Genomic DNA, 57,671 nt, shown 5'->3' on the forward strand with positions numbered 1-57,671 from the left:
GCATGCTCCGAGGAATGCTGCCGGTCCACTCGTCCAAGGGCGTGCTGACGTCCATCACGCGAGCCGGCACGCCGGTCACCTTCACCAGGGAGACCATCAAGGGCGTCACCTACGCCCTGTTCCCCACCGCGGCAGGCGCCCACACCGCCACCTACACGCCGTACACGTACCCGGTGTCGTTCTTCACCGGCGCCACCCCGGCCAACATCACCACCACCGACACCAGCGCGGGCGAGCTGGGCTTCAAGTTCACCCCGGCCGTCAACGGCAGGATCACCGCCGTCAAGTTCTACAAGGGCCCCCAGAACCTGGGCACCCACACCGTCAGCGTCTGGTCCTCCACCGGCACCCGCCTGGCCACCGCCACAGCCACCAACGAGACGGCGAGCGGCTGGCAGACCGTGCAACTGACCACCCCGCTCAACGTCACCGCGGGCACCACCTACATCGCCTCGTACTTCTGCCCCGGCGGCCGCTACTCCTACGACTACGACTACTTCACGCAAGCGAGGACAGCGGGCCCGCTGACGGCGCCGTCGACGATCGGCAGCGGCGGCAACGGCGTCTACGCACTCGGCAGCAACTTCCCGAACCAGACCTACCGCTCCCTGAACTACTGGGTGGACGTGGTCTTCACGTCGCCGTAGCGCCCGCCCGCTTCTCGTCGACGGGGCCGCTGACCTCGTCGACGAGAACTCGCGGCACGAGCAGATTTCCGCCGGCCTCTCGTCCGAGGCGTCTGCGACTTGAAATTTCGTTATCGGCATGAATATTCCAGTGCGACAGTATTCTTTTCATTGTGTGCCGCCAGCGGCCGCCCGCTGCTAGCATCTGGCTCCCGGTGTCGGACCTCGTCGTCGAGCCGCACAGAAGTTGTCCACGCATTGGATGTCAGTTCCCTCATGGTCGGTCCAGCCCTTGAATTCGAGTACGACGTCGTTCTTTCTTTCGCGGGTGAACAGCGAGAGTTCGTGGAGTCGGTGGCAGGTGCCCTGCGTGACAGCAAGGTGCGTGTTTTCTACGATGCGTTCGAGGAGATCGAGCTCTGGGGCAAAGATCTCCACGAACACCTGGCCTGGGTCTACAGCAAGGCAGCCAGGCATTGTGTCCTGTTCTCGTCTTTCGAGTACCACGAGAAGTTGTGGACCAACCACGAACGCAAGAGTGCACAAGTGAGGGCGTTCCGAGAGCACGAGGCCGACTACGTGCTGCCTGTTCGCCTGGACGACGCGGAGATCACCGGGCACTTCGCCGCAGTCGGCCACATCGACGCGAGAGTCGGTGATGACGGTGTCCGCAGGCGGACGCCCCGGGAGATCGCCGATCTCATAGTCAAGAAGTTGCCGCCGAAAGTTCTTCCCGCGCGCAAGAGTTACATCCCCGCGGAACCGGACGAGCTGTACCGCGCACTCGATGCCACCAAGAAGGCGCACAAGGTGGCCGTCAAATCTGTGGCCGGAACCTTCCTGGGCACGCTGGAGCGCATGTCCGTCGAAGAGCGGAGGCTCGTCCTGCGCGTCTTCCGAGACGGCTGCCAATGCGAACTCCCGAGCAACGTGCACGTCTTCCTGGACATGATCCGGCGCGACTTCGGCTATCAGCCCGAGACGACCATGGACATGCTCTACGGACTGACTTCCCTGGGTTTCACCGTCCAGCTGAAGGAGCGCTCACGAGAACGCGGGGGCAACCTCGTGGCCCTCGGCTGGCGAGACCGGCACGCGTATCAGGATTCCACCGTCTACGACTACGTGATGAGGAATTCTCTTGCGATCGCGATGTCCATGCTCGAACTCTCGCAGAGCAAGTTCTGCGCGCACCACGGCGACAAGGTGATGGAGGACCTGGACTTCGTCGGTTTGGCGACCGACGTCCCCATGGCGGAGCTGGAGCGCATCGCGGGCGTCAGTTGACTCCGCCGGCGGGGCCTGGCGCGTGACGGTCTCTGCTTCCGGGCGAGCCGTGATCGAGAACGACGAAGGCCCCCGACCTGGTGCAGGTCGGGGGCCTTCGGTCCAGCGCCCCTGGCAGGATTCGAACCTGCGACCTCGGGATTAGAAGTCCCTCGCTCTCTCCACTGAGCTACAGAGGCTGGAGGGGTGCGAGAGCGGCCACGAAGTGTGGTCGCCCGGTGCCCCCACCGGACACATCGTCCGGAGTCGATCGACCGTTTCCGCCCTACGACCAAATGGGTGACGAAAACTGTCTAAACGTGACGCGGATCACTTCCGTGGGGCCGTTGAGGCTCTCTCCACGAGGGAAACGCCGAGTCTCGTCGGCCTCGGCGGTCTCGCGCCGGCCAGTAACTTCAGTGCCAGTTCGCCGGCTCTGCGGCCCTTGTCGGCCAGGGGTTGACGCACGGTAGTCAACGGCGGGTCGCTGTAGGCCGCTTCGGGGACGTCGTCGAAGCCGACGACCGAAAGGTCCCCCGGGACGGTCAACGTCAGGTCGCGTGCTGCTTGGAGGGCGCCGAAGGCCAGTTGGTCCGACGTGCACAGCAAAGCGCTCGGGCGCGGCGTGCGGGTGAGCAGCCACCGCGCGCCTAGTCGTCCGAGCTCGCGATCACTGCCGCGCGCCTCCCACACCGGAACATTGTCCGGTTTCACCCCTGCTTTTTCCAAAGTGTCGAGGTAGCCGCCCAGTCGGTCGCGGCTGACGCGGAACGGCACGTCCGAACGGCGCTCGTGCGAGACCGGTCCGGATACTCCGTCCGGGCGCAGTGCGAACGTCAGGATGCCGAACCGCCGGTGGCCCAGGTCGAGGAGGTGCGTGGCGGCCGCGGTGCAGCCGGCGTGGTCCTGCACCTCGACGCGGGCGGTGTCGGGGAGTTCGGGTTGGTCGATCACGACCAGGGGGAGGCCACGGGTCGCCACGGCGTCGAGGGCGGGGGCCGAGTCGGGCAGTGAGTAGGCGACCATCACGTCTGCCTGTGCGCGCGACACGATCGATGGGCGTGGACCGCCCGTGGCGTCTCCTGGCATCAGCACGAGGCTGTGGTCGTGGCCGTCGACGGTCTGGGCGAGGCCGTCGAGCACGATCGACAGCGCCGGATCCGAGAACGCGCCGGACAGGCCCTGCGGCAGCATGAAGCCCACGGCCGCGGACGAGCGGGTGGCCAGCGAGCGGGCCACCGGGTCCGGGCCCGCGTAGCCGAGCGTGCGGGCCGTTTCGAGGATGCGTTCGCGCAACGACGACGACAGCTGGTCGGGCCGGTTGTACGCGTTCGACACCGTTGCCCTGGAGACCCCGACGGCGGCGGCGACGGTGTCCAGCGTCGGCCTGCGTCGGCGGTCGGAGTCCACAGACGCATCGTAGGCGAGAGATAGGACCCAGATCCCTGGTGTTGCTGAAGCGCTTCAGTCATGCTGGGTCGCATGTCCCCACGGTTGGCTGCGTTCGTCGCGTTCCTGTTGAACGGCGCCGTCTTCGGCACCTGGGCCGCCCGCGTGCCCGCGCTCGCCGAGCAGATCGGCGCGGAGGTGGGCAGCCTCGGGCTCGCGTTGCTCGGGGCGAGCGCCGGGCTGGCGTTCACGGCACCGCTGGCGGCCCGGTACTGCGCGGTGCACGGCAGCCGTGGCGCGCTGATAGCGAGCAGTCTCCTCAGTCCGTTGCTTCTGCCCGTGCTCGCCTTGTCGCAGTCAACGGTCCAATTCGGACTCACGCTCGTGGCGCTGGGGGCGAGCATCGCCGTGATGGACGTGTCGATGAACATCGCCGCGGTCGTCGTCGTACGGGCGTTGCAGCGGCCGTTGATGCCGCAGTTCCACGCCGGGTTCAGCGTTGGCGGTCTCATCGGGTCGTTGGGCAGTGCCGCCGCCGCACAAGCCCACTGGACGCCGATGCGGCACTTCCTCGTGGCGGCGTTCGTGGGCGTCCTTGTGACCGCTCTCATCGCGAAGTACATCCCCGGAGGCGTGGGGGAGCGTCATCGGGAAGAAGTCACCGAACGAGCGAACGTGCTCAAGAGCCCGGTCCTCTGGCTGTTGGCGTGCGTCGCGCTGTGCAGCGCCATCGCGGAAGGGGCGGCGGCGGACTGGTCGGCGTTGTTCATGGTGCGTGAGCGGGGCATGGGTGACGCTGCGGGTGCCTACGCCTATGCGGTCTTCTCGGTCACGATGGCGCTCGCGCGGTGGTTCGGCGAACCGATCCAACGCCGACTGGGCCCACACCGTCTGCTCGCGGCGGGCGGTGCGCTCGCGGCAACGGGCCTGGCGCTCGCCGTCGCGGTTCCCTTCCCGGTCGCGGGCTACGCCGGGTTCGGACTGGCCGGACTGGGGCTCGCGTTCTCGTTCCCGGTGGTCATGGACCTCGCGAGCGAGACCGGGAAGCGCGCGGACGGCAGCGGCGGCGAACGCGAACTTGGCCTGGTTACGACGATCGCCTACACGGGGTTCCTCGCGGGTCCGCCGATCGTGGGCGGGCTCGCGCACGTCAGTTCGCTCGTGCTGTCGCTCGGGTTCGTGGCGCTCGTCACGGCGCTGATCATCCCGGCGACCTGGCTCGCCAGGAGGGCCGCTAGGCCGGCGGCATCCGTTTGAGGGCTTCCTGGCGGAGCGGCTCCAGCGCCTTGCTCGCCTTGCTCTCGGTCGCGTTGCCACTCATGCCGATGGCGACCATCAAGGACTCCTCACGCGTGACGGCGATGGTGGCCGTGCACACCATGTCCTTCGTCTTGTCGTCGTCCTGACGGCCGCAGCTCAGCCACGTGGCGTGCTTGGACGTGTCGACCTCAGTGCCCTCGGGCTGCGCCTTCTTCGACTGGTCGAACGACCGGTAAGGCACCGCCACCAGCACGTAAGGGCCTTCTTTGAGGGTGTAGAGGCACGAGTTCGCGAGCTCGGTGCGCGGCACGGGGTTGAACTTCAGCGTGCCGATCGGCTTGAGGTCCTTCTCCGTCACCAGGGCGCACGGGTCGACTCCCGCGGTCTTGCGCGGCGTCGCGATGGCGAGCGGCGGCAGCGGTGCCGCGACCGGTTCGCCCTGGATGGAGTACGCGCAGCCGGTCAGCGAGAGCAGCACGAGCAGGAGAGGGAGAGAACGTCTCACACGGCCCAACACTAGAGGGTCGTAGGCTCCGGGGCGTGCCAATCGAACGCTCCACCAGAACGGGTTTGGTGCCCCTCGTCGCAATCGGCTTCGCGGTGGCCGCGCTCGCGGCCGTCGCGCTGAGTTCGTTCGAGATCAACCCGCCGGTCGGTGTGCAGATCGTGCGAGTGCTGACCGAGACGGGTGCGGTGGTGACCATCGGCTCGTTGCTGCTGGCGGCTTTCCTCGTGCCACCGCAGAAGTCGGGCACTCTCGCAGCGGACGGCTACGCCGCGATGCGCACGGCCGGGTGGTTCGCGCTCGTGTGGCTCGTGGGCGCACTTCTGTCCGTGCCGTTCACCACAGCGGCCGCGATCGATCGTCCAGTGAGCTCGTTCACGTTCAGCCAGATGATGGCGACGGCGATGCTGCTGGAGCAGTCGAAGGCGTGGCTGCTGACGGCGATCATCGTGGCGTTGCTCGCGTTGGGCTGCCGTCTGGTGCTGTCGTGGGGATGGACGACCGTCCTGCTGTTCGGCGCCATCCTGGCGTTGATCCCGGTCGCCGTCACGGGACACTCGTCGTCGGGCGGCTCGCACGACATGGCGACGAACAGCCTGCTGTTCCACCTCGTCGCCGCGGTGCTGTGGGTGGGCGGCTTGATCGCGTTGCTCGCGCACGGCAGACGTGGCGGCGCGCACCTCCCGCTGGCCGCCACGAGGTTCTCGAAGATCGCGCTGGTGTGCTGGATCGTGATGGCCGTCTCCGGCGTCGTGAACGCGTTGGTGCGCATCACCCCCGCCGACCTCGTCACCTCGACCTACGGCTGGCTGACGCTCGGCAAGCTAGCGTGCCTGCTGCTGCTCGGCGTGTTCGGCTACTTCCAGCGCGAACGCGGCGTGAAGGGCGTCGTCGACGGCAAGCCGCGCGCGTTGCTCAGGCTCGCCGGCCTCGAAGTCCTGCTGATGATGTTCACCATCGGCCTGGCCGTGGCGCTGGCCCGCACGCCTCCGCCCGGCGGCAGCACGGACCTGCCCAGCCGCACCGAGATCGCCATCGGCTACGACCTCGACGGACCGCCCACGTTCGCGGCGATCCTCTTCGACTGGCGCTTCGACCTGGTCTTCGGCACCGCGGCGGTGGCACTCGCGGTCCTGTACGTCCTGGGTGTGCGCAGGCTCGTCCAGCGCGGCGACAAGTGGCCGGTCGGTCGCACGGCCGCGTGGCTGTGCGGCTGCTTCTCGCTGCTGTTCGCGACGTCGTCGGGCATGGGCAAGTACTCGCCGGCGATGTTCAGCGTCCACATGGAGGCGCACATGGTGCTCTCCATGCTGACGCCGATCCTGTTCGTCCTGGGCGGACCGGTCACGCTGGCGTTGCGCGCGCTGCCGGTGGGCAAGGAGGTGCCGGGCCCGCGCGAGTGGATCCTCGCGTTCGTGCACTCGCCGGTCGCGCGCCTGCTGACGAACCCGTTCGTGGCACTGGCGTTGTTCGTCGGCTCGTTCTACGCGCTGTACTTCTCGGGGCTCTTCGAGGCCGCGTTGCCGTTCCACTGGGCGCACCTCGCGATGAACGCCCACTTCATCCTCGCGGGCTACGTCTTCTACTGGCCCGTGATCGGCGTGGACCCGGCACCGAACAAGCTGCCGCCGCTGGGCCGGCTGGGCCTGCTGTTCGCGTCGATCCCGTTCCACGCGTTCTTCGGCGTGGTGCTGATGAGTTCCGCGAACGTCATCGGCGAGCAGTTCTACCGGGGTCTCGCGCTGCCGTGGGTGCAGAACCTGCTGGAGGACCAGCGGCTCGGCGGCGGCATCGCGTGGGCGGCGGGGGAGATCCCGTTGCTGGTGGTGATGGTCGCCCTGCTCACGCAGTGGGCGCGGCAGGACGGCCGGGACGCGAAGCGGCTGGACCGCAAGGCCGACGCCGATGGCGACGCCGACCTCGAGGCCTACAACGCGATGCTGCGCAAGATGGCCGGGAAGGACTAGACCGACAGCGGCCTGCGGAACCCTCGGACCGCGAAGAACGCGCCGATCGCCGCGATCACGCCGCTCGTGACCAGCGCGCCGGCCACTCCCGTGACGGGGTGGGCGAGCGCCAGGCTGCGGGCGGCGTCGACCGCGTAGGTCAGCGGGTTGACCTTGGCGATCGCCTGCAGCCAGCCCGGCAGGCCGTTGATCGGCACGAACGCGCTGGACGCGAACATCAGCGGGAACATCGCCAGGAAGCCCACGGTCTGCATGAGCTCCGCCTTGCGGACCCACGCGGCGATCGCGATGAACACCCAGCTCAGCGCCCAGCCGACGACCAGGGCGAGGCCGAGGGCGGCGAGGGTGCCGAGCACACCGCCGTCCGGCCGGAAGCCGAACACCAGCACGCCGAACGCGATCATCAGCACGAGCTGGAAGGCGGTGCGCACGGCGTCGGACAGGTTGCGCGCCAACAGGACCGTGCTCGGGCGGATGGGCAGCGAACGGAACCGTGCGAGCACACCGTTCGACATGTCCTGCACGAGCCCGATGCCGGACGCGAGAGAGGACTGCATCGCGGTGTTCACGAGGATCGCGGGCAGCAGGAAGTCGATGTAACTCATACCCGGCGGGAAGTTCGCCGTGGACGTGATGCTGCCGAAGATCTGGCTGAACAGGGTCAACATGATCAACGGTTGCAGGATGCTGAAGAAGACGAGTGCGGGCGTGCGCAGCAACGCGCGCAGCGAACGGCCGGTCAGCACGAGGACTTGCGTCGGGTAACTGCTGCCGTGCCAGGTCAATGTCGCCATGATTTTCCCCTAGTTCGCGGCGAGCGTGAGGTAGACGTCGTCCAAGGTGGGCTCTTTGAGGCCGATCTCGTGTGCCTCCAAGCCGTTGTCGTCCAACGCGCGCACGACCGTCGCAAGGTCACGTGACGCGCTGACGGGCGTGGTGAGCGTGAGGCCCTCCGCGACCGGGTGCAGCCCAACGGAGTTGATGGCCTGCAACGCCTTGTCCACTTCGGACACCGAGTCGAGCGTCACGGTCACCGTGCGCTGGCCGACCTGGGCCTTGAGCTCGGCTGAGGTGCCCGAGGCGACGACCTTCCCGTGGGACAGCACGGTGATCGAGTCCGCGAGGCGGTCGGCCTCGTCCAGGTACTGGGTCGTGAGCAGCACGGTCGTTCCGTCCGCGACGAGCTTCTCGACGATCTCCCACATCGCGAGGCGGCTGGCCGGGTCGAGGCCGGTGGTCGGCTCGTCCAGGAACAGCACCTCGGGGTTGCCGACCAGCGACGCGGCCAGGTCGAGGCGCCGCCGCATGCCGCCGGAGTAGGTCTTGGCGTTGCGCTTGGCCGCGTCGGTGAGGTCGAACTGCTCCAGCAGGTCGTCCGCGCGGGCGTGGGCCTGGGCGCGGCTCGCGCCGAGCAGGCGGGCGATCAGCACGAGGTTGTCGTGACCGCTCAGCTGCTCGTCGACGGCGGCGAACTGGCCGGTCAGGCCGATGCGGCTGCGGACCTCGTGACTCTGCTTCACGACGTCGAACCCGGCGACCCTCGCGCTGCCACCGGACGGCGGCAGCATCGTCGTGAGGACGTTGACCAGTGTGGTCTTGCCGGCGCCGTTGTGGCCGAGGAGGCCCAGGACGGAGCCCTTCTTCGCGGTGACGCTCACGCCTTCCAGCGCGTTCACGTCACCGAACCTCTTGCTGACGTCGTGGGCCTCGATCATGAGCTCACTCATCTGGTCTCCCCCTTGAGCGCGCCGTGCAGGAAGAGCTCGACGACCTCGGCCGGTTCGGCGGCGGTCTGGCCGAAGCCCGAGCCCATGCGGTTCGTGAAGACGGTGCCGAGCAACATGCGCCCGGCGAGGTCTGGGCTGACGCGCAGGTCCGCGTCGTCGAAGAGGCGCGAGACGGCGTCGGACAGCTGCTGCATGCCGACCGGCGGCCCCTTGTGCTTCTGGTGGTCGCCGTCGTGCGGGTGGTAGCCGGACTCGCGCAACGTGCCGATGAGGCCCCACATGCGGTCGAGGTAGCCGCTGAACGCCGCCACTCCCGCGACGAGTCGTTCCTCCAGCGGCACGTCCGCCGGGATGGCGTCGAGGAGTGCGATCTCCTCGTCGGACCGCAGCGCGCGTTGCACGCACGCGTCGAGCAGTTCCGCCTTGTCCTTGAAGACGCGGAACACCGTTCCCTCCGCGATGCCGGCCGCGGCGGCGATCTGGCTGGTGGTGACGTTCGCGCCGGCCTTCACGACGAGTGGCAGCGTCGCCTGGACGATCGCTTCGCGGCGATCTTCCGGGCTCATCGCGGGGGCGCGGCGGCGGCGTGGTTCCTCTGACACGTCCGCAACTGTATGAGTGAGCACTCACTCATGTCAATGAGTGGGCGCTCACTCACTCGCGTCCGCTCCAGCGTCGCCCTAGCACGGACCACCGACAATTCCGGGGCGTGAAGCCGTTCAAGATCTCGACCTGTCCACAGCTCGCGAGTTGTCCACAGATCCGTCGCGACCCCGCCCGGCGCGTTCGTCCCCCGAGCAATCTGGACCACGACCCCGCGACCTGGAGGCGAGCCCGATGTCCTGGAATTCCACGATGATCACCTGCGTTGGCACTGTCGTCAGCGACATCACGTACAAACACGGCGAGGACGGCAAATCGCACGCGTTCTTCCGCATCAACTCGACCGAGCGCCGCTACAACACCGCGCTCGGGGAGTGGGAGGACGGCGAGGTCCTGTGGCTCGGCGTCACGTGCTGGCGCAAGCTCGCCGACAGCGTGAAGACCACGCTGTCCAAGGGCGATCCGGTGATCGTCCAGGGCAAGCTGCGGATCCGCACGTACGAGAAGGACGACGTGAAGCGGCAGGCGTTCAACCTCGACGCCATGCACGTCGGGTTGGATTTGAGTCGCGTGCAGTCACTGGGCGCCGCTCCGCTCGTTGAGCCTCGGGCCGCCGAAGATCTTGCCGAGGAACCGGTTCCGTTCTGATCCGTTCGGGGCAACCGTGTGCCGGACTTCGGGAAGCCACCCGAACGGGTAGCGCGCGCCGGAGAAGATGTACCCACCGAGATCCACGAAGAAGGAGGGAAGCTCGTAGATCGGGGCCGCCGAGGACCGATCGCCGACAACCGTTCACGTTCGAACGGAACGAGCAGGTCACCGACTCGCGTGACGCTGGTTCCGGGGGTGGGCGGCTGCTTGTCGGCGACCGAGGTCAGGAGCCTCCGGGCACCGCTCTACGATCGCCGCCATGGCCGAGTTCATCTACACCATGAAAAAGGTGCGCAAGGCGCACGGTGACAAGGTCATCCTCGATGACGTCACGATCATGTTCTACCCCGGCGCGAAGATCGGTGTGGTCGGTCCCAACGGCGCCGGCAAGTCGAGCGTGCTCAAGATCATGGCGGGGTTGGACCAGCCCAACAACGGCGAGGCGTACCTGTCGCCCGGCTACACCGTGGGCATCCTGCAGCAGGAGCCGCCGCTCAACGAGGAGAAGACCGTCCTCGGCAACGTCCAGGAGGGCCTGGGCGAGATCAAGGTGAAGCTGGATCGCTTCAACGAGATCGCCGAGCTGATGGCGACCGACTACTCCGACGAGCTGATGGAGGAGATGGGCAAGCTCCAGGAGGAGCTCGACCACGCCGACGCGTGGGACCTCGACTCCCAGCTGGAGCAGGCGATGGACGCCCTGCGCTGCCCGCCTCCGGACGCCGACGTCACCAAGCTCTCCGGTGGTGAGCGCCGCCGCGTAGCGCTGTGCAAGCTGCTGCTGAGCAAGCCCGACCTGCTGCTGCTCGACGAGCCCACCAACCACCTGGACGCGGAGAGCGTCCTGTGGCTGGAGCAGCACCTCGCGCAGTACACCGGCGCCGTGCTCGCCGTGACCCACGACCGGTACTTCCTGGACAACCTGGCCGAGTGGATCCTCGAGATCGACCGCGGCCGGACCCACCCGTACGAGGGCAACTACTCGACGTACCTGGAGAAGAAGGCCGAGCGCCTGGCAGTCCAGGGCAAGAAGGACCAGAAGCTGCAGAAGCGCCTCAAGGACGAGCTGGAGTGGGTGCGCTCCGGCGCCAAGGCCCGCCAGGCCAAGTCCAAGGCGCGACTCGACCGCTACGAGGAGATGGCGGCCGAGGCGGAGAAGACCCGCAAGCTCGACTTCGAGGAGATCCAGATCCCGCCGGGCCCGCGTCTGGGCAACGTCGTGGTCGAGGTCGACAAGCTCAAGAAGGGCTTCGGCGACCGGGTCCTGATCGACGACCTGTCGTTCACGTTGCCGCGCAACGGCATCGTCGGCGTCATCGGCCCGAACGGCGTCGGCAAGACGACGCTGTTCAAGACCATCGTCGGTCTCGAGAAGCCGGACAACGGCGACGTGAAGGTCGGCGAGACGGTCCTGCTGTCCTACGTCGACCAGAACCGCGGCGGCATCGACCCGAAGAAGAACGTGTGGGAGGTCGTGTCCGGCGGGCTCGACTACATCCACGTCGGCAACGTCGAGATGCCCTCGCGCGCTTATGTCAGCGCGTTCGGCTTCAAGGGGCCGGACCAGCAGAAGCCCGCGGGCGTGCTGTCCGGTGGTGAGCGCAACCGCCTGAACCTCGCGCTCACGCTCAAGCTCGGCGGCAACCTGATCCTGCTGGACGAGCCGACGAACGACCTGGACGTCGAGACCCTCGGTTCGCTGGAGAACGCTCTCGAGCAGTTCCCCGGCTGCGCCGTGGTCATCTCCCACGACCGGTGGTTCCTCGACCGCGTCGCCACGCACATCCTCGCGTGGGAGGGCACCGACGAGGACCCGTCGAAGTGGTACTGGTTCGAGGGCAACTTCGAGGGCTACGAGAAGAACAAGCTCGAGCGCCTGGGTGCCGACGCGGCTCGTCCGCACCGTGTCACGTACCGCAAGTTGACACGGGACTGAGAGGGCAACGGCGACGTCGTGGCGGCGAGGGGCGAGACGCAGGCGAACGTCGAGGTGAGCACGCTGGTCGTGCCCGCCTGGATGCTGCGTTGGCGCGCACCGGAGCTCGCTCTGGTGCTGGGCGAGCGCGCGGTCGCGCTCGCCTCGACCCGCCGCGACGAGGCCGACCGTCTGCGGGCGGAGTCGCTGGTGGTCTTCGCGGGCAACCGCGTCGGCCGCGGCGTCCGCTTCGCGGACCGGGCGATCGACGCCCTGAAGGCGGCCGAGAAGGCCGGTGAGCACGAGACCGGGTGGTTGCTGCGGGTCGAACTCGCGGAGTGCGCCCGGTCCGTCGGAGCCCCGCTGACGGGGTTCGCAGCGGTCGCGCCGGTGCTCGAAGCGCCGGACGTGCCCGCGGAACTGCGGGCGTCGGCGCTGGTGCAGGCCAGCGAGTGCCTGGTGACGGTGGGCCGCGGCGACGAGGCCACGCTGGCCCTCGCCGAGGCCGACCAGCTCTACGTCGCCGACACGACGCTCGACGAGGACGCACGTCTGCTGCTGCGCGGGATGATCCGCGCGGTGCAGGCCGCGCAGCACCGCAGGTGGGGCGATCTCGCCGCCGCCATCGGGGCCGCGCGGGAGGGCCTCGACCTGCTGAGCAGGTTCTCGGATCCGGCCGCGGACAGCGGTCAGGGCGTCGCCCGGCTCACGCTGGAACTGGCGCTCTCGCTGATGGACGCGAACCGCCTGCTCGACGCCACCGACGTCGGCACCCCGGTGCTGGAGCGTCCGGTGCGCGCGCCGTCGGCGTCCGACACGGGCTGGCTGCGCCTCGCGCTCGCCACCCGCGTGCACCTGCCCGCCGGCCGGGTCGCGCTGGCCCGCGAAATGCTGCGGGAGGCCGCGGCGAGCGCCGAACGCCACCAGCTCGACACCCTGCTCGCGGAAAGCCTGCTCGCGCTGGCCCACGTGCACGAGGTGTCCGGGGAACTGGCCGACGCGCTCACGAACCTGCGTTCCGCCCACGCCGCCGAACGCCGCCGCGCCCGCGCCGTCTACGCGGTGCGCGCCCGCCTCGCCGCGGAGTTCTCCGGCGTCCACCGCCAGCCGGCCGACCTGCACCAGCAGCTGGCGAGCCTGCTCCGCCCGGTCGAGGGCATGCAGGTGGTCACCGACGGCGTGCTGTCCGCCGCACTGAAGCAACAACTCCGGCAGTGGCGCCCGGTCCAGGTCCGCAAGGGCGATGGGCTGAACAAGCGCGTCCGGCGCGCTGCCGAGGACATGACCGTGGAAGGTTTGTCCGCGGCCCGCCAGCACGCCGCCGACCGGTGGCGCATGGTCCAGCCGTTCGGCGAACCCGATGACAAGATGCCGGAATCCGTGGAACAGCCACCCGCCCCCCTGCCGTCTTCCCCTTCCCCCTCTCCGTCCGACCGCACCGTCCCGGCCTCGGGCCTGATCGCCTCGGCGGGCGCCATGGTGAGCGGCCGCCGACGGGCCGCCCGAGTGGCCGCGGGCGAGATCGACGACCGCCCGACCACCATCGCCGAGATCCCGGCGGTGCCCGCCGATCCCGAAGCGCCTGCCCCGTCGGGGCAACAGCCCCCGCTGACCGTGGAGCAGGAGCGCAAGCGCAAGGTCGAGCAGCAGCTGATGGAGCTGCAACGCGAGGCCCGCCGCCAGATCGAGCAAGAACGCCAGGCCCGCGCCGAGCAGCGGGCCCAGGCGGAACGCGAAGCCCAGGCCGCCGAGGAAGCCGCGCGGCAGGAGCTGGCCAGGCAGGACGCGGCGCGCCAGGAGGCCGCCCGCCTGGAAGCGGCCCGCGAGGAGGCAGCCCGCCACCAGGCGGCACGCGAGGAGGCCGCACGGCAGGAGCTGGCTCGCCAGGAGGCCGCCCGCGAGGAGGCCGCGCGTCAGGAAGCCGCCCGCGAAGAGGCCGCCCGTCAGGAAGCGGCCCGCCAGGAGGCCGCCCGCGAAGAGGCCGCTCGCCAGGAAGCGGTCCGCCAGGAAGCCGCGCGCAAAGAGGCGGCGCGCCAGGAGGCCGCGAGGCAGGAAGCCGCCCGCGAGGACGCTCTGCGCCAGGAACTGGCGAGGCAGGAAGCGATCCGCCAGGAGAACGCCCGCAAGGAGGAGGCCCGCCGCGAGGCCGCGCGTCAGGAAGCGGTCCGCCGCGACGTGGCCCGCCAGGAAGCGGCGCACCAGGAGGTGGCCCGCCAGGCCGTGGAGCGCGAAGCGGTGGCGAAGAAGGCCGCCGCCCGCGACGACGAGTCGAGACCGCAGCCGGAAAGCGTCCTCGACATGCTCAAGGCCCAGGGCCTGCGCGCGGGCGGCCGCCGTCGCCGGGCCCAGGAAGCGGAGCAGCAGGCGGAAACCCCGTCGTGGCGGGTGGAACCGCCGTCGTCCTCGTCCCAGGACGAGCCGAAGAAGGACTACTTCGCCGACGCGGGCGCCCCACCCCGCCCGAGCTACTTCACCGACCACGACACTTCGGACACCGCGACCCGCTCGTCCCTCTCGGCGGCGTTCTCCCGCCCGCCCGCGGCCCCGGACTTCGGGCCGCACCAGGACGCCGAGCCCGCCTACCCGCTGCACACCCCGGCAGTGGGCTTCCCCGCGGCCTCCCAGGACCCGGACGAGCGCAAGCTCCCGGACCTGGACTTCAGCAGCCTCGACTTCAGCACCCCCAAGGCAGCGACGGCCTCGGTCCCCACCCCGCCGGCCGACACCCCGAACCCGGACGAGAAGCCGCTCCCACCGCTCCCGGACGAGGTGCCGACGGTCCCCGCCCCGCCCGAGATCCCGGCGCCGCAAGAACCGGACCTGCTGTCGACGACGTTCCTGAGCTCAGCGGACGTGGAGGACGACGACACCCCGCAGGCCCCGGCCGCTCCGGTGCAGGCGCAGCAGCCCGAGCAGCCGCAGCCCACCTTCGGCACGCAGACGGGCTTCGGCAGCCAACTCGGCTACGCCGAATCCCTCTACGGCTCAAGCGAAAGCCCCGAGAACCCGGCCTTCGGCACGCCCAGGGGCACGGACGGTGGCTTTGGCGCGAGCCAGGCCGCGGAGTCGGGCTTCGGCGCGGGTCAGGGCGCGGGGCAGGGCACGGACGCGGGCTTCGGTGCGGGTGACGGGGCCGGCGTGGGCCTCGGCCCGTCGGGGCCGGGGGCCAGCGAGAGCAGGGACGCGGGCTTCGGCGCGGGGGAAGGCACGGGCCCGGGGTTCGGTGCCGGTCTCGGTGCGGAGTCGGGTTTCGGCGGTGCCCGCAGCGAGGAGTCCGGCTCTGCCACCAGCTACGGCTACGGCGCGGAGGCGGGGTTCGACTCCGCCTCCGGCACGAGCTCCGGCTACAGCCGGCCTGACACGGCTACCTCGTCCGACCAGCACACCGCATCGGACCAGCACACCTCGGCCAGCGAGCACACCTCGGCCAACGAGCACACCTTCGTCGGCGAGCACTCCTCCGCCGGCGACCAGGCCTCGGCCGGTGCCGGCATCGAGGAGAGGAAGGGCGAGCCCACCGGGGTCGGCGTCGACGTCGACGCCCCGACCGAGACCGGCTTCGGGCCGGTCGGCGAGCCCGGCGCGGACCCGTCGTACGACTTCTTCGCCACCGAGGGCTCAGCTCCCGCGGGTGAGGGGTCCGGCGCGGCCAGTGCGGTCGAGGCCGGGGACGCCGACAACGGCGGGCGGCCCAGCAGTCGGCGCCGGCCCAGCGAGATGAGCCTCGCCGACCTGCTGGCCGAGGCGTTGGTGGCGTACGAGACGGGGCGGCGTTCCGACGAGGAGCAGCTCGAGGTCGCGGACCTGGCCGCGCCGAACTGGGCCGCTGTCGAACCGGCGCCCGCCACCGAACCCGCCACCGAACCCGCCACCGAACCCGCCACCGAACCGGTGAAGACGGCGGACGCGCTGGGCGTGGCGTCCGGTTCGGACGGGTTGTTCCGGGCTAGAGCCGCGTTCGACGAGCAGCAGCAGCAAGCCGCGGGTCCGGTGGAGTCGGAGCAGGAGAAGACGGGGCCCATCGTGCCCGTCGGGGTGCCGACGGACAGTGAGACCACGGGTCCGATTCGTCGGGTCCGACCGGATGGGCCGCCGGGGTGGACGCTGCCGGCCAGGTGAGGTGGTCAGCGCCACACCTCAAGCCTTGCCCAAACCCGGCCGGGTGGTTCGAGACGGGCCTCGCGTGGGCACCTGGTCGGTGGAGGTGCGGTGTTCGCGGGACGGCGAGGAGTGGTCGGGGTGGCGGTTCGGCGGTGGTCACGACCTCGCTGGCCCCATGATCGGATGAATGCTGTGCGGGGAAGGGCGCGGAGGCCGGCGGGGGATGCCGGGTTCCGCGGTCGCCCACCGCTGTGGAATGCCTTGTCGCCACTGATGATGTGACTCGATTCAGCCCACGATTCAGTGGTCCGTCAGTGCCCCTCCCGTTGCCGGTGACGGCCGCCACTCCATCTATGGTGGGGCCGGACCCGGCACACAGAGGTGCCGGATAGCGTGGAGTCGCCTGAAGATGACCTCGACTGGAGCCCCGACCCGAACCGACGACGTCTCCGCGGCCCCCGCCGCGGGTGATGGAAGTCCAACGGCCAGTCCTGAGCAGGTCCGTGACGAATTGATCGAACGGGCCGCCGCCAATGCCCCCGAACTCGCAGACCTGATCCGTTTGTTCTACCGCCACGTGCCCGCCGAGGAAGTCAACGACGACGACCCGGTGGACCTGGTCGGTGCGGTGCGGTCGAACTACCAGCTCGCCGAGAGCCGCGTTCCCGGACGCGCCGCGGTGCGCATTCTCAACCCGACGCGCGGGACCGACGGGTGGCAGTGTCCCGTCACCGTGGTCCAGGTCGTCACCGACGACATGCCCTACCTCGTCGACTCGGTCGCGTCCGAGCTGACGCGGGGTGGTGTGCAGGTGCAGCGCGTCGTGCACCCGATCGTCGTCGTGCGGCGGGACCCGGTCACCGGTGAGCGCACCGAGGTGCTGCCGACCGCCGACCCGGCTGATCCGCCCGCGGACGCGCTGGCCGAGTCGTGGATGAACATCGAGGTCGACCTCATCACCGACCCCGACCGTGCCCGCGAGCTCGAGACCCGGCTGCTGACGGTGCTGACCGACGTCCGCGAGGTGGTCGAGGACACCGATCGCATGGTGACGACGGCCCTGCAGCTGGCCGAGGAGCTGGGCAAGGACTCGTCCACGGGCACCACGGACGGCGCGAACCTGCTCAGGTGGCTCGCGGACGGGCACTTCACGTTCATGGGCTACCGGCAGTACGAGCTGGTGCAGGAGGACGGCGAACCGGCGCTGCGGGCCGTGCTCGCGAGCGGGCTCGGCGTGCTGCGGCAGGACAGCCTCGCCGCGCGCAGCCTCACCGCCGGCCCGGACAAGGGCGAGCAGGCCCTGAGCCCCGAACTGCTGGTGCTCACCCAGGCGAGCGCGCAGAGCAGCGTGCACCGCAGCGTCTACCCCTACTACGTCGGCGTGAAGACGTTCGACGGCGAGGGCAACGTCACCGGCGAGCACCGCTTCCTGGGCATCTTCAGCACCACGGCGCTGCACGAGAACGTCCTCGACATCCCCGTCGTCGAACGCCGCGTGCGCGAGGTCATCCACCGTGCCGGCTTCCCGCTGCAGTCCTACTCGGGCCAGCGGATGCTCGAGGTGATCCAGAACTACCCGCGCACCGAGTTGTTCTCGGTCGACGCGGAGACGCTCTACCAGACGACCACGGGCGTCATCGCGCTCGCGGAACGCCGCCGGCTGCGGTTGTTCCTGCGCCGCGACCCGTTCGGCCGGTTCTTCAGCTGCCTGGTCTACCTGCCGCGCGACCGCTACACGACGACCAGCCGCCTCGCGATGCAGGAGGTGCTGCTCGCCGAGCTCGGCGGCCTGAACCTCGAGTACAGCGCGCGCATCGGCGAGTCGGCGCTGGCCCGCGTGCACTTCATGGTGCACACGGACCCGGCGCGCACGCTGGAGCCGGACGTCGCGGCGATCCAGGCCAAGCTGGCCGAGGCCGTTCGCAGCTGGGACGACCGCATGATCGAGGCCGTCGTCGGCGACGAGGGCGACCTCGGTGCCGAGTCGGCCACCGAGCAGGGCCAGCGGTTCTCCACGGTCTTCCCGGAGGCCTACAAGGAGGACTTCCCGGCCAGCACGGGTCTGGAGGACTACCGGCGCATCGAGGCGCTCGTCGAGGGTGGCCTCGACATGGTCTTCTACGTGCCGGAGGACGCCGAACCGGGCGAGCGGCGCTTCAAGCTCTTCGTGACCGGCGACGGCATCACGCTGTCCGATGTGCTGCCGATGTTGCAGCGCATGGGCGTCATCGTGGTCGACGAGCGGCCGTACGAGATCGCCCGCGAAGACGGCGTGCAGTGCTGGATCTACGACTTCGGCCTGCGCATCGACAAGGCCGCGCTGGCCCAGCTGTCCGAGGCGGACCTGGACAACGTCCGGGTCCGGTTCCAGGACGCGTTCGCCGCCGTCTGGCGCGGTGAGGCCGAGGTCGACAGGTTCAACTCGCTGGTGCTGCAGGCCGGGCTGACCTGGCAGCAGGCCGCGATGCTGCGCGCGTACGCGAAGTACCTGCGCCAGGCGGGCACGCCGTACTCGCAGGACTACATCGAGGACGCGGTGCTCAGCCACACCTCCGTGGCGATCGCGCTGGTCGCGTTGTTCGAGGCCCGGTTCAACCCGGCGCTCGACGACACGACGCGTGCCGCGCACACCGAGGTGATGGTCACCGAGACCGGCAAGCTGATCGACGACGTGACGAGCCTCGACGCGGACCGCATCCTGCGCAGCCTGCTCAGCCTCATCAACGCCACGCTGCGGACGAACTACTTCTTCCGCGACGCGGAGGGCAACGCCCGGCCGTACCTGTCGGTCAAGCTCGACCCGCAGGCGATCCCGGACCTGCCGCAGCCTCGGCCGAAGTTCGAGATCTTCGTGTACTCGCCGCGGGTCGAGGGCGTGCACCTGCGCTTCGGCTCCGTCGCGCGCGGTGGTCTGCGCTGGTCCGACCGCCGCGAGGACTTCCGCACGGAGGTGCTCGGCCTGGTCAAGGCGCAGGCCGTGAAGAACGCCGTGATCGTGCCGGTCGGCGCGAAGGGCGGGTTCGTCGTCAAGAAGCCGATCGCCCCCACCGGCGACCCCGGCATCGACCGCGAGAACTTCATGTCCGAGGGCATCGCCTGCTACAAGATGTTCATCTCGGGCCTGCTCGACCTCACCGACAACCTGATCAACAACGAGGTCGTGCCCGCGCCGCAGGTCGTGCGCTACGACGCCGACGACACGTACCTGGTCGTGGCCGCCGACAAGGGCACCGCGACGTTCTCCGACATCGCGAACGGCGTGAGCCAGAGCTACGGCTTCTGGCTGGGCGACGCGTTCGCGTCCGGTGGCTCGATCGGCTACGACCACAAGGCCATGGGCATCACGGCCAAGGGCGCGTGGGAGAGCGTGAAGCGCTCGTTCCGCGAGCTCGGCGTGGACACGCAGACCGAGGAGTTCACCGTCGTCGGCATCGGCGACATGTCCGGTGACGTGTTCGGCAACGGCATGATGCTGTCCAAGCACATCCGGCTCGTCGCCGCGTTCGACCACCGGCACATCTTCATCGACCCGAACCCGGTCGCGGACACGTCGTTCGCCGAGCGCGTGCGGCTGTTCACCGTGCCGCGCTCGTCGTGGGACGACTACGACCGCTCGCTGATCAGCGAGGGCGGCGGCATCTTCCCGCTCACGGCCAAGTCGATCCCGATCTCCGAGCAGGCCCGCGTCGCGCTGGGCCTGCCCGAGGGCGTCACGAAGCTGTCCCCGCCGGAGCTCAAGAAGGCGATCCTGCTCTCGCCGGTCGACCTGCTCTGGAACGGCGGCATCGGCACGTACGTGAAGGCGTCGACCGAGTCGCACGCCGACGTGGGCGACAAGGCGAACGACTCGATCCGCGTCGACGGCGCCGAGCTGCGCGTCAAGGTCATCGGCGAGGGCGGCAACCTGGGGCTCACCCAGCGCGGCCGCATCGAGTTCGCGCGCAAGGGCGGCAAGGTCAACACCGACGCCCTCGACAACTCGGCGGGCGTCGACTGCTCCGACCACGAGGTCAACATCAAGATCCTGCTGGACCACCTGGTCCGGGAGGGATCGCTCGACCAGGTGCAGCGCAACGAGGTCCTCGCGGAGATGACCGACGAGGTCAGCGACCTCGTGCTGGCGGACAACTACTCGCAGAACAACGTCCTCGGCGTCAGCCGGGCGCACGCCGCCCCGATGCTGTCGGTGCACGCGCGCCTCACGGCCGACCTGGAGGCGCGCGGCGCGCTCAACCGCAAGCTGGAGGCCCTGCCGAGCCCGGCCGAGTTCAAGGCGCTGGAGAAGAAGGGCGAGGGCCTCACCTCGCCCGAGCTCGCCACGCTGCTCGCGTTCACCAAGCTCACGCTCAAGGAAGAGCTGCTCGCGAGCGACATCCCGACGATCGACACGTTCGCCCGCAAGCTCCCGGACTACTTCCCGAGCCTGCTGCGCGAGCGCTTCGGCAACGAGATCCCGAACCACCCGCTGGCGCGCCAGATCATCACCACGGTCGTCGTCAACGAGGTCGTGGACGGCGGCGGCATCTCGTTCGCCTTCCGCCTGGCCGAGGAGATGAGCGCGTCGGCGACGGACGCGGTGCGCGCGTACGCCGTCGTCACCCAGGTGTTCGACCTCCCGTCGATCTGGCGCGAGATCGAGGCGCTGGACAACGTGGTGGCGACCGACGTCCAGGACAGCATGGTGCTGGAGACCCGCCGCCTGCTCGACCGCGCGTCGCGCTGGCTGCTGTCCAACCGGCCACAGCCGATCGCCGTGGGTTCGACGATCAACCGCTTCCGCAGCGTGGTCGAGGAGCTCAGCCCGTTCGCCTTCGACCTGTTGAAGGGCAAGGAACTCGACGTGGTGGCGGCCAAGGCCGACCGCTACGTCGAGCAGGGCGTCCCGGCCGAGCTCGCGCGCAAGGTGGCGGCGCTGCTCTACATGTACGGCCTGCTGGACGTCACCGAGATCGCCGAACTGGCCGAGCGCGAGTTCGGTCCGACCGGCGGCGCGGGTCCGGAGCGGTCGCACCGGGAGACGGCCGAGCTGTACTTCCAGCTGTCCGACCACCTCGACATCGACCACATGCTGGACTCGGTGACGAGCCTGGAGCGCGGCAACCGCTGGCACGCGCTGGCCCGCCTGGCGCTGCGGGACGACTTCTACTCGTCGCTGCGGGCCATCGCCGTCGACGTCCTGCGGGCGAGCGACGAGGACGACACGGCGACCGAGAAGATCGAGAAGTGGGAGCAGGCCAACGCTTCCCGCCTGGCCCGGTCCCGCGGTGCGCTGGAGGAGATCAACCGGGTGCACCAGCTGGACCTGGCGACCCTGTCCGTGGCCGCACGCCAGGTGCGGAGCATGGTCAGGTAGGACAGAGCGAAAAGAACCGGGGCGCCGCGGAATCCCCTCCGCGGCGCCCCGGTTTTCTGTCGTGCCGAGGAATCCCCTCCGCGGCACGACAGCTCGTTCCTAGAACGTCAGACGACCTGTTCGAGTTCCGCGCGCTGGGCGATCGCCCGGCCCAGCCACTGCCGTCCGACCACGACGAGGAGCGCGACCCCGGCCGCGGCGACCGTGCCGGCCCCGGACCCCATCCACAGCCCCAGGACCTCCATGCCGTCGACGGGGGAGGGGATGTCGGTGAACGTGACGTAGACGAACAACCAGGCGAGCACCAGCGCGCCCGCGGCGATGGCGCCGATCGCGACGTTGGTCCACGTGAGCGCACCGGACTCGAACACGGTGCCCCGGCCGGCCCGGTGCAGCATCCCGCCCAGCGCCACCGCGAGGAGCTGCAGGCACGCCACGAAGACGATCGCCAGCACCACGAGCGGCACCCTCACCGATGCGTACGGTGGGAAGTTCTCGACCTCGTTCGCCGCGGTCGCCGGGATCACCGCGACCTGGGCGAACAGCCCGGCGAGGAACGCGAAGGCGAGCAGGGCCTGCAGGAAGTACACGACTGCGCGAGACATGAATCGAGTATCGAGAGCTGCCTATCGATTTTCAATCGCCTGGTGTGGAGGTCCTGTGAAGGTTCGCGGGCGGTAGGGTCCCTGCATGGGTGTCTTCGTCACTGGTGTGCGGCCGCGATGGTCGGACATGGATGCGTTCGGCCACGTCAACCACGCGAACACGGTGACGTTGCTCGAAGAGGCCCGCATCGAGCTGCTGTTCACCGAGGCCGCCCGGCACGGCGTGAAGGAACTGGCCGAGGGCATGGTCGTGGCGAAGCTCGTGGTCGAGTACCTCGCGCCGATCGTGTTCACCGGTGAGGACGTCATGGTCGAGATGTCGGTGCGGGAGCTCAAGTCCGCGTCGCTCACGCTCGACTACGTGGTGCGCGGCAGCCGTGACGTGAACAGCCCCGTGGTGGTCAGGGCGGAAACGCTCATGGCGCCCTACAACGTGACGACAGCGCGTCCGCGCCGGCTGACCGAGGCCGAGCGCGACTTTCTCGCCGGGTGGCGGGCAGGGGGAAATGGTGCCTGAGCTGGTGTTGGCCGACGCGGCCGAGAGAGACGACCTCGGCGCGTTCGCCGCGCGGGCGGTGCGGCTCGACGGTCAGTCCGTCGTCCGGCTGCGCAACCGCAACGACGAGCAGCTCGACGCGTGGGTGGCCACGCCGTTCGACGCGCTCGCGACGCGAACCGTTGCGGGACAGGCGAATCCGGCGGACGTCACGGTGTCCGGATCGGAGTTGCTGACCGGCCTCGCGGTCATGCGCGACGAACGCATCGACCCCGGCCCCGCCAAGGACCTGATGTGGCGCTCGGCGCTGCCGCCCGTCGAGGGCTGGCTCGTGGTCGACCGGCTGCCCGTCGAGGTCGTCGCGAAGATCGCCGACGACGGCGTCGAGGTGGCGCGGGAGAACACCGGGCCGCAGGGCACGCCGCCCGCCTCGTTGCTGGACCAGACTGTGCTGACCGTCAGCGGCTCCGGCCTCGACGTGAAGATCCCGCTGCGCGTGCTGTTCGCGTTGTCCGGCATGGGTTTCCTCGGCGAGGACGGTGACGTCCGGGTGACCGCGACCGACTCGTGGGTGCGCATCGACGCCCGGTTCGGGGCAGTTGTCCGGCGTCGGCACTCGATGCTGCCGCTGCTCGTCTGACCTGGAGTTAGCTCCAGGTTTCCGGGTCCGGAATTCACTGCGTCCCAAGCTGATGCGCGTGACACCATGTCGCGCGTGTCAGCCGAACCGCAGCAGCAGGAGGAGTACCGGGTCTCCACCCTGGAGCTCTTCTTCGACCTGGTTTTCGTCTTCACCATCACGCAGCTGACCCGCAAGCTCGCCGACGACACGTCGCCGCTGGGCTTCGGGCAGGTCGTGATCATGCTGTTCGTGATCCTGTGGATGTACTTCGGGTACGTCTGGCTCACGAACTCCGTGCCACCGAACACGACACCGCGCCGCCTGCTGCTGATGGTCGGCATGGGCGGGTTCCTGGTCATCGCCCTGGCGATCCCGAACGCGTTCGGCGCCGCCGGGGCCGCGTTCGGCATCGGCTACCTGATCGTGAACCTGGTGCACTCCGGGCTGTTCCTGGCCTCGGGCGGGCCCGGTTCCGCGACGGCGATGGCCCGGCTCGCGCCGTTCAACCTCGGCTCCGCCTGTCTGGTGCTGGTCGGCGGGTTCCTGCCCCCGGTCGGGCGGGCCTCGGCGTGGACGGCGGCGGTGGTGCTCATGGTCGTCTCGCCGTACGTGAACCGGCGGCACGGCGAGTTCCGGATCAGGCCCGTGCACTTCGTGGAACGGCACGGGCTCGTGGTGATCATCGCGATCGGCGAGTCGATCATCGCCATCGGCATCGGGGCGGCGGGCCTGCCGCTGGGCGTCCAGCTCGTCGTGGCGGCCCTGCTCGGACTCGCGCTCGCCTACCAGCTCTGGTGGTGCCACTTCGGCCGTGACCAGGACGTGCGCGCCGAGCACGCCCTCACGCACATGTCCCAGGCGGAACGGTCACGGGCGGCGCTCTCGGCGTTCGGCTGGGCGCACGCGCCGATCCTGCTGGGCTTCGTCGTCGTGTGCGTGGGCATCAAGAAGACCATCGGCCACGCCACCGAGCACCTCTACCTCAGCGGTGCGCTGGCGCTGGGCGGGGGAGCGGCGATCTTCCTGGCCGGGCAGGTGTTCTTCCGGCACCGCATGGGCATCGGGACGAACCGCTGGCGCGTGATCGCGGCCGTGCTGGCCCTCGCGACCATCCCGGTGGGCTTGTGGCTCGCGATCGCCCAGGTGGCCGCGCTGGTGGTCGTGTTCGGCGCGCTGCTGGCCGTGGAGGAGAAGCTGGGGGCTTGAGCGCAGCCCCCAGCAGCAGGCCTCAGACGAGCCAGACGGCCGTGTCGGGCGGCAGCTGGTCACCGTCCATCGGGCCGGACGACAGCAGCACCTGACCGGGCGGCAACGGCACCGACGCACCGGACGTGTTCAGGGCGCAGATCAGCCCGCCGCCCTTGCGCCGGAACGCGAAGCAGCCCGCCGGAGCGCCGTACCACTCGAGCTCGGTGCCGGCGAACGACGCGTGCGACTTCCGGTGCTCCAGCGCCTCGCGGTACAGCGAGAGCATCGAGCCCGGGTCCTCCAGCTGTGCCTCGGCGGTGAGGTGGTCCCACTCGTTCGGCTGCGGCAGCCAGGTGTTGACGGCCGTCGAGAAGCCGAACGGCGGGGTGGTGCCCTCCCACGGGATCGGCACGCGGCAGCCGTCGCGGCCGCGTTCGGTGTGGCCGGACCGCTCCCAGGTCGGGTCCTGCAACGCCCAGTCGGGCAGCTCCACGTTCGGCAGGCCGAGCTCTTCGCCGTTGTAGAGGTAGATGACGCCCGGCAGCGCGAGTTCGACCAGCGTCATCGCGCGGGCCCGCTGCTCGCCCGCGGTGCCGCCGCCGTAGCGGGTCACGTGCCGCACCACGTCGTGGTTCGACAACGTCCAGGTGGCGGGCGTGCCGGTCAGGGCCACCGCGGCCAGCGAGTGCTCGATCGCCGAACGGACCGCGTCGGCGTCGAAGTCGGCCTCGACCAGCCGGAAGTTGAAGCCGAGGTGCAGTTCGTCGGGGCGGACGTAGGCGGCGAACCGCTCGTCGTCCTTCACCCAGATCTCGCCGACGGCCATGGTGCCGGGGTAGCCGTCCATGACCTTGCGGATCATCCGGTGGATCTCGTGCACGCCGTCGTTGTCGAACCGCGGGTCGTGCGCGTCGTCGGACAGCACGCCCGGCGCCTGGGCCTGGATGTGCATGTCCGGCAGGCCCTCGGGCTTGGCCATGCCGTGCGCCACGTCGATGCGGAAGCCGTCGACGCCGCGGTCGAGCCAGAAGCGCAGCGTCTGCTCCAGGTCGGCGCGGACCTCGGGGTGCTCCCAGTTGAGGTCGGGCTGCTCCGGCGCGAACAGGTGCAGGTACCACTGGCCGTCCGGCACGCGGGTCCAGGCGGGGCCGCCGAAGACCGACACCCAGTTGTTCGGCGGCTGGGAGCCGTCGAAGCCGCGGCCGTCGCGGAAGATGTAGCGGGCGCGTTCCATGCTGCCGGGGCCCGCGTGCAGGGCCTCCTGGAACCACTCGTGCAGGTCGCTCGAGTGGTTCGGGACCAGGTCGACGGTCACGCGGATGTTGTGCTCGTGCGCGTCCGCCACCAGCCGGTCGAACGCCGCCAGGTCGCCGAACAACGGGTCGACGTCGCGCGGGTCCGCCACGTCGTAGCCGTGGTCTGCCATCGGGGAGCGGTAGAACGGGGTGAGCCAGAGGGCGTCGACCCCGAGCAGTTCCAGGTAGCCCAGGCGGGACCGGATGCCGTCGAGGTCGCCGACGCCGTCGCCGTTCGAGTCGGCGAAGGAACGCACGTAGACCTGGTAGAAGACGGCGTCACGCCACCAGGCGGCCTCTTCGGCGATCTCAGGGCTGAGGTCGGAGGATCGTCGCACGGGGGGTCATCCTGCCATTCGTCTCGCTGCTAAAGGACCCGATCGGGTGATGGGCGGTCACGAAAAGCTGTTCATCAAGCTGTTCGCCGCCATCTCCATGTAGTCCCAGAGCTGCTTGCGGTGAGCCTCGTCCAGACCGGCCTCGTCGACGGCGATCCTCATGCAGCGCAGCCACGCGTCCCGTTCGATCGGTCCGATCTTGAACGGCACGTGGCGCATCCGCAGCCTCGGGTGGCCCCGGTTGTCCGAGTAGGTGTGGGGGCCGCCCCAGTACTGCATCAGGAACAGCCGCAGCCGTTCCTCCGCAGGTCCGAGGTCCTCTTCCGGGTACAGCGGGAGGAGGACCTCGTCGGACTTCACCTCTTCGTAGAAGCGCGCGACGATGCGGTGGAACGTCTCCTCGCCACCGACCTGTTCGAAGAAGCTCACGGGGTTTCCCACCCGCTCATCCTGACTCACCGGGGCCGCCGCGCGCAGGCCGCCCCGGGTGTTGGTTGTGCCATAGGGGTGTGAACTGGCAGGACGTCGGATGATCATCGTCTCGAATGGGTGTTCTAACTCACCCGGTCCCGAGGTTTGGGCTACTTGGCGGTGAAGCCGGCCTCCTCGAGCGCGGGCATCAGCTGCGCGCGGAGGTTGCGCTGGACCGCCCACTGACGGCCGGGGCGGGTCTTCGCCGTCACGCGCAGGGTGATGCCCTCCGGCGTGAACTTCTCGACGCCGAGGACCTCGGGCTTGGCCGTGATGTCGGCCTTGAGCGGGTCCTTGTCGGCGACCTCGGCGACCTTGCGCTCGAGCACCTGGGTGGCCTCGGCGAGGTTCGCGCCGTAGCTCAGCGGCAGGTCGACGACGGCGACCGCGAAGCCCTGCGACGAGTTGCCGACGCGCAGGATCTCGCCGTTGCGGACGTACCAGACCGTGCCGCCGGTGTCGCGGATCGTGGTGGTGCGCAGCGCGACCGCCTCGACGGTGCCGGTCGCCGGGCCGAGGTCCACGACGTCGCCGACGCCGTACTGGTCCTCCAGCAGCATGAACATGCCGGCGAGGAAGTCCTTCACGAGGTTCTGGGCGCCGAAACCGATGGCGACGCCCAGGATGCCCGCGGAGGTGAGCACCGGCGTGATGTCGAGCTTCACCACGATCAGGATCTCGAGGAACGCGATGCCGAAGATCAGGATCGTGACGATCGACTTGAGCACCGAGCCGATCGTGCGGGCGCGCTGCTCGCGGCGCTCGGAGATGAGGTTCCCGAGCGCCTGCGGAGCGCGTTCCCGCAACGGCTTGAGCAGGCCCGGCTTCTTGCCTTCCTTGCCGGGCGTCGTGATCCGGTCGATGACCTTGCGCAGCATGGCCCTGATCACGAAGGCGGCGATCAGGATCAGAACGATCTTGATGCTGCCCGCGATGATGTCGGGGCCGTACTTCTCGAAGAAGCCCACCGCCTGCGCGGTCTTGTCCGAGATGTCATCCACGGGACTCGTCGACATCACGTGGTCGTGCCCTCCTACAACTCCATGCCGGTGGCATTCGCGAGAAACGTCAGCTGGTCCACGGCGAGAGACACCGTCCGGCTGACTGACCGGCCCGCGTGACCGACCTCGGTCTCGCGGCGGATCAGCACCGGGTGCTTGGTCGGATCACTTGACGAAGCGTGCTGCAGCGCTGCGCACATCTTCCTGGCGTGGTTGGGGTCCACACGAGAATCCGACTCGAACACCGTGAACAAGACCGAAGGATACTCAACGTCCGTTACCACTTGGTGATATGGCGAGTAGGAGAGCAGCCAGCCCAGTTCCTCGGAAACGCTTGCGCTGCCGTACTCGTCGGCCCACAACCGTCCGAGCAGGAACTTCTCGTAGCGCACCATGTCGAGCAGTGGCGCTGAGCACACCACGGCGGCGTAGAGCTCCGGCCGTTGGGTGAGGGCGGCGCCCACGAGCAGGCCTCCGTTGGAGCCTCCCATGATCGCCAGCTGCTGCGGCGTGGTCCACCCGTCGCGGATCAGGCGTTCCGCGGCGGCGTGGAAGTCGTCGAACACGTTCTGCTTGTTGGCGCGCATCCCGGCGAGGTGCCACTCCTCGCCCTCCTCGTCACCGCCGCGCAACGACACGTGCACCCACACGCCGCCCGCCTCGACCCACGCGAGCGTCGTCGCGCTGTAGCCGGGACCGCGGCCGATCGCGAAGCCGCCGTAGCCCGTGACCAGCGCGGGACGAGGCAGGTCCGGCTTCTGCTCGCCGCTCACCACGAACATCCGGACCGTCGTGCCGTCCTTGGACGTGAACGCGATCTGCTGCGTCGTCACGGTGGGCAGTTCGACCCGGCCGGGCGCGGCCTCGTGCAGCACGGTCTCGCCGGTGGTCTTGGAGAACCGGAAGATCGACTGCGGCGTCACGAAGTCGGTGAACCCGAACCACAGCTGGTCCTGGTCGGTCTCCGTGCGGGCGTCCACGACGGACATGCCGTGCAGCGAACCCGGGCCGGGCAGCGGGATCTCCCGCTGGTGCGCGCCGGTCGCCGCGTCGTGCAGGTGCAGTTCGGACACCGCGTGCCGGGTGCGCAGGACGACCAGGTCGCCGTCGAACCAGCGCACGCCGTCGAGCACCGAGTCGGGCTCCTCGGCGATGAGCTCGGTCCACTCGGTCGGGTTCTCGGGGTCCGCGACGCAGAGGCGCTGCCGGGGCGCGCTGTGGTTGGTGTGCAGGTAGAGCCTGCCGTCGCGGGCGACCGACGCCGAGCACTGCACGCCGTCCTCGGTCAGCACGATCGGCTTGAGCGCCGCGTCGCCGTGCAGGTCCGCGATCCACACGGAGTCGTGCTTCAACGTGCTCGGCGCGCCGCTCACGACGAGCCAGCGGCCGTCCTGCGAGACGGTGAGCGAGTAGTAGAACGTGTGCGCCTGGTCGTCGCCGTGGACGTTGAGGTCCGTCGCCGGGTCCGTGCCGACGCGGTGGCGCCACACGCGGCGGTGGAACAGCTTCTCGTCCTCGGGCAGCAGCGCCGGGTCGACCTGCCGCACGTAGAAGAACTCCTCGCCGCCGGGCAGCCAGCCGATGGAGGAGTAGCGGCACCGGTCGATCGGGCCCTCGATGTGCGCGCCGGTCTCGACGTCGATGACGTGCAGCAAGGAGTGCTCGTCGCCGCCGACGGACACCTGGTACGCCAGGCGCGCGCCCTCGAGGCTGGGGGACCAGCTGTCGAGCGTGGTCCGGCCGGACGGGTCGAGCGCGCTCACGTCGAACAGCACGCGTTCGGTGCCGTCGGCCTCGCGCACCATCACGACGGGGTGGTCCTGCTCGGGGCCGCGGCGGGTGAAGAACGCCCTGCCCGCGCGGAAGGCCGGAGTGGACACCGAACCGGTGCGCATCAGCTCCTTGAGGCGCGCGCCCAGGCGTTCACGGCCGGGCATCGCGTCCAGCCAGGACCGCGCGAGCACGTCCTGCGCCTGCGACCACTCCGCGGTGCGGGGGTCCTGCGTGTCTTCGAGCCACCGGTACGGATCGGCGACGGTGCGCCCGTGGATCTGCTCGGCGATGTTCAGCCGCTCGGCGATCGGGTAGGTGATCGTCGCAGGCAGTGGAGTGGAAGGAGCCTCTGTCACCTTGTCAAGGGTAGCGGGCTCTTGAAAACCATCTCCGATAGGGAGTTGGTTCACCCCGGGTTTGATCACGCATCCGTGACACGTCACTTATCACACGTGATTTTTTCCTGGTAAGTGTGGTCTCCTAGGGCTGAACCGGTGGAGGTGGTCGCGTGCCAGACCGACAACCGACCCCTATCGGCGGCTCGCCGCCAGGCGAGACGGCGCCGACGGTCCTCCCATGCCGAAATCAGCCCGAGCTGCGGGCGGTACCGGACGGGGATCGAGACGGGGGAGGTTCCGGTCCGACGCCGGCGGTCTACCCCTGGGGAAGACGCAAGGTCCTGCTGCTGAACGCCACGTTCGAGCCGCTCACGGCGTTGTCACTGCGCCGCGCGGTCGTGCTGGTGGTCTGCGGGAAAGCCGAAGTCGTGCACGGAGACGCCTCCGGGCTGGTGCTGCACTCGTCGAAGTCCGAGGTGCTCGTGCCGTCCGTGATCCGGCTGAGCACTTACGTGCGCGTTCCCTACCGCGGCCGCGTGCCGATGACCCGTGCCGGGCTCATGCACCGCGACCGTTATCGCTGCGCCTACTGCGGCGGGCGGGCCGAGACGATCGACCACGTCGTGCCGCGCTCGCGTGGCGGACCTCACACCTGGACCAACTGCGTCGCCTGCTGTGCGAAGTGCAACCACCGCAAGGCGGACAAGCTCCTGTCCGAACTGGGCTGGCGGCTGCGCGTCGTTCCCGCGGCGCCGCGTGGCCCGCACTGGCGGTTGCTCGCCGGCGTGGCCGAGGCTGATCCGCAGTGGTTGCCGTACCTGGGTGAACCGGCGGCCTGATCTGCCGCTGCGCGCGGGACGGGTCAGGCCGCGAGGGAGAAGTCGTCGCGGCGTGCCGTGATGCGGACGCTGTCGTCGAGTGCGGTGATGCGGACGCTGTCGTCCATCGTGATGCGCACGGAGTCCTGCTGTGCGGTGATGCGCACGGAGTCGTCGTGGGCCGTGATGCGCACGCTGTCGTCGTGTGCGGTGATGCGGACCGAGTCGTCGTGCGCGGTGATGCGCACGCTGTCGTCCATCGTGATGCGCACAGAGTCCTGCTGCGCCGTGATGCGCACGGAGTCGTCGTGTGCGGTGATGCGGACGCTGTCGTCCATCGTGATGCGCACGCTGTCGTCGTGGGCCGTGATCCGGACGCTGTCGTCCATCGTGATCCTGACCGAATCGCTCGCCGTGATGCGCACCGAGTCTGCCATCGTGATGCGGACGGAGTCGCTCGCCGTGATACGCACCGAATCGGACATGGTGATCCGAACGGAGTCGTCCATCGTGATCCGGACGGAGTCACTAGCGGTGATACGCACTGAATCGTCCTTGTAGCTCGGAAGAGTGAAGGTCACGGCCTGGGGGCGGGTCATCGTGAACATTTTGTGTCCTCCAACTCGTCAGTGGCGGGTGCGCAAGACCCGTATAGGTGAAAAGCTAAGAGGTGGGTGATCCGGGAACAAGACCCCAAACCGGCACCCGTTCGCCTCCGACCGGGTGAGGCCTGACCGGGTGTAACCGCTGCGCCGCACGAGAGCACTCATTGCCCTTACTGGCCGGTATGGACACGCTCTGTAGCGTTCCTTCTGATGGAACGTGACGTGCGTCATACGGCAAAAGGCATGCATGGACGGGGTTTCCGAGCGCTCACCGCGGCCTGGGCGGTCTCGCTCGTGGGCGACGGCGTGCGCGTCGTCGCGCTGCCGTTGTACGCCGCCTCGACGACCCGCAGCCCGCTCGCGGTCTCGGCGGTGGCCGTGGCGCTCGCGTTGCCGTGGTTGCTCGTCGCGTTGCCGGCCGGCGCGCTCGTCGATCGCTGGAGGCCCCGGACCGTGGTCGTCGTGGCCCACTGGCTGCGCGCCGGGGTGACCGGACTGCTCGCCCTGGCCGTCCACACCGGACACGCCACGGTCGTCGTCTTGTGCGCCACGGCTTTCGTGCTGACCTCCGCGGAGACGTTCGCGGACTCGGCCTCGCAGGTGCTGCTGGTCGAACTCGCGGGGAAGGACGACCTGGAGGCGGCCAACGGCCGGTTCGTCGTGGTCGAGACCGTTGGTATGGACCTCGCCGGCCCGCTCGCCGCCGCCGGGCTCTTCTGGTGGGCGCCCGCGGCCTGCTTCGCGCTCGACGCGCTCTCGTTCGTCGCCGCGGCGATCTTCGTGTCCCGTGTGCCGGACGTCGCTCCGGAGCGCGCCGGTGGTGATCTTCGAGGTCAGCTGGTGCAGGGCGCCAGGTTCCTGGTCCAGACCTCTGGCCTGCGGTCACTGGTAGTTGCCGTTGCAATCACAGCTGTCTGCGCGGCCGCGATCAACGCCATGCTGGCGCTCTACTCCATCCAGGTACTCGGCCTCGCCGAACCGGTGGTTCCGTTCCTGGTCGTGTGCATGGCGGCCGGTGCTCTGCTAGGGGCGAGGCTGTCCCCGCGACTCGCCCGGCGGTGGGGTTCCGGCCGGGTCATGGTCGGGTTCCTGCTGCTGCTCGGCGGCGCGTTCGCGTTGTTCGGGGCCACGCCCTGGCTGGCGGTGGCCGTGCTCGCGTGCGTGTTGTTCGGCGTGGCGTCCGCGGGGTGGAACGTGCTGTCCGCGACCCGCCGCCAACGCCTGACGCCCGGCCCGATGATGGGCCGCGTGACCAGCGCGTACCGGGTGCTGGCCTGGGGACTCTCCCCGCTGGGCGCAGGCCTCGCCGGACCGCTCGCGCAGGCCACCTCGCTCGGCACCGTCTACGTCGTCGCGGGCTCGATCGTGGGATTCACCGCGATCTTGCTGGCCCGGCCGCTCACGCGCGGCTGAGTTCGGCTACCGTACCCGCCGTGACCATCGTGGAGACCGTTCTCGTCTTCGCGCTGATCCCGCTGGCGATCTACGGCGTGATCACGCTGCTGACGGTGAGGCCAAAGGCCACCCGGATTCCCCGGTACCGGCCCGGCCAGGAGTGGGGCTACGCCCCGGTGTGGTGGAGCGCGAACCCGGCCGGGTTGAGCGCGGACCACCACAGTGCCGCCGAGTCCGGTACCTCGGACTCGACCGCCAAGGGAGGCGCACGTGGCAACTGGTAAGGCGATCGAGGCAGTCGACCCGGCTTCGCTGCCGCTCGGCGCCGTCGTGACGAACAGCGGCCGGGTGTCCGCGGCGAAGATGTACGAGCCGCACGCACCGGAGCTGCCCTTCACGCCGGCCCAGCTCGCGCAGCTGGACGAGGCGTTGACGCTCTCCAGCCGTTCCACGGGCCTCGACTTCAGCGTGTACCTGGGCGAGCTGGGCGCGAACGCCCACGAGCGCGCGCAGGAGCTGCACGGCTCCACCGAGCGTCCCTCGCACCACGTCCTCGTGGCCGTGTCGCCGGGCGAGCGCGTCGTGGAGATCGTGACGGGCGAGGAGTCCCACCGCAGGCTCGCCGACCGCGGCGCCAAGCTCGCGGTGATGAGCATGGTGGCGTCCTTCAAGGAGGGCGACCTCGCGGGCGGCCTCGTGTCGGGCCTGCGCATGCTGACCGACCAGGCGGGCGCCGCGCCCCGTTCCTGATCCACGCACTTCCCGAACGCCCCCGGTGTGTCGCCGGGGGCGTTTTCATTGCTAGACCTGGTTCTGGGCCTGGTTCTGCGCCACGACCAGGTCGGAGACCTTTTCCCAGCCGAGGCTGCGGTACAGGTGCACGCCCGTGGTCGACGAGAACAGCAACCCGGTCGTCGCCCCGTCCCGCACCGCCTCCCGCACCAGCGTGCCCATCACGACGCTGCCGAGCCCACGCCGTCGATGGTCCTCGGCGGTCTCGATCCGGTGCGCCACCGCGTCCTGTCCGACGACGGCCATGAGCCCGCTGGCCGCCACTTCGCCGTCCGCGAGCACCTGGACCCCGATCACCGGGTCCCGGCTCACCTCGACCACGTACCCGGACGGCGGCTGTGGTGCGGGGTGATCGGCGAGGACCCGCCGCATGAACGTCTCGTCCGGCCGCGCCACGGTGAGGCCGGCGGCCTCGATCTCCGCGATCACCTTCTCCGGCGCGTGCGTGGGCACGCTCAGCCAGCTCGGTTCCTGCGCCGCGGCCACGACGGCGGCCAGCTCGCCGACCGCCGTGTCGTCCGTGGCGATCCACTCGAAGACCCGGTGCGACCGGTTCACGTGGACGACCAGGTGGCCGTCGCGCCAGGAAGACGTCAGCCCGTCCGCCGCGATCCAGCCGCGGTGCCACCGTTGCACCAGTTCACCGATCACGCTTCCCCCTTGCCGTTCGACGCGATGACCACGTCGCAGATCGTGTCCCAGCCCAGTTTCCGGTACAGGTGCCAGCCGTCGTCGGTCGCGAACAGCAGGCCCTCCGACGCCCCCGCCTTGACCGCCTCCCTGGCCAGTGCCCCCATCACGACGCCACCGAGCCCGCGTCGTCGATGATCCGGGGCTGTCTCCACGCCGTGCGGCACGGCGTCCTCCCCGACGACGGCCATGCGTCCGCTCGCCGCCACCTCGCCGTCGCACGTCACCACGACCTCGATCACGTCCCCCGGCGTGACCCGCACCTCGTAGCCGTCGGGCGGTTTCGGCGCCGGGTGGTCGAACAGTCCGCGCACCATGAACGCCTCGGGTTCGCGCAGCACCAGCCCCGCCTCCTCGACGACGAGACTGACCTCGTCGGGGGAGCGCGTCGGCACGGTCAGCCAGGCCGGGACCGGGTTCAGCGCCACGTCCTCGGCGTGCTCCGCGACCAGCGCGTCGCCGGTGAGGACCCGCTCCTCCTCGCGGCCGGGCAGATCGGCCCACACGTGCCAGTTGTCGAGCAACGCGTCCGGCGGGTCGATCTCCGCGGCCCTCGCCCAGCCGGTGATCCAGCGGTCGACGAGCCCGCCGAGTTCGACGCCGCGGTCCAGCCGGTAGCCGAAGTCCGGTTCGGACGGTTCGAAGAGGACCTCGACCCCGTTGCGCAGCAGGTACTTCAGCAGCCCGTAGAAGTGTTCCGGCACCGACTCCAGCGCCACCCGCGGCTGGTGCCAGACCAGCGTGATGCCGGGGACGAACCACCACTCCTCGTACGCGCCGGTGATGCTGTGCACGCCGCCGAGGTAGTCGCCGGGCCCGACCAGCGCCTCGCTCAACGCCAGGTGCACGCCGCACTCGTCGTTGGCGTAGGTGCCGTCCACGTCGTGCACGCCCGCCACCGGCCGGTTGCGCCGGGCCTTGGCGGCGAGTTCGTTCCACCACAGGCGGCCCTCGCTCGACAACGGTGCCCACAGGTTCCGTTGCGCCGGAACGCCTTCCATCCAGATCCGCCACGCCCCGCGCGCCGCGGGGACAGGCCGTTCGGCGATGTGCCAGGCGTCCCCGGACTGGTCGAGCACGACGTCGAAGAGCCCCTCGCCGACCGCCGACGGACTCACCGACACGACGTCCAGCGCCACCCCGGCGTGCGCCACCACACGCCCGTCGGGGTCCAACGCGCGCAACCCGACGTACGGCCCGCGCTCGCCATCGGGCCTGCCGGGCCGGATGAGCTCAGGGGTGTCGCACCCGATCAACGTCACCGGTGGCGCCACACCCCGGTGCTCGCGCGGAAGTCCTTCCACCGCAACGCACGTACCGATCTCCCTGGAGTGCTGGGAGAGGGTGAACCGCGGCGACGGCCCGAGGTCCTCGCTGTCGAGCAGACAGGTCGCGGTGGCCGTCGCGACGAGGTCACCGCCGCCGAGTTCGGCGTGCACGACCAGGTCGGCCAGCCGCCACAGCTCGCTGTCCGGCGACCCCTGGACCTCCAGCTGCACGTCACCGTCGAGCCTCCCGGCCGTGCACCCGCGCAGCACGAGCCTGCCCCGCGGCGCCGGCGTCACGTCCTCGAACAGCCCGTCGACGTCGACGACCCGCGCGAGGACCTCCTCGAGCACGTCCTCGTCGTCCACCCACCTGCGCACGACCTCGTAGCGGATCGGCAGCGCCACCGGGACCTCCACAGGTCTAGTCGAACACGAGGTCCACGCTGTGGCCCAACGTCTTCACGGCCCACTCGAACTCCTCCGGCACCGCGTACCGCGCGACGTCGGCGTGGTGCCACACCAAGGTGATGTCATCGGGCGGGGGACCGCAACACGGCAGGTGCAGGTGGTCCTGGACGTCGTTGTGCGCCCTGCCGAAGTACGCACCGGGCCCGAGCAGTCCCTCGTTCAGCGCGAGGAAGAGGCCGGGAGCGTCGGTGGCGTACCGGCCGTCGAGGTGGAAGACCCCGCCGCCACTCCACCCGTCCGGCCGTCCGCCTGCGTGCGGAGACGTCCGGTCCTCCAGCACGTACGACTGGTCGAACGTGCTGTCGACCAGCCCGTCACCCGGAGACGAGGGCTCGACGCCGAGGACTTCCAGGCCGAACGGCACGGAGGCCATCTCGCCACCGATCAGCCGCACGGGTGGCCAGCGGTCAGGACTTCCCTCCGTGCGGGGAAAACCGTCGATCGAAGCGCACAGGCCGTTCTGGGAGTTTCCCCGCAACTGGTACCGCGCCTCGCCGGCCGATCCTCCCGGCCTCGTGGGGAAGAAGCACGGGGACGCCGTGGCGAAGACGTCGCCCTCCGGAGTCACGGCGTGCACCGCCACGGCGACCAGTGCCCACCACTGGTACATGCCGTTGTCGTCGGCGACCTCGAACCCGAAGACCTCGTCGAAGGACGAGGCGACGTCCGGTGGGCACCCGCGGAACACGAAGAGTTCGCGCGGAGGCACCACCTTGTCGGCGAACAGGCCTTCGGCGTCGACGGCCCGGAGGAGCACCTCGCCGCCACGCACGACCTCGTACCTGATCGGAAACGTCAAGAAGAACCTCCCCAGGCCGCCCGAAGTTACGGGAAAGCCCCGCAACGCGCGAACGCATTACGGGGCTTCCGCGAGCAGGACGTCAGGAGCGGTCGAACTCCTGCGCGGCCAGCGCGCGCACGATGCCCGCACGCCCCTCGGACACCAGACGGCGCAACGCCGGCGGGTGCTCGTCGGCCAGCCACGCGTCCGCTGCCTCCACAGTGGACTTCGTGATCGACCATGCCGGGAACATGCCGACGACCATCGACTGCGCGCGCTCGGAGGTGCGGCGGTCCCACACGCCCTTCACGTCGGCGAAGTAGCGGGAGACGTACGGCGCGAGCAGTTCCTTCTGGCCGGGGTGCGAGATGCCCGCGATGATCGCCTCGCTGACCGCGTTCGGCAGCTCGTCGTCGTTCACGGCGCGGTCCCACGCCTCGTCCTTGGCCTCGACCGTCGGGCGCAGCGCCCTGGCCGACTGGGCGCGGCGGTGACCGGTGGAGGTCGGGTCGCGCTCCTCCTCGGCGATGATCTCCGGCAGGTCGGCCTTGCCGTGCGCGACGAGCGCCTGCAGCAGCCGCCAGCGCAGGTCCGTGTCGACGTCGAGGCCCGGCAGTTCGGCGGAGCCGTCGTACCAGCCGCGCAGCACGTCCACGGTGGCGTCGTCGAGCACCGACGACGCCAGCGCGTTCACGAACGCCAGTTGGTGGTCCGAACCCGGCTCGGCCGCCCGAGCCAGTTCCAGGGCCTTCGCCACGAACCGGCGCCAGCCCTCCGCGCGCCACGAGTCGTCCGCGTAGGACGACAGCGAGGTCTGCGCCTGGAGCAGAAGTCGTTGCACCACACCGACCTCGGACTCCGAACCCAGCCCGCCGAGCACCAGGTTCACGAAGTCGCGGGCCTTCAGCTCGGCCTCGCGGGTCATCTCCCACGCGGCCGACCAGCACAGCGTGCGCGGCAGCGGTTCGGCGATGTCGGAGATGTGGTCGATCAGCCCGGCCAGCGAGTCGGGGTCGAGGCGCATCGTGCAGTACGTGAGGTCGTCGTCGTTGACCAGCACGATCTTGCCGCGGTGCACGCCGACGAGTTCGGGCACCTCGGTGCGCTCGCCCGTGACGTCCAGCTCATGGCGGTGCGTGCGGACGAGCTTGCCGCTGCCGTCGTCGTCGTAGACGCCGATCGCGATGCGGTGCGTGCGCAGCTCACCGGCACCCGGACGGGCGCCGCCCTGCAACACCGCGAACTCGGTGAACTTGCCGTCCGCGTCAACGGTGAACTTGGGGCGCAACAGGTTCAGGCCCGTCGTCTCCAGCCACTGCGCGCTCCACCACGACAGGTCGCGGCCGGACGCCTCCTCCAGCGCGCCGAGCAGGTCGGCGAGCGTGGCGTTGCCCCAGGCGTGCTTGGCGAAGTAGACCCGCAGGCCCGCCAGGAAGTTCTCCAGCCCGACGTACGCGACGAGCTGCTTGAGCACCGACGCGCCCTTGGCGTAGGTGATGCCGTCGAAGTTGACCTCGACCGCCTGCAGGTCGGAGATGTCCGCGGCGACCGGGTGCGTGGACGGCAGCTGGTCCTGCCGGTAGGCCCACGACTTCTCGATCTTCGCGAACGTCGTCCACGCCTGGCGGTACTCGGTGGCCTCGGCCTGCGCGAGCACGGACGCCCAGGTGGCGAACGACTCGTTCAGCCACAGGTCGTCCCACCAGCGCATGGTGACGAGGTCGCCGAACCACATGTGCGCCATCTCGTGCAGCACGGTCTCGGCGCGGCGCTCGTAGAGGTAGCGGGTGACGCGGCTGCGGAAGACGTAGTCCTCGAGGAACGTGACGCAGCCCGCGTTCTCCATCGCGCCCGCGTTGAACTCCGGCACGAAGCACTGGTCGTACTTGCCGAACGGGTACTGCACCCCGAACGCCTTGTGGAAGAACCCGAAACCCTGCTTGGTCTCGGTGAACAGCCGCTCGTGGTCCATGTGCGGGGCGAGCGAGGCGCGGCAGTAGAGGCCGAGCGGGATCTTGAAGTCGCCCTCGACGAACTCGTCGCGCCACTCGGCGTAAGGACCGGCGACCAGGGCCACGATGTAGGTCGACATCGGCTTGGTGGTGGCGAACGTGTGCACGTCCGCGCCGCCCTCGCCGGCCTCGGTGGCGATGATCTCGCCGTTCGAGATGACCTTCCAGTCGTGCGGCGCCGTCACCTTCATGGAGTAGACGGACTTGAGGTCGGGCTGGTCGAAGCACGCGAACATGCGCTTGGCGTCCGCGGTCTCGAACTGCGAGTACAGGTACACGCCGCCGTCGACCGGGTCGACGAACCGGTGCAGGCCCTCGCCGGTGTTCATGTACCGGCAGTCGGCCTCGATGGTGAGCTCGTTGGTCTCCGCGAGGTCCGGCAGGACGATGCCGTCCTCCTCGCGGTAGGAGGAGACGTCGAGTTCGCTTCCGTTGAGCACAGCGCGGTGCACGGTCGCCGCCACGATGTCGATCCACGAGGAAGCACCCGGAGTCCGGCTGCGGAACACCACGGTGGTGGCGGAGCGGAACGTGTCCGAGCCCGGCTTTCCGCCGCCGTCGGTCAGGTCCAGCTCGATCCGGTAGGACTCCACTTCCAGCAGCTCAGCACGGTCCTGAGCCTGGTCGCGGGTGAGGTTGGGCGCGGCCACTGGTCACCTCGTCTGCCACGCGTGTGGTTACGCGCTGACGTCGTCGGGAATGGTTATGACTCCCGCATCCAATCACGGAACCGGCGCACGGGAAGAGATGACAGGGTGATCTCGTTGGGCTGATGGGGCGATAACCGTCCACAGAGACTGAAGGGGCAAGCATGTCCGACAAGGCGAAGGTCGACTTCTACTTCGACCCGACGTGTCCGTTCGCTTGGATCTCCTCCAGGTGGATCCTCGAGGTCGAGAAGGTCCGCGAGATCGACCTGAGCTTCCACGTGATGAGCCTCGCGGTGCTCAACTCGGGCCGCGACGAGCTGCCCGAGCAGTACAAGGAGTTCCTGGAGAAGGCCTGGGGCCCGGTCCGCGTGGCGATCGCCGCGGAGCAGAAGTTCGGCAACTCCGTGCTGCTGCCGTACTACACGGCGTTCGGCACGAGGTTCCACAACGAGAACAACAAGGACTACGACGAGGTCATCAAGCTGGCCCTCGCCGACGCCGGCCTGCCCGCCGAACTCGCCGAGGCCGCCACCTCGACCGAGTACGACGAGGAGCTCAAGGCGTCGCACCACCGCGGCATGGACCCGGTCGGCATGGACGTCGGCACGCCCACGATCCACATCGACGGCGTCGCGTTCTTCGGCCCGGTGCTCACCAAGATCCCGCGCGGCGAAGAGGCGGGCAAGATCTACGACGGCGCCCACCTGCTCGCCTCCTACCCGTACTTCTTCGAGCTCAAGCGCACTCGGACGGGTGACCTGGACTTCAGCTGACCGCTGCTCGCCGATTTTCTGTCAGGGGTCGTCGCTAGCGTCTCCAGACATGGCACACCACGTCGAAGTCGCAGTTCAAGGCCCCTGGTCACTGGCGACGTCCAGGTCGTTCTGGGAGGGCTTCACCCCCTCCGCACTGCCCGCGTGCGAGGGAGAGGCGCTGCGGGCGACGTTCCTGGTCGAGGGCGAGTGGCGCCGCGCCGAGGTCTCCGTGACCCAGCGCGGCCCCACCGCCCTCCTGTCGCTGTCCGGCCCCGCTGACCCGGACGCGGCGGCGGCCCAGGTGTGCCGCTTCCTCTCCCTCGACGTGGACGGCAGCGCCTGGCCCGACGTGGCAGCGCGCGACCCGGTGATGGCCGCCGCCCAGGCCGCTCTGCCCGGCCTGCGCCCGTGCGGCTTCTACTCGCCGTACGAGGCAGCGGCCTGGTCGGTCCTCTCCCAGCGCATCCGCATGTCCCAGGCCAGCGCCCTGAAGGCTGCTTTGCTGCGTGATGGCGTGTTCCCGACACCGGCAGAACTGCTGTCGCTGGACCTCGACCTGCCGGGCCGCAAACCGGAGTACCTGCGCGCGGTGGCCGAAGCCGCCCTGGACGGCCTCCTCGACGCCGTCACGCTCCGGGCGATGAAGCCCGCCGCCGCCGTGCTGGCCGTGCAACAGGTGAAGGGCCTGGGCCCGTTCGCCGCCGAGTTGGTGGTGCTGCGCGGCGCGAACGCCCCGGATGCCGTGCCGCACAACGAGGCCCGCCTCACCGACGAGGTGGTCGAGCTGTACGGGCGGCCGCTGGCCGAGGTGTCGGAGGCGTGGCGGCCCTACCGGACCTGGGCGGCGGTGCACCTGCGCGTGATGAGGGAACGCCGCCTGGCAGCCGCGGCGCCGGCCATCCGCTGACCACAAGGCGCCCGGCCCAGCTCCGCGCCGCGCTGCCGTGCCGACACGCTCGGCCGTGCCGTGCCGTGCTGCCGTGTCGCTCCGCCGTGCGCTCTGTCGTGCCGCCCTGCATACCCGCTTGCCGCCCTGCCGTGCCGACCCGCTTGCCGTGCCGCCCTGCAGACCCGCCCTGCCATGCCGCTCTGCCGTGCCGACCCGCTCCGTCTCGCCGCCGCCACACCGTCCCGCCCTGCCGACCCTGCCTCCGACTACCTGCCCTGCCACCCCTCCACCGTGACCACCCCCACCGGATGTGACAGGCTGACCCGTTGTCAGTGAAGTGGTGTCACATCCAGCCTGGAGGCCTGCCGTGATCGAGGTCGTCAACCCCGCCACCGAGGAAGTGCTCAGCACCCTCCCCGAAGGCACCCCGGCCGACGTGGACCAAGCGGTCGCCACCGCGCGTGCGGCCTTCGACACCTGGTCCCAGACACCGACCGAGGAACGCGCCAAAGCCGTCCGCGCGATCATCGACGGCCTGAAGGACCGGGCACCCGAGCTGGCCGCCACCATGACCCGCGAGATGGGCACCCCCATCACGTTCAGCCAGAAGGTCCAGGTGACGAACCCCGTCGCCATCGCCGAAGGCGTGGCCGAAGTCCTGGAGAACGGCTACTTCGACCCCGAGGAGATCGGCAACTCGCTGGTCTTCCGCGAACCGGTCGGCGTCGTCGCCGCCATCACCCCCTGGAACTTCCCGCTGCAGCAGATGGTCGCCAAGGTCGTCCCGGCCCTGGCCGCCGGCAACACCGTGGTGCTCAAGCCCAGCGAACTGGCCCCGCACACCGCGGACCTGCTGGCCGAGATCGTCACCGGCGCCGTCCCGCCAGGTGTCTTCGGCCTGGTCCACGGCACCGGCCCGGTGGTCGGCGAGGCGCTGGCCCAGCACCCCGGCGTCGACATGGTGTCGTTCACCGGCTCCACGAAGGCGGGCCGCAGGGTGTCGGCGGTCGCGGCCGAGACCGTCAAGCGGGTCGCGCTCGAACTCGGCGGCAAGTCGGCGTGCATCGTGCTGGACGACGCCGACCTCGCGAGGGCCGTGAAGATCGCCGTGGCCAACTCCTTCATGAACAACGGTCAGGCGTGCAGCGCGTGGACGAGGCTCCTCGTGCCGGCCGACAGGCACGACGAGGCGCTGGAACTCGCCGCCCAGGCTGCGAAGAAGTACACCTCGGCCGATCCGAGCGACCCGTCCACGCGCATCGGCCCCGCCGTGTCCAGGGCGCAGCGCGACAGGGTCGTCGGCTACATCAGGAGGGGCGTCGAGGAAGGCGCAACCCTCGCCGCCGGCGGGCCGGAAGCACCGTTGCCGCAAGGGTTCTACGTGACGCCGACGGTGTTCGGCGGGGTCACGCCGGAGATGACGATCGCGCAGGAGGAGATCTTCGGACCGGTGCTCTCGGTCATGCCGTACACCGACGAGGACGACGCCGTCCGCATCGCCAACTCCACCGTCTACGGGCTGGCCGGCGCGGTGTTCTCCCAGGACACCGACCGGGCCATGAAGATCGCGAAGCGGCTGCGCACCGGCCAGGTCGACATCAACGGTGGTGCGTTCAACACGCGCGCGCCGTTCGGCGGGTATCGGCAGTCGGGCAACGGCCGCGAGTTCGGGCGGTTCGGGCTGGACGAGTTCTGCGAGGTCAAGTCGGTCCAGCGGTAATTGAGCTGCGACGGCGCTCACACGGGGGTATCACTGCCGGTATGACCGAGTTGAGCATCAGGACCATCACCCAGTCCGACGTCGACGACTTCCAGAAGGTCATGGCGGCGGCTTTCCTCTCCGATGCGATGGGCGAGGACAGCAAGTGGCTCAAGGTCCTGGAGCACGACCGGGCGCACGCCGTGTTCGACGGCGACGAGATGATCGGCACGGCCGGGATCCTGACCCGCGAGGTCACGGTTCCCGGCAACCGGCAGGTACCGGCCGGCGCGGTGACGGTCGTGTCGGTGAAACCCGGCCATAGGCGCCGTGGCGTGGCATCGCTGCTGATGAAGACGCAGCTGCACGGCATGCACGACGGTGGCGAGCCGCTCGCGATGCTGTGGGCGTCCGAAGGCGGCATCTACCGCAGGTACGGGTACGGCGAGTACGCGACGAGCCTCGCCATGCTCACGATGCCGACGCGCATGCCGTTCCACAGCGGTGTGCGTGTGAGCGACACACGGATCCGTCAGGTGTCACGAGAAGAAGCGCTGCCCGTCATGCGCGAGATCTACGAACGGGTGCGCAAGACGCGTCCGGGTTTCCTCAGCCGGGTCGACAACACCTGGGACGTGCAGCTCGCGGACCGTGAGATGGACCGCGGCGGGCTCACCTCGTACCGCTACGCCCTGCACCCCGAGGGCTACCTGGTCTTCCGGGTGAAGTACAAGGGCGACGCGAGCGGCCCGGCGAGCGAACTGCACGTGCGCGAGCTCATGTGCGAGACCGACCAGGCGTACGCCGACCTCTTCCGGTTCCTGCTCGACATGGACCTCGCGGGCGAGATCTCCTTCTACACCGCTTGGGACGACCCGATCCTGCACATGGTCGACAACCCGCGGAAGGTGCGCCGCGAGGCCACCGACGCGCTGTGGATCAGGATCGTCGACCTCGACCGCGCCCTTCCGCTGCGGCACTACTCGTCCGATGTGGACACCGTGCTGGAGGTCGAGGACACGTTCTGCCCGTGGAACTCCGGCCGCTGGCGCCTCACGATCAAGGGTGGCGAGGCCGTCGTCGCGAAGACGGACGACCCCGCGGACGTCACGCTCGACATCGCCGCGCTCGGCAGTGCGTTCCTCGGCGGTGCACGGCTTTCCGTGCTCAGCCGCGCACACCGCGTGGTCGAGCACACGCCAGGACACGTCGACGCGCTGACGATGGCGTTCCTCGGTGTGCGTGAGCCACATTGCCCCGAGGTGTTCTGACGGAACTCACGGCCGTGCGTGCTCGTTGACGCTTTAGCTGCCGTGGGAGGTAAAGCCGTGGGCACTGTTGTGTGGATCGTCGTACTGGTGCTGCTGATCGCAGGGGTGTTCTACCTGGTCAGCCAGAGCAACGCGCGCAAGGCGCGGGAGCTCGACGACGCCAAGGCGGAGGCCCGTCGCTGGGTCGAACGACTGGGCGGGCAGGTGATGAGCCTCACCGGCAGCAACGCCGCGTCGACCCAGGCGATGGCCGACGCGTCCGAACGCTTCACCGCCGCCGGCTCGCAGATGGAGCAGGCCCGCACGATTCCGCAGGCCAAACTCGTCACCGAGACCGCGATGGAGGGCCTGCACTACGTGCGGGCGGCGCGCGAGGCGATGGGCATGGACCCCGGCCCCGCGCTGCCCGAGAGCGCGAGCCAGAAGCAGGCGGGTGCCGTCAGCGAGGACCGTCAGGTCAGCGTCGAAGGCCACCAGTACGCCGCTTCGCCGCACTCCGGCCAGGGCACGCCCTACTACTACCCCGGCGGCATGGTCGCCGGACGTCCGGTGCCGCGTGGCTGGTACTCCGAGCCGTGGTGGAAGCCCGCGCTCGTGGCCGGTGCGTGGGGCGTGGGCACGTTCCTGCTGATGGACGCCATGTTCTCCGGCATGCACGGAGTCGGCGACTACGGCATGGGCGACATGGGCATGGGTGACGCCGGCATGGGGGACATGGGCGACATGGGTGGCGTCTCCGACGTCGCCGACATGGGTGGCGACGCCGGAGGGTTCGACTTCGGCGACATGGGCGGCTTCGACTTCTAGCGCGCTACGGCTGGCAGACAGGGCACCAGAAGAGGTTGCGGGCGGCCAGTTCGGTGGTCATGACCTCGGTGCCGCAGACCAGGCACGGCTCCCCGGCACGGCGGTAGACGTACACCTCACCGCCGTGCCGATCCACGCGCGGCGCACGTCCCATGGCGCGCGGCATGTGCTCGGGCCGGACGGTGTTGATCTGGCCGACCTTCACGCCGTCCTTCATCAGCACGACCAGGTCGTCCCAGAGCGCGTCCCACAGCTCGCGGCTGACCTTGTTGCCGACCAGCAACGGGTTCACGTTGTGCCGGAACAGCACCTCGGCGCGGTAGACGTTGCCGACGCCCGCGAGCACCTTCTGGTCCATCAGCAGCACGGCGAGAGACTGCTTCGACCGGATGATCTTCTCGTAGGCGCGGTCGGAGTCGGCGTCGCGGCGCAACGGGTCGGGCCCGAGGCGTTCCCGGATCGCCTTGACCTCGTCGGAGTTCAGCACCTCGCACGCGGTCGGGCCGCGCAGGTCGGTCCAGTGCGTCTCGCCGGCCATGCGCATGCGGACCTGGCCGACGGGCAGCAGGACCGGCAGCGGCGACTCGGTGAACGTCCCGTACAGGCCGAGGTGGACGTGCACGATCGCGTCCGGGCCGTAGACGTGGAAGAGGTGCTTGCCGTGCGCCTCGGCGCGGACCAGCGTGCGACCGTCCACCAGGGACGCCGAGAAGCGTCCCTGCGGACTGGTCACGGCCACGGGCCTGCCCGCGTACCGGCGCTGGTGCAGCCGCGCGAGGCGGTGCAGCGTGTGGCCCTCAGGCACGCTTGTCTTCGTAGGCGGAGACCTGGTCGATGCGGCGCTGGTGCCGCGGCTCGCCCGAGAACGGGGTCTTGAGGAACGCCGACACGATCTCGGTCGCCTCCTCGGTCGTGTGCTGGCGGGCACCGATGCCGACGAGCAGCGCGTCGTTGTGCTGACGGGCGAGCTGCGCGGTGTCGATGTTCCACGCCAGTGCGGCGCGGGCGCCCTTCACCTTGTTCGCGGCGATCTGCTCGCCGTTGCCGGAACCGCCGATCACGACGCCCAGGCTGCCGGGGTCCGCGACGACCTTCTCGGCCGCGTCGACGCAGAACGACACGTAGTCGTCGAGGGCGTCGTACTCGTGGGCGCCGACGTCGACGACCTCGTAGCCCTGCTCGGTGAGAGCCGTGGACAGGTGTGACTTCAGCTCGAAGCCAGCGTGGTCTGCTGCCAGATAAACGCGCACGTCACGGAGTCTGACACGCTGGGGGATGTGTTCAGCCAAGAGGGGTACCAGCTGAGGCTGGAGTGGGGGCCCGGCGGCGTCGACGCGCTGCGGGGCTGTGACGTGCTGATCGTCGTGGACGTGCTGGCCTTCACGACGTCCGTCGACGTCGTGGTCGGCGGTGGGGGCCGGGTGCGGCCGTTCCGGTTCGGGCCGGGGTCGCGGGCGTCGCTGCGACCAGCATCACTCGTCGGGGCGACCGGGCTGGTCGACCTGCACTCGCCGAACGGGTCGCACCTGTGCGCGCTGGCGGCCGAGACCGGGGCGCACGTGCTGGCGGCCTGCCTGCGCAACGCCGCCGCCGTGGCGAAGCGGGCGCAGGAGCTGGGGGAGACGATCGGCCTGATCCCCGGTGGTGAGCAGTGGGGCTTCAACATGGCCAGGACAGGCGGGGACGTGGCCAGCGGGTTGCGGCCGTGCGTCGAGGACCACCTGGGCGCGGGGGCCGTGCTCGCCTCACTCGACGGCACGGCGTCGCCCGAGGCGGAACTGGCGATCGCCGCGTTCCGTGGCGTCGACGTCGCCCAGGCCGTGCGCGACTGCGGGTCGGGGCGGGAGCTGGTCGAGCACGGGCACGCCGCCGACGTGGAACTGGCCGTGCAGCTGGGGGCGAGTGAGGCCGCGCCGATGCTGGTCGACGGCCTGTTCGTCGACGGGGCGGTGCGGTGATCGAGATCGCGGACGGCGTGTTCGTCCGGCGGCACGCCGAACTCGACCTGACGCTCGGGTTCGTCGTCGGCTCGGACGACTCGCTGCTCGTCGACTCCGGCCTGGACCCAGCGCTTGCTGCCGAGGTCCGGCCGTCGCGGATCGTGTTGACGCACAACCACTTCGACCACGTGCTGGCGACCGCGGCGTTCCTGCCGTGCGAGGTGTGGGCGCACGAGGAGTGCGTGGTGGACGAGCGTGTGCTCGTCGAACGCGCGAAGTACTACGACGAGCCGTTCACGGGGACGCTCGTCGTGCCCACGCACACGTTCCGGGAGTCGGTGACGCTCGACGTCGGTGGCCGCCGGGTCGACCTGCACCACTTCGGGCCCGCGCACACCTCGCACGACGTGGTCGTGCACGTGCCGGACGCCGGCGTCGTGTTCGCGGGCGACCTGGTGGAACAGGGCGCGCCTGCCCAGGCCGGACCGGACGCGACGCCGTCGAACTGGCGCCACGTCCTCGACCTGCTGCTGGAACTGGACCCGCGCGTCGTCGTGCCGGGCCACGGCGATCCGGTCGACGCGCGGTTCGTGCGGGACATGGCCGTGCCCTCCGGGAACTAGCCGGGAGGCCAGCTGAGGCCGCGGCCGCCGAGGACGTGGCAGTGCACGTGGAAGACGGTCTGGCCACCATCCCCGCCGGTGTTGAAGACGAGCCGGTAGCCGGACTCGTCGACGCCCTCGGACTTCGCGACCTGGTGCGCGGTCGCGAGGATCTGCCCCGCGAGCGCCGGGTCGACGTCCCCGATCGCCGTGTGGTGCTCCTTGGGGATCACCAGCACGTGCGTGGGCGCCTTGGGGTCGATGTCGCGGAACGCGAGCGTCGTGTCGGTCTCCGTCACGACGCTCGCCGGGATCTCGCCCGCGACGATGCGGCAGAACAGGCAGTCGGTCACAACGGCATCGTATTGGTCCCGTTGGGCTCTGTTGTTCTTGCCCGGCAGCGATAAATCATGGCGGCATGAAGGGCGCCAAACTGCTGGTCATCGTCCGGTGCCTCATCAGCTTCGCGATCGGTGTGCTGCTCGTGGTCCTCGCGATCCGCTTCGGTGAGGCGCTCTGGCGCGCGTTCCACTAGCCCCGCCGGCTCACCGAACGAAGCAGAACTCGTTGCCCTCGGGGTCGCGCATGACCTGGAAGCTGCCCTTCTCGTCGGTGTGCACGACACCGTCGCGGGTGGCGCCGAGGCTCACCGCCCTCACCACGGCGGCCTCGATGTCCTCGACCTCGAAGTCGAGGTGGAAGCGGTTCTTCACGTCCTTGCGCTCCGGCACCGGCTGGAACGACATCCGCACCCCGCCGGGCGGCTCGACGTGCGCCCACCCGTGCTCGCGCTCGACCGGCTCACCTCCGAGCAGTTCGGCCCAGAACCGCACCAGCCGCGCCGGGTCGTTGCTGTCGAGCACGATCTGTTCGAGCCTCACGTCACCACCACGTTCTCTCGTGCCCAGTCACAACAGAGGTCGAGCAGCCCGAGCAGCCTGCGCCCCTGAGCGGTCAACTCGTACTCGACCCGCGGCGGGTTTTCCGCGAACACCTCGCGCGAAACCGTGCCGTCCCGTTCCATCGCCCGCAACGTCTCCGCGAGCACCTTGGCCGTCACGCCGGGCATCGAGCCCCGGAGTTCCCCGAACCGCCGGCGCCCACCTTCCAGCCCTCGCAGCACGTGCGCGGTCCACCGACCGCCGATCTGGTACGGCAGCTCATGCGTGCATCGCACCAGCTCACCCCCGATATCGTTGCGGAAACCGGCCACCCGAACCCTACCTTCGCGCCCATGACGAAGATCGTTGTTTTCGGAGCGTCCGGCAAAGCGGGCCACCAGATCGCCACCCTCGCCGAAACCCGAGGCCACGCGGTCACGCGCGTCGGCCGCACCCCGGGCCTGACCGCCGAATCCGCCGCGGGCCACGACGTGGCCGTGAGCTCCGTGGTCGACCTCGCCCAGGACCCGGCCGACTTCTACACCGCCGCCGCGAACGCCCTGGTGACCTCCGGCGTGGGCCGGATCATCGTGGTCGGCATCTACACCCTGCTGGAAACCGCGCCGGGTGTGCGCGTGATCGACGACCCGGACTTCCCGCCCGAGCACCGCCCGTTCTGCCTGGGCCACGCCGCGGGCGTCGAGGTCCTGGCCGCCTCCGCCACCGACTGGCTGGTGATGAGCCCGGCGGGCAACTTCGGCGGCACCCCCACCGGCCGCTACCGGGTGAGCGGAGTCGACCCGTCCGACGCGCTCCCGTACGAGGACTTCGCACTGGCCGTGGTGGACGAGATCGAAACCCCAGCCAACCGCCACACCCAGATAGGAATCGCCTCAGAGTGACGGCCCGCACCCAACGCCTGACAGGGGGCGGCCTGATGGGGGTCCGGGGGCGGGCCCCCGGCGTGGGGGTCTGGGGGCTCGGCCCCCAGAAAGAAAACGAGAGGCCGACCCGGTCTGCGCAATCTGCAGACATGGGTCGGCCTCGGTCGCGAGCGGGCGACGGGAATCGAACCCGCGTAGCTAGTTTGGAAGACTAGGGCTCTACCATTGAGCTACGCCCGCTTGCCGCCCTTTTCGGGGCTGCGATCGATACCTTAGCGGGTGGCGGTAAGCTACGTGCAACCGGGGCGTGGCGCAGTTTGGTAGCGCACCCGCTTTGGGAGCGGGGGGTCGCAGGTTCAAATCCTGTCGCCCCGACGGTTGACGAAACCCGCAGCGACTCCTCGCTGCGGGTTTTCGCTTTCAGGCCAGGTAGCGGCTCGCCCAGGCCGTCAGCACCTCCGCCACGTAGTCCGCGTCCGCCCGGTTCGTCAGCAGGTGGTCCGCCCCGTCCAGCGACACGAACGACTTCGGGTGCCGGGCCAGGTCGAAGATGATCCGCGCGTTGTCGATGCCCACCGTGTCGTCCTGCGGCGAGTGCATGACCAGCAGGGCGCGGTTCAGGCCCGAGATGCAGGCCGTCTGGTTCTGCTGGTTGATGTCGAGCAGGAAGTCGTTGCTGATCCGGAACGGGCGGCCGGCGAGCCTCACCTCGGCGACGCCCAGCGCCTCGATCTGCTCCTTGGACGAGCCGAGGAGGTGTTCCACGTGTTTGGTGTCGGCCGGGGCGGCGATGGTGACCACGGCTTTGACCGACGGGATGCGGTGTGCGGCGGCGAGGACGGCGGCGCCGCCCAGGGAGTGTCCGATGAGGACGCTCGGGGCGCCGACGGTGTCCCGGAGGTGGTCGGCGGCGCAGACGAGGTCGTCGACGTTGGACGTGAAGGTGGTGTTGGCGAAGTCGCCGCCGGACTGGCCGAGGCCGGTGAAGTCGAAGCGGAGGACGGCCACGCCCCTGGCAGCGAGGCTGCGGGCCGTGCGGCTGGCGGCGACCGAGTCCTTGCCGCAGGTGAAGCAGTGCGCGAAGACGGCGGTCGCCTTCACCTCGCCCGGCGGTAGCTCGAGTCTGCCCGCGAGGGGCTGGCCGTCGACGCCCGCGAAGACCGCTTTCCGGTTGTCCATGCCCTCTATGGTGCGTCACGTGCGCTATCAGTACCTGGACGACCGGTTGCGGCAGGCCTTCGACGACGCCGGGCTCGATCGCGGGCAGCGGGCGTTGTTGCAGGGGGTGCTGCGGGCGCTCGACCCCGACGCGCACCTGGGGGAGCACGTGGCCGGGCTCAACAGCGCGTTCCTCGCGGTGACGCGGGCGAAGACGGCGTTGGAGAGTCACGCGGCCGAGGACCAGCCGCGGTGGAACCTGTTGCGGCGCATCATCGCCACGTCGATCGCGTGCATGGACGCGGCCAAGCCCGCCTATGCGCACGGCGGTGGGCTGGAGTTGGCGAAGGCGCGACGCGTTCTCGTGAAGGTCGACGCGGAGATCGCGCGGGACGGGCAGAAGGTCGATCCTGCGGTCACGGCGGCGGCCGCGGCGAAGCTCGACCCCAGGGCGTTGCGCAGGGCCGTGCAGAAGTGGATCGGTCCACTGTGGAACGGGGTGGAGCTGCCGCTGCGTTCCAGGATGGTCGCCGAGGTGGCGGTGGTCGTGGCGGTGCACGGCAGGGACGGGCGTCAATTGCGCGCGGATCTCTTGCGGTGGTTGAAGAAGCGCGACCACGACCTGGGCGGGGTGTTGTGGCCCGCGCGGCGCAGGCACGTGGTGGCGCTCGTCGTGCGGGGTGCGCGGGTGCTGCGGCACCTCGACGAGCTGTTGCCACAGGCCCGGCAGGAACCGTTGCACCGCAACAGGTTGCCCAAGGACGACTTCCTCAAGGACGCGGTCACCGGGTCGTCGGTGCTGGTGCGGTTGCCCGTAGAGGCGGCGGACGTGCACACGGCCGCGCTCAAAGGTCGGAGGGTGCTGAGCGAGGTGCTCGACCAGTACGCGGCGGGGGAGCGGCTCACCGAGCTCGACATCGCGCCGGTGTGGCAGGTCAGCGGGCCCGGTGGGCGGGTCACGCGCGGCACCGAGCACCAGCGCACCGTCAACAACGCCTACCCGCTCACCGCGTACTGGCCGGAGGAGCTGCGCAGCGCGATGCGGGTCGCGAACCTCGCCCGGCAGGTCGACGCGCCGATGGCGAGCGCCGGGCTCGCGTGGAGTGCGCTGGAGGCGACGGGGCTCGACCCGAGCAAGATCCCGTGGCTCGCCAAGGCTTGTGCGTTGCAGATGCTGCGGCAGCACCTCGTCAGCCTGCACGTGGTGGTCACCAACCACGACAACGAGCTGCGCAAACCACTCGACGCGCACGTGCCGACGGTCGGCGTGAAGCACCACCTCAAGTCGGTGGACGCGTGGCTCGAGGCGCTCATCCCGCACAACCGCCCGAACGAACACCTGGAAGCTGCCCAGAAGGCCATCACGGCGCTCGCCGAGAGCGAGGGCGGGCTCGTGCACGACCTCACGGAACTGTGGCGCGCGCGGCTCGCGGACTCCACAGTGCTCGCCGGGTGGCTCGCGGAACAGGAGGACACGGCGGCCGCGCTGCTGGAGTGGCTCTACGTGACCAGGAACCTGGCGTTTCACGCCGGACGGTTCGCCTCGCCCGCCGACACGCTGACCGCCCACGCGGGACAGGCCGTCGCGGACCTGACGCTGGAGTTCCTCGGAAACTGGCGAACCGTCGAAAGACGTGCTCGAACGGAGCAGAGCCGGCAGGAGACCTCCGCCGTGGAGATCTACCGCCGGCTCGCGCAACGAGAGGATCAGCTGGTGGCCCGGCTCAAGCGAGCGGGGTCCGTCCGCAGGCTCAGCGTCGAGGACATCTCCGGCCCCGACGAGAAGTGGTGGTCCCGCGGCAAGAGTTAAGGCGGAAGTTGTGGCCAGGAGTTACGGCTTGGCCTTGGTGAGCCAGTCCTCGACGCGGTCGGGGTTGGCCTCGACCCACCGCTTCGCCGCCTCGTCCGGCGACATCTTGTACTTCGCGATGAACGACGCGACCGTGTCCTGCTCGTCGTTGCTCCACTGGAAGTTCTGGACCAGCCGGGCAGCGGGGCCGCCCTTGTCCACGAACTTCTTGGACGCGATCTTGTCGAGCTCGTAGCGCGGGTAGTCGCAGGCCACCTTGGTGGCGTCGGCGTCGCAGCCGGCGGTGTACTCGGGCAGTTCGACCTTGACCAGTTCGATGTCGAGGTGCAGCCACTGCGGTTCGAAGAAGTAGCCGATCAGCGGCGTCTTCTTCTCCTCCGCCTGGCGGAACGCCTTGATCGACGCCTGCTCGCTGCCCGCGTAGACGACCTTGTAGTTGAGGTTCAGGTTCTTGACCAGGGCCTCGTCGTTGGTCACGAACGACGGGTCGCCGTCGAGCACCTGGCCCTTGCCCTCGGACTGGGCGGTCTTGAACTTGTCCGCGTACTTGTTGAGGTTCTGCCAGTTCGTGATGTCCGGGAACTCTTTCTTCATCCACGGCGGCACGTACCAGCCGATCACACCCTTGTTGCCGGTCGGGCCGACCCGGACGGCGGTGCGCTTCTCCTCGATGTACTTCTGCTTCAGGTCCTCGTGACCCCAGTTCTCCAGGATCACGTCGATCTCGCCCGAGTCGAGGCCCTGCCAGGCGGTCTGTTCGTCGACCTCCTTCTTCGTCACCTTGCAGCCCAGCCGCTTCTCGGCGAGGTACGCGACGACCGCCGCGTTGGCCTCGTAGCCGACCCAGGGGTTGACCGCGATGGTGATGGAGTCGCAGGGCTCGGTGGGTGCTGCCGAGCTGGAGCGCGGTGACGCCGTTGATCCGCTGCCACAACCGGCGATCGTCAACACGAACGTCATTGCCAGAGCGATTCTGGGGGCTTGCACGAACAGCTCCTCATCAGGGGGAGAGAGCGATGCAGAAGACCGCTCAGTTCAGCTTTTCCCCATCGATCAGACCGCGTCAAGTCATGGGATGATCGGCTGTCCACAAGGGATCAGATTTGTATCAGACCTTGACCGTACTCGTGCGAAGGGTCAATGCTGTCGCGCATCGAGAAACGGTGTGCGCAGTCCGCAACAGGTCGGAGTGGTTTGGCGTGGATCCCGTGATTTCGGTCAGGGACCTGTGGAAGGTGTTTGGCCCCAACGCATCGCAACTGGTGGCCTCGGACGAGCTCAAAGCGCTGTCACGGCAGGAGCTGATGGACCGCACCGGTTCCGTCGCCGCTGTGCGGGGAGTCGACTTCGACGTCGCTCCCGGCGAGATGTTCGTGGTCATGGGATTGTCCGGTTCGGGCAAATCCACACTGGTCAGATGTCTGACGCGGTTGGTGGAACCCACCGCCGGCACGATCACGTTCGAAGGCGAGAACATTCTCGACGCGGACGCGAAACGCTTGCGCGACCTGCGCAGGAACAAGTTCTCCATGGTGTTCCAGCACTTCGGTCTGCTTCCGCACCGGACGGTCGCCGACAACGTCGGTTACGGGTTGGAAATTCGCGGGGTACCGCGGGCGAAACGTGGAGAACGGTCGCAGGAGGTAATCGACCTCGTGGGCCTGTCCGGTTACGAGAAGTCCTATCCGGATCAACTCTCCGGTGGTATGCAGCAACGCGTCGGCCTCGCGCGCGCCCTCGCGGGCGACCCCGACGTCCTGTTCTTCGACGAACCCTTCTCGGCCCTCGACCCGCTGATCCGGCGCGACATGCAGTCCGAGGTGATCAGGCTGCACCGCGAGGTCGGCAAGACGATGGTCTTCATCACCCACGACCTGAGCGAGGCGCTCAAGCTGGGCGACCGCATCCTGATCATGCGCGACGGCAAGGTCGTGCAGGTCGGCACCGGTGACGAGCTCGTCGGCGCGCCCGCGGACGACTACGTGCGCGACTTCGTGAGGGACGTGCCGCGCTCGCACGTGCTGACGCTCAAGTGGATCATGCGCCCGCCGCGCCCCGACGACGACCTGGACGGGCCGGAGCTCGCGCCGGAAACCGTTGTGCGGGAAGCGGTGCGCAGCGTGCTGAGTGCCGACAAGCCGGTGAAGGTCGTGCGGGACGGCGAACTGCTCGGCGTGGTCGCGGACGAGGAGATCCTCGGGGTCGTGGCCGGGGAGGCGTGACATGGTCGCCGTCGCCGCCTCTTCCGGGCACCAACCGCGCCTGTTCCAGTACAGGAAGTCGCTGATCCTCGGCGGGATCCTCCTCGCCTGGCTCGTGCTGTGGGTCGTGCTCCGCAACGTCGGGACGCTGTCGCTCGGCGCCGCCGACCTCACCCCGCTGCACCGCTGGATCAACAGCGTCAACGACGCCGTGGGCGCGTCCAGGAACTCCAACCCGGTGTTCCTCTACTTCTTCAACGAGATCCGGCTCGTCATCGACGAGTTCGTGACGTTCATCCAGGCGTTGATCGCACAGCCGTCGTTCGGGCGGCCCGTGCCGGTGATCGGCTGGCTCGGCGTGGTCGCCATCGCCGGGTTCGTGAGCCTCGCGGTCGCCGGCTGGCGGATCGCGCTGCTCGCGGTGGCGGGCTTCGTCTTCCTCGGCCTGCAGGGGTTGTGGCAGGAGAGCATGGACACGCTCTCCCTGACGCTCGCCGCCGTCGCGATCTCCTTGCTCATCGGCATTCCGCTGGGCATCTGGGCCGGCCTGTCCGATCGGGCCCACCGCGTGCTGACGCCGGTGCTCGACTTCATGCAGACGATGCCGACGTTCGTGTACCTGGCGCCGCTCACGTTGTTCTTCCTGATCGGTCCCGCCAGCGCGACGATCGCGACGCTGATCTACGCGGCGCCGCCCGCGATCCGGATCACCGCGCACGCCATCCGCTCGGTGCCGCGCAACACCGTCGAGGCGAGCGAATCCCTTGGCGCGACCCGGAAGCAGACGCTCGTGAAGGTGCTGCTGCCGTCCGCGCGCAAGACCATCGTGCTCGGCGTCAACCAGACGATCATGGCCGCGCTGTCCATGGTCACGATCGCCGCGCTGATCGACGCGCCGGGCCTCGGCAAGACCGTCGTGAAGGCGCTGCAGACGCTCGACGTCGGCACCGCGTTCAACGCCGGTCTCGCGATCGTGGTGCTGGCGATCGTGCTGGACCGCGTCACCACAGCCGCGACCGAACGCCGCAAGCTGCCGCGCTGGGCGTTGTTCGGCGGGGCCGGCGTCACGGCCGTGTGCGTGTACCTCTCGTACACCTACCTGTGGGCGGCTGAGTTCCAGACGGACGTGGAGATCGGCAGCTCGATCAACAAGGGCGCGACCGCGGTGACGGAGTGGGCGCAGGACTCGCTCCCGGTGCTCACCGGCGGTTTCAAGGACTTCGTCACGTTCGCGTTGATCAATCCGCTGCAGGCGTTGCTGGCCGAGTCGCCGTGGTTCCTGGTGGCGCTGGTGATCGTCGCGGTGTCGTTCATGATCGGCGGGGTGCGGCCGGCGATCATCTCCGCGGTGTGCGTCGCGCTGCTGATCGCGACGGGCCTGTGGCAGGACTCGATGATCACGCTGGCGTCCACGCTGGTCGCCACGATCATGGTGATGCTGCTCGGGATCGTCGTCGGCGTCTGGATGGGACGCAGCAGGCGGGCCGACCGGTTCATCCGGCCGGTGCTCGACGCCGCGCAGGTCATGCCGGCGTTCGTCTACCTGGTGCCCTTCCTGGCGTTGTTCTCCGCGTCGCGGTTCACCGCCATCATCGCGGCCGTGGTGTTCGCGGCCCCGGTGGCGATCAAGATCATCGCGGACGGGATCCGCGCGGTGTCGCCCGCGACGGTCGAGGCGTCGACGGCGCTGGGGTCCAGTTCGTGGCAGACGATCGTGAAGGTGCAGCTCCCGATGGCGCGCGGCGCGTTGACGCTCGCCGCCAACCAGGGGCTGATCTACGTGCTCTCGATGGTCGTCGTCGGCGGTCTCGTCGGCGCCGGCGCGCTCGGCTACGACGTGGTCGCCGGGTTCTCGCAGGGTCAGTTGTACGGCAAGGGGCTCGCGGCCGGTCTCGCGATCGTCGTGCTGGGCGTGATGCTCGACCGCCTCACCCAGGCGGCCGCCAAGCGGTGGACCAACTAGGAGGTCTGGAAAGTGGCAAGGCACAGCGTGCTGGGAGCGGTGCTCGTCGGAGCACTCGCTTTGGCTGGTTGCGGTGGCGCCAAGGTCGGTGACACCTCCTCGGGTGCGACCGGCGACTGCGGCACGTTCAACCTCGCGATCAACCCGTGGGTCGGTTACGAGGCGAACGCCGCCGTGCTCGCGTACGTGGCCGAGAAGGAGCTGGGCTGCAAGGTCACCAAGAAGGAGCTCAAGGAAGAGGTGGCCTGGCAGGGCTTCGGCACCGGCGAGGTCGACGCGGTCGTCGAGAACTGGGGTCACGACGACCTGCGCAAGAAGTACATCGACGAGCAGAAGACCGCCGTCAGCGCGGGGTCCACGGGCGTGAAGGGCCAGATCGGCTGGTACGTGCCGCCGTGGCTCGCCAAGGAGCACCCCGACGTCCTGGACTGGAACAACCTCAACAAGTACGCCGAGCAGTTCAAGACGTCCGAGTCCGGCGACAAGGGCCAGCTGCTCGACGGCGACCCGTCGTTCGTGACCAACGACGAGGCTCTGGTGAAGAACCTGAACCTCAACTACAAGGTCGTCTACGGCGGCAGCGAGACCGCGTTGATCCAGGCCTTCCGCCAGGCGGAGAAGGACAAGAAGTGGGTCATCGGCTACTTCTACTCGCCGCAGTGGCTGCTCAACGAGGTCAAGCTCGAGAAGGTGAAGCTGCCCGAGTACAAGGCGGGCTGTGACGCCGACGCCGAGAAGGTCGCCTGCGACTACCCCGACTACGACCTCGACAAGATCGTGTCGAAGAAGTTCGCCGACGCGAACGGCCCGGCCTTCCAGCTGGTCAAGAACTTCAAGTGGACCAACGAGGACCAGAACACCGTGGCGAAGTTCATCGCCGAGGACAAGATGAAGCCCGAGGACGCCGCCAAGAAGTGGGCGGAGGCCAACGCCGACAAGGTCAAGGCGTGGCTGCCGGGCAAGGCGTAGCCGCTTGAAGAGGTCGTAGGGGGTGTGGTTCCCGGACGAGAGGAACCGCGCCCCCTACGACCACCCCCGGCATCACGCAGCCTGTGGCCCGGCGGGGACCTCAGGCTCGTGCCGGTGCGTCATGCGGTGCCACCACGAACGGGGCCTGCCGCCGTTGCGGTAGAACTCCTGCACGCGACGCGCGTCCTCGCGCAGCGCGGTCTGCCGGTAGTCCATCTCCGCCTTGATCGCCTCGGGCGTCCACTCCATCTGACTCACTCCTCAGTTCGTTTTCCGACAACGCTGAGGTTGCTCCTGAGGGGTGGGCGATCACATCGGACGATCACCCAAGGCAGGGCCGCCGGACCCCTTACCCGCGTCCGAGGCGGACACGACAGAGCCCCCGCGACCTCACCTGAGGGGTCGCGGGGGCTCGGCAACACCCGTCCGGCCTAGCGGTGGAACCGCAGCGTGCGCACCTGGAACGGGCGCAGCGCCACCTCGGCCGACGCGTCCGCCAGCGGTCGTTCGAGCAGGTCGGTCTCCTCGACGCGGTCGTAGTCGAACGACGTGGTGAGCGTTGCGCGCGCCCGGCCGCCGTGCGCCTCGTAGAGCCGGACGACGACGTCGCCGGACCGGTCGTCGGCCAGTTTGACGGCCTCGATCCTGACCGCCGGGTTGTCCGTGCGCACCAGCGGTTCCGGCGCGGTGGAGCCCCGGACGGTCCGCGGCGGCAGGTTGATGCGGTAGCCGGCGTCGATGGCGGCCGGCAGGTCCCCGACCACGAGGGCGTACCGGAAGCTGTGCTCGCCCTGGTCGGTCTCGGGGTCGGGGAACCGCGGCGCGCGCAGCAGGGAGAGTCGCACGGTCGTGGTGGTGCCGCCGTCCTCTCGG

General features: G+C 69.4%; 51 protein-coding genes and 3 tRNA genes (2 of these 54 only partly in view). 28 read left to right on the top strand and 26 right to left on the bottom strand.

All coding sequences use genetic code 11. The annotated features are described in order from the left end of the window. Positions 1–647, top strand: the 3' end of a protein-coding gene (locus QSK25_RS13595) for a DUF4082 domain-containing protein (RefSeq protein ID WP_285638546.1). 2,113 nt of this gene lie to the left of the window's left edge; only the last 647 of its 2,760 coding nucleotides appear in the window; its start codon lies off the left edge, out of view; its stop codon occupies positions 645–647. A gap of 255 nt (positions 648–902) precedes the next feature. Further along, positions 903–1,913: a TIR domain-containing protein gene (locus tag QSK25_RS13600; RefSeq protein ID WP_285638548.1), complete on the top strand. Its 1,011-nt coding sequence runs from the start codon at positions 903–905 to the stop codon at positions 1,911–1,913. A gap of 106 nt (positions 1,914–2,019) precedes the next feature. On the opposite strand, the gene QSK25_RS13605 is transcribed toward QSK25_RS13600, so the two are convergent. After that, a tRNA-Arg gene (locus tag QSK25_RS13605) sits at positions 2,020–2,092 on the bottom strand. 130 nt (positions 2,093–2,222) lie between these two features. After that, the gene (locus tag QSK25_RS13610) at positions 2,223–3,302 is read right to left on the bottom strand and encodes a LacI family DNA-binding transcriptional regulator (protein ID WP_285638550.1); all 1,080 of its coding nucleotides are present in this window, start codon (positions 3,300–3,302) and stop codon (positions 2,223–2,225) included. Between the two features lie 72 nt (positions 3,303–3,374). Here QSK25_RS13610 and QSK25_RS13615 point away from each other — a divergent pair, with 72 nt between their 5' ends. Further along, positions 3,375–4,538, top strand: a complete 1,164-nt coding sequence (locus tag QSK25_RS13615) for an MFS transporter (protein WP_285638552.1) — start codon at positions 3,375–3,377, stop codon at positions 4,536–4,538. Here the strand turns inward: QSK25_RS13615 and QSK25_RS13620 are convergent. Continuing rightward, positions 4,516–5,046: a hypothetical protein gene (locus tag QSK25_RS13620; RefSeq protein ID WP_285638554.1), complete on the bottom strand. Its 531-nt coding sequence runs from the start codon at positions 5,044–5,046 to the stop codon at positions 4,516–4,518. The genes QSK25_RS13615 and QSK25_RS13620 overlap by 23 nt on opposite strands. Before the next feature lie 65 nt (positions 5,047–5,111). Between QSK25_RS13620 and QSK25_RS13625 the strand changes: the two genes are divergently transcribed. Continuing rightward, on the top strand, positions 5,112–7,013 hold the full coding sequence (locus QSK25_RS13625; RefSeq protein ID WP_285638704.1) for a bifunctional copper resistance protein CopD/cytochrome c oxidase assembly protein: 1,902 nt from the start codon (positions 5,112–5,114) through the stop codon (positions 7,011–7,013). Here QSK25_RS13625 and QSK25_RS13630 read toward each other — a convergent pair. Genes QSK25_RS13630 through QSK25_RS13640 form a run of 3 tightly spaced genes read right to left on the bottom strand, consistent with a single transcriptional unit; the run spans position 7,010 to position 9,342 of the window. Further along, positions 7,010–7,807 (bottom strand): ABC transporter permease, encoded by a 798-nt coding sequence (locus QSK25_RS13630; protein WP_285638556.1) that lies wholly within the window; start codon positions 7,805–7,807, stop codon positions 7,010–7,012. The genes QSK25_RS13625 and QSK25_RS13630 overlap by 4 nt on opposite strands. Positions 7,808–7,816: 9 nt before the next feature. Continuing rightward, positions 7,817–8,740: an ATP-binding cassette domain-containing protein gene (locus tag QSK25_RS13635; RefSeq protein WP_285638558.1), complete on the bottom strand. Its 924-nt coding sequence runs from the start codon at positions 8,738–8,740 to the stop codon at positions 7,817–7,819. Next, positions 8,737–9,342, bottom strand: coding sequence for a TetR/AcrR family transcriptional regulator (locus tag QSK25_RS13640; protein ID WP_285638560.1), 606 nt, complete (start codon positions 9,340–9,342; stop codon positions 8,737–8,739). The genes QSK25_RS13635 and QSK25_RS13640 overlap by 4 nt, the downstream gene beginning before the upstream one ends. A gap of 253 nt (positions 9,343–9,595) precedes the next feature. On the opposite strand from QSK25_RS13640, the gene QSK25_RS13645 reads away from it, so the two are divergent. The 4 genes from QSK25_RS13645 (at position 9,596) to QSK25_RS13660 (ending at position 21,363) form a co-directional block, all read left to right on the top strand. Then, complete coding sequence (locus QSK25_RS13645; protein WP_285638562.1) at positions 9,596–9,991, top strand: single-stranded DNA-binding protein; 396 nt, start codon at positions 9,596–9,598, stop codon at positions 9,989–9,991. 262 nt (positions 9,992–10,253) lie between these two features. Next, positions 10,254–11,930, top strand: coding sequence for an energy-dependent translational throttle protein EttA (ettA, locus tag QSK25_RS13650; RefSeq protein WP_285638564.1), 1,677 nt, complete (start codon positions 10,254–10,256; stop codon positions 11,928–11,930). Between the two features lie 18 nt (positions 11,931–11,948). Further along, a complete protein-coding gene (locus tag QSK25_RS13655) occupies positions 11,949–16,028 on the top strand; it encodes a histone H1-like repetitive region-containing protein (RefSeq protein ID WP_285638566.1) in 4,080 nt (1,359 codons plus the stop codon). A gap of 391 nt (positions 16,029–16,419) precedes the next feature. Beyond that, on the top strand, positions 16,420–21,363 hold the full coding sequence (locus QSK25_RS13660; RefSeq protein ID WP_285638567.1) for an NAD-glutamate dehydrogenase: 4,944 nt from the start codon (positions 16,420–16,422) through the stop codon (positions 21,361–21,363). A gap of 107 nt (positions 21,364–21,470) precedes the next feature. Here QSK25_RS13660 and QSK25_RS13665 read toward each other — a convergent pair whose 3' ends face one another. Beyond that, a complete protein-coding gene (locus tag QSK25_RS13665; protein ID WP_285638568.1) occupies positions 21,471–21,968 on the bottom strand; it encodes a DUF2975 domain-containing protein in 498 nt (165 codons plus the stop codon). 85 nt (positions 21,969–22,053) lie between these two features. Between QSK25_RS13665 and QSK25_RS13670 the strand changes: the two genes are divergently transcribed. The 3 genes from QSK25_RS13670 (at position 22,054) to QSK25_RS13680 (ending at position 24,292) form a co-directional block, all read left to right on the top strand. Beyond that, a complete protein-coding gene (locus tag QSK25_RS13670) occupies positions 22,054–22,485 on the top strand; it encodes an acyl-CoA thioesterase (RefSeq protein WP_285638569.1) in 432 nt (143 codons plus the stop codon). Next, positions 22,478–23,104 (top strand): DUF8010 domain-containing protein, encoded by a 627-nt coding sequence (locus QSK25_RS13675; protein ID WP_285638705.1) that lies wholly within the window; start codon positions 22,478–22,480, stop codon positions 23,102–23,104. Before QSK25_RS13670 ends, QSK25_RS13675 begins: the two co-directional genes overlap by 8 nt. A gap of 75 nt (positions 23,105–23,179) precedes the next feature. Beyond that, on the top strand, positions 23,180–24,292 hold the full coding sequence (locus QSK25_RS13680; protein ID WP_285638570.1) for a low temperature requirement protein A: 1,113 nt from the start codon (positions 23,180–23,182) through the stop codon (positions 24,290–24,292). A 22-nt stretch (positions 24,293–24,314) separates the two neighbouring features. On the opposite strand, the gene QSK25_RS13685 is transcribed toward QSK25_RS13680, so the two are convergent. The 4 genes from QSK25_RS13685 to QSK25_RS13700 form a co-directional block, all read right to left on the bottom strand. After that, positions 24,315–25,907, bottom strand: coding sequence for a glycoside hydrolase family 13 protein (locus QSK25_RS13685; protein WP_285638571.1), 1,593 nt, complete (start codon positions 25,905–25,907; stop codon positions 24,315–24,317). A gap of 57 nt (positions 25,908–25,964) precedes the next feature. Further along, positions 25,965–26,348 (bottom strand): globin, encoded by a 384-nt coding sequence (locus QSK25_RS13690; RefSeq protein ID WP_285638572.1) that lies wholly within the window; start codon positions 26,346–26,348, stop codon positions 25,965–25,967. 140 nt (positions 26,349–26,488) lie between these two features. Next, complete coding sequence (locus tag QSK25_RS13695; RefSeq protein WP_285638706.1) at positions 26,489–27,370, bottom strand: mechanosensitive ion channel family protein; 882 nt, start codon at positions 27,368–27,370, stop codon at positions 26,489–26,491. Between the two features lie 41 nt (positions 27,371–27,411). Continuing rightward, a complete protein-coding gene (locus QSK25_RS13700; RefSeq protein ID WP_285638573.1) occupies positions 27,412–29,508 on the bottom strand; it encodes a prolyl oligopeptidase family serine peptidase in 2,097 nt (698 codons plus the stop codon). A gap of 239 nt (positions 29,509–29,747) precedes the next feature. Between QSK25_RS13700 and QSK25_RS13705 the strand changes: the two genes are divergently transcribed. Further along, the gene (locus QSK25_RS13705; protein WP_285638707.1) at positions 29,748–30,329 is read left to right on the top strand and encodes an HNH endonuclease; all 582 of its coding nucleotides are present in this window, start codon (positions 29,748–29,750) and stop codon (positions 30,327–30,329) included. 23 nt (positions 30,330–30,352) lie between these two features. On the opposite strand, the gene QSK25_RS13710 is transcribed toward QSK25_RS13705, so the two are convergent. Beyond that, a complete protein-coding gene (locus QSK25_RS13710) occupies positions 30,353–30,853 on the bottom strand; it encodes a DUF2345 domain-containing protein (protein ID WP_285638574.1) in 501 nt (166 codons plus the stop codon). Between the two features lie 303 nt (positions 30,854–31,156). Between QSK25_RS13710 and QSK25_RS13715 the strand changes: the two genes are divergently transcribed. The 3 genes from QSK25_RS13715 to QSK25_RS13725 are packed head-to-tail and all read left to right on the top strand — an operon-like array spanning position 31,157 to position 33,058. Then, on the top strand, positions 31,157–32,326 hold the full coding sequence (locus QSK25_RS13715; RefSeq protein WP_285638575.1) for an MFS transporter: 1,170 nt from the start codon (positions 31,157–31,159) through the stop codon (positions 32,324–32,326). Between the two features lie 20 nt (positions 32,327–32,346). Further along, positions 32,347–32,592 carry an aa3-type cytochrome oxidase subunit CtaJ gene (ctaJ, locus tag QSK25_RS13720; RefSeq protein ID WP_285638576.1) on the top strand — a complete coding sequence of 82 codons (246 nt, stop codon included), beginning with the start codon at positions 32,347–32,349 and terminating at the stop codon, positions 32,590–32,592. Then, complete coding sequence (locus QSK25_RS13725; RefSeq protein ID WP_285638577.1) at positions 32,579–33,058, top strand: DUF5130 family protein; 480 nt, start codon at positions 32,579–32,581, stop codon at positions 33,056–33,058. The genes ctaJ and QSK25_RS13725 overlap by 14 nt, the downstream gene beginning before the upstream one ends. Before the next feature lie 51 nt (positions 33,059–33,109). On the opposite strand, the gene QSK25_RS13730 is transcribed toward QSK25_RS13725, so the two are convergent. The 4 genes from QSK25_RS13730 to pepN form a co-directional block, all read right to left on the bottom strand. Further along, a complete protein-coding gene (locus QSK25_RS13730) occupies positions 33,110–33,751 on the bottom strand; it encodes a GNAT family N-acetyltransferase (protein ID WP_285638578.1) in 642 nt (213 codons plus the stop codon). Then, positions 33,748–35,463: a GNAT family N-acetyltransferase gene (locus QSK25_RS13735; RefSeq protein WP_285638579.1), complete on the bottom strand. Its 1,716-nt coding sequence runs from the start codon at positions 35,461–35,463 to the stop codon at positions 33,748–33,750. The genes QSK25_RS13730 and QSK25_RS13735 overlap by 4 nt, the downstream gene beginning before the upstream one ends. A gap of 16 nt (positions 35,464–35,479) precedes the next feature. After that, the gene (locus QSK25_RS13740) at positions 35,480–36,325 is read right to left on the bottom strand and encodes a barstar family protein (RefSeq protein ID WP_285638581.1); all 846 of its coding nucleotides are present in this window, start codon (positions 36,323–36,325) and stop codon (positions 35,480–35,482) included. A gap of 82 nt (positions 36,326–36,407) precedes the next feature. Continuing rightward, on the bottom strand, positions 36,408–38,969 hold the full coding sequence (pepN, locus tag QSK25_RS13745) for an aminopeptidase N (protein WP_285638583.1): 2,562 nt from the start codon (positions 38,967–38,969) through the stop codon (positions 36,408–36,410). A gap of 161 nt (positions 38,970–39,130) precedes the next feature. Here pepN and QSK25_RS13750 point away from each other — a divergent pair, with 161 nt between their 5' ends. The 5 genes from QSK25_RS13750 (at position 39,131) to QSK25_RS13770 (ending at position 44,390) form a co-directional block, all read left to right on the top strand. Then, positions 39,131–39,742 carry a mycothiol-dependent nitroreductase Rv2466c family protein gene (locus QSK25_RS13750; protein ID WP_285638585.1) on the top strand — a complete coding sequence of 204 codons (612 nt, stop codon included), beginning with the start codon at positions 39,131–39,133 and terminating at the stop codon, positions 39,740–39,742. 49 nt (positions 39,743–39,791) lie between these two features. After that, positions 39,792–40,631 carry a DNA-3-methyladenine glycosylase family protein gene (locus tag QSK25_RS13755; RefSeq protein ID WP_285638586.1) on the top strand — a complete coding sequence of 280 codons (840 nt, stop codon included), beginning with the start codon at positions 39,792–39,794 and terminating at the stop codon, positions 40,629–40,631. A gap of 349 nt (positions 40,632–40,980) precedes the next feature. After that, a complete protein-coding gene (locus QSK25_RS13760; protein ID WP_285638587.1) occupies positions 40,981–42,333 on the top strand; it encodes an aldehyde dehydrogenase family protein in 1,353 nt (450 codons plus the stop codon). A gap of 41 nt (positions 42,334–42,374) precedes the next feature. Continuing rightward, a complete protein-coding gene (locus tag QSK25_RS13765) occupies positions 42,375–43,583 on the top strand; it encodes a GNAT family N-acetyltransferase (RefSeq protein ID WP_285638588.1) in 1,209 nt (402 codons plus the stop codon). A 57-nt stretch (positions 43,584–43,640) separates the two neighbouring features. After that, positions 43,641–44,390, top strand: coding sequence for a hypothetical protein (locus QSK25_RS13770; RefSeq protein WP_285638589.1), 750 nt, complete (start codon positions 43,641–43,643; stop codon positions 44,388–44,390). Between the two features lie 4 nt (positions 44,391–44,394). Here the strand turns inward: QSK25_RS13770 and QSK25_RS13775 are convergent, their stop codons facing one another. After that, positions 44,395–45,195, bottom strand: coding sequence for an Fpg/Nei family DNA glycosylase (locus QSK25_RS13775; protein ID WP_285638590.1), 801 nt, complete (start codon positions 45,193–45,195; stop codon positions 44,395–44,397). Then, positions 45,188–45,640 (bottom strand): ribose-5-phosphate isomerase, encoded by a 453-nt coding sequence (locus tag QSK25_RS13780; protein ID WP_285638591.1) that lies wholly within the window; start codon positions 45,638–45,640, stop codon positions 45,188–45,190. The genes QSK25_RS13775 and QSK25_RS13780 overlap by 8 nt, the downstream gene beginning before the upstream one ends. A gap of 27 nt (positions 45,641–45,667) precedes the next feature. On the opposite strand from QSK25_RS13780, the gene QSK25_RS13785 reads away from it, so the two are divergent. Then, complete coding sequence (locus tag QSK25_RS13785; protein ID WP_285638592.1) at positions 45,668–46,348, top strand: 2-phosphosulfolactate phosphatase; 681 nt, start codon at positions 45,668–45,670, stop codon at positions 46,346–46,348. Continuing rightward, positions 46,345–46,953 carry an MBL fold metallo-hydrolase gene (locus QSK25_RS13790; RefSeq protein ID WP_285638593.1) on the top strand — a complete coding sequence of 203 codons (609 nt, stop codon included), beginning with the start codon at positions 46,345–46,347 and terminating at the stop codon, positions 46,951–46,953. The genes QSK25_RS13785 and QSK25_RS13790 overlap by 4 nt, the downstream gene beginning before the upstream one ends. Here QSK25_RS13790 and QSK25_RS13795 read toward each other — a convergent pair. The 3 genes from QSK25_RS13795 to QSK25_RS13805 form a co-directional block, all read right to left on the bottom strand. Continuing rightward, entirely contained in the window at positions 46,950–47,285 is a 336-nt protein-coding gene (locus QSK25_RS13795) for a histidine triad nucleotide-binding protein (protein WP_285638594.1), read from the bottom strand. The genes QSK25_RS13790 and QSK25_RS13795 overlap by 4 nt on opposite strands. 192 nt (positions 47,286–47,477) lie before the next feature. Further along, positions 47,478–47,813, bottom strand: coding sequence for a VOC family protein (locus tag QSK25_RS13800; RefSeq protein ID WP_285638595.1), 336 nt, complete (start codon positions 47,811–47,813; stop codon positions 47,478–47,480). Beyond that, a complete protein-coding gene (locus QSK25_RS13805) occupies positions 47,810–48,109 on the bottom strand; it encodes a winged helix-turn-helix transcriptional regulator (protein ID WP_285638596.1) in 300 nt (99 codons plus the stop codon). The genes QSK25_RS13800 and QSK25_RS13805 overlap by 4 nt, the downstream gene beginning before the upstream one ends. A gap of 57 nt (positions 48,110–48,166) precedes the next feature. Here QSK25_RS13805 and QSK25_RS13810 point away from each other — a divergent pair, with 57 nt between their 5' ends. Next, the gene (locus tag QSK25_RS13810; RefSeq protein ID WP_285638597.1) at positions 48,167–48,715 is read left to right on the top strand and encodes an NAD(P)-dependent oxidoreductase; all 549 of its coding nucleotides are present in this window, start codon (positions 48,167–48,169) and stop codon (positions 48,713–48,715) included. A gap of 151 nt (positions 48,716–48,866) precedes the next feature. Here the strand turns inward: QSK25_RS13810 and QSK25_RS13815 are convergent. After that, a tRNA-Gly gene (locus QSK25_RS13815) sits at positions 48,867–48,937 on the bottom strand. Positions 48,938–48,998: 61 nt separating this feature from the next. On the opposite strand from QSK25_RS13815, the gene QSK25_RS13820 reads away from it, so the two are divergent. Continuing rightward, positions 48,999–49,072 (top strand) — tRNA-Pro (locus QSK25_RS13820). Positions 49,073–49,117: 45 nt separating this feature from the next. Here the strand turns inward: QSK25_RS13820 and QSK25_RS13825 are convergent. Next, complete coding sequence (locus tag QSK25_RS13825; protein WP_285638598.1) at positions 49,118–49,876, bottom strand: alpha/beta hydrolase family protein; 759 nt, start codon at positions 49,874–49,876, stop codon at positions 49,118–49,120. 19 nt (positions 49,877–49,895) lie between these two features. On the opposite strand from QSK25_RS13825, the gene QSK25_RS13830 reads away from it, so the two are divergent. Beyond that, complete coding sequence (locus QSK25_RS13830; RefSeq protein WP_285638599.1) at positions 49,896–51,665, top strand: hypothetical protein; 1,770 nt, start codon at positions 49,896–49,898, stop codon at positions 51,663–51,665. A gap of 21 nt (positions 51,666–51,686) precedes the next feature. Here QSK25_RS13830 and QSK25_RS13835 read toward each other — a convergent pair whose 3' ends face one another. Next, positions 51,687–52,625: an ABC transporter substrate-binding protein gene (locus QSK25_RS13835; protein ID WP_285638600.1), complete on the bottom strand. Its 939-nt coding sequence runs from the start codon at positions 52,623–52,625 to the stop codon at positions 51,687–51,689. A gap of 248 nt (positions 52,626–52,873) precedes the next feature. On the opposite strand from QSK25_RS13835, the gene QSK25_RS13840 reads away from it, so the two are divergent. The 3 genes from QSK25_RS13840 to QSK25_RS13850 are packed head-to-tail and all read left to right on the top strand — an operon-like array spanning position 52,874 to position 56,798. Continuing rightward, positions 52,874–53,887 carry a quaternary amine ABC transporter ATP-binding protein gene (locus QSK25_RS13840; protein WP_285638601.1) on the top strand — a complete coding sequence of 338 codons (1,014 nt, stop codon included), beginning with the start codon at positions 52,874–52,876 and terminating at the stop codon, positions 53,885–53,887. A 1-nt stretch (position 53,888) separates the two neighbouring features. After that, positions 53,889–55,829, top strand: coding sequence for an ABC transporter permease (locus tag QSK25_RS13845; protein ID WP_285638602.1), 1,941 nt, complete (start codon positions 53,889–53,891; stop codon positions 55,827–55,829). Between the two features lie 12 nt (positions 55,830–55,841). After that, a complete protein-coding gene (locus QSK25_RS13850; RefSeq protein ID WP_285638603.1) occupies positions 55,842–56,798 on the top strand; it encodes an ABC transporter substrate-binding protein in 957 nt (318 codons plus the stop codon). A gap of 72 nt (positions 56,799–56,870) precedes the next feature. Here QSK25_RS13850 and QSK25_RS13855 read toward each other — a convergent pair whose 3' ends face one another. Together QSK25_RS13855 and QSK25_RS13860 are read right to left on the bottom strand one after the other, a co-directional pair. Continuing rightward, complete coding sequence (locus QSK25_RS13855) at positions 56,871–57,047, bottom strand: hypothetical protein (protein ID WP_285638604.1); 177 nt, start codon at positions 57,045–57,047, stop codon at positions 56,871–56,873. 182 nt (positions 57,048–57,229) lie between these two features. Further along, positions 57,230–57,671, bottom strand: the final stretch of a protein-coding gene (locus QSK25_RS13860) for an alpha-mannosidase (RefSeq protein ID WP_285638605.1). The gene runs 2,465 nt beyond the window's last position; the window shows 442 of its 2,907 coding nt (coding positions 2,466–2,907); the start codon falls outside the window, past its right edge; it ends in the stop codon at positions 57,230–57,232.

The organism is Lentzea sp. NBRC 102530 (genome assembly GCF_030269365.1).
GTDB lineage: Bacteria > Actinomycetota > Actinomycetes > Mycobacteriales > Pseudonocardiaceae > Lentzea.

Bases quoted from the DNA above. Each gene is read 5' to 3' on its own strand.
- QSK25_RS13810 (WP_285638597.1), top strand. From the start codon at position 48,167: ATGACGAAGATCGTTGTTTTCGGAGCGTCCGGCAAAGCGGGCCACCAG.
- QSK25_RS13715 (WP_285638575.1), top strand. From the start codon at position 31,157: ATGCATGGACGGGGTTTCCGAGCGCTCACCGCGGCCTGGGCGGTCTCG.
- QSK25_RS13665 (WP_285638568.1), bottom strand. From the start codon at position 21,968: ATGTCTCGCGCAGTCGTGTACTTCCTGCAGGCCCTGCTCGCCTTCGCG.
- QSK25_RS13600 (WP_285638548.1), top strand. From the start codon at position 903: ATGGTCGGTCCAGCCCTTGAATTCGAGTACGACGTCGTTCTTTCTTTC.
- QSK25_RS13615 (WP_285638552.1), top strand. From the start codon at position 3,375: ATGTCCCCACGGTTGGCTGCGTTCGTCGCGTTCCTGTTGAACGGCGCC.
- QSK25_RS13645 (WP_285638562.1), top strand. From the start codon at position 9,596: ATGATCACCTGCGTTGGCACTGTCGTCAGCGACATCACGTACAAACAC.
- ettA (WP_285638564.1), top strand. From the start codon at position 10,254: ATGGCCGAGTTCATCTACACCATGAAAAAGGTGCGCAAGGCGCACGGT.
- QSK25_RS13630 (WP_285638556.1), bottom strand. From the start codon at position 7,807: ATGGCGACATTGACCTGGCACGGCAGCAGTTACCCGACGCAAGTCCTC.
- QSK25_RS13855 (WP_285638604.1), bottom strand. From the start codon at position 57,047: ATGGAGTGGACGCCCGAGGCGATCAAGGCGGAGATGGACTACCGGCAG.
- QSK25_RS13845 (WP_285638602.1), top strand. From the start codon at position 53,889: ATGGTCGCCGTCGCCGCCTCTTCCGGGCACCAACCGCGCCTGTTCCAG.
- QSK25_RS13635 (WP_285638558.1), bottom strand. From the start codon at position 8,740: ATGAGTGAGCTCATGATCGAGGCCCACGACGTCAGCAAGAGGTTCGGT.
- QSK25_RS13765 (WP_285638588.1), top strand. From the start codon at position 42,375: ATGACCGAGTTGAGCATCAGGACCATCACCCAGTCCGACGTCGACGAC.
- QSK25_RS13670 (WP_285638569.1), top strand. From the start codon at position 22,054: ATGGGTGTCTTCGTCACTGGTGTGCGGCCGCGATGGTCGGACATGGAT.
- QSK25_RS13835 (WP_285638600.1), bottom strand. From the start codon at position 52,625: ATGACGTTCGTGTTGACGATCGCCGGTTGTGGCAGCGGATCAACGGCG.
- QSK25_RS13825 (WP_285638598.1), bottom strand. From the start codon at position 49,876: ATGGACAACCGGAAAGCGGTCTTCGCGGGCGTCGACGGCCAGCCCCTC.
- QSK25_RS13755 (WP_285638586.1), top strand. From the start codon at position 39,792: ATGGCACACCACGTCGAAGTCGCAGTTCAAGGCCCCTGGTCACTGGCG.
- QSK25_RS13660 (WP_285638567.1), top strand. From the start codon at position 16,420: ATGACCTCGACTGGAGCCCCGACCCGAACCGACGACGTCTCCGCGGCC.
- QSK25_RS13750 (WP_285638585.1), top strand. From the start codon at position 39,131: ATGTCCGACAAGGCGAAGGTCGACTTCTACTTCGACCCGACGTGTCCG.